At 60.6% G+C, this 56,595-nt stretch carries 52 protein-coding genes and 1 pseudogene (2 of these 53 running past the window's edge); 19 read left to right on the forward strand and 34 right to left on the reverse strand.

Annotated features, from left to right (window positions below; genetic code table 11):
• The 5 genes from JAO77_RS24350 to JAO77_RS06190 all read right to left on the reverse strand — a co-directional run.
• A protein-coding gene (locus tag JAO77_RS24350) for a hypothetical protein (RefSeq protein WP_262712148.1) crosses the window boundary here: on the reverse strand, positions 1–4 show its beginning. The gene continues 131 nt to the left of window position 1, outside the view; 4 of the gene's 135 nt are visible here — the first part of the coding sequence; its start codon is at positions 2–4; its stop codon lies beyond the left edge, outside the window.
• Positions 5–95: 91 nt separating this feature from the next.
• Positions 96–584 (reverse strand): DinB family protein, encoded by a 489-nt coding sequence (locus JAO77_RS06175; protein ID WP_198989397.1) that lies wholly within the window; start codon positions 582–584, stop codon positions 96–98.
• A 115-nt stretch (positions 585–699) separates the two neighbouring features.
• Positions 700–1,116: a YybH family protein gene (locus tag JAO77_RS06180; protein ID WP_235998223.1), complete on the reverse strand. Its 417-nt coding sequence runs from the start codon at positions 1,114–1,116 to the stop codon at positions 700–702.
• 165 nt (positions 1,117–1,281) lie between these two features.
• Entirely contained in the window at positions 1,282–2,043 is a 762-nt protein-coding gene (gene mtgA / locus JAO77_RS06185; RefSeq protein WP_213019318.1) for a monofunctional biosynthetic peptidoglycan transglycosylase, read from the reverse strand.
• A 72-nt stretch (positions 2,044–2,115) separates the two neighbouring features.
• Positions 2,116–3,264 carry an App1 family protein phosphatidate phosphatase gene (locus JAO77_RS06190; protein WP_198989399.1) on the reverse strand — a complete coding sequence of 383 codons (1,149 nt, stop codon included), beginning with the start codon at positions 3,262–3,264 and terminating at the stop codon, positions 2,116–2,118.
• A 124-nt stretch (positions 3,265–3,388) separates the two neighbouring features.
• On the opposite strand from JAO77_RS06190, the gene JAO77_RS06195 reads away from it, so the two are divergent.
• On the forward strand, positions 3,389–4,507 hold the full coding sequence (locus tag JAO77_RS06195; protein WP_198989400.1) for a DNA topoisomerase IB: 1,119 nt from the start codon (positions 3,389–3,391) through the stop codon (positions 4,505–4,507).
• A gap of 88 nt (positions 4,508–4,595) precedes the next feature.
• Here the strand turns inward: JAO77_RS06195 and JAO77_RS06200 are convergent, their stop codons facing one another.
• A complete protein-coding gene (locus JAO77_RS06200) occupies positions 4,596–6,083 on the reverse strand; it encodes a hypothetical protein (protein WP_198989401.1) in 1,488 nt (495 codons plus the stop codon).
• A gap of 290 nt (positions 6,084–6,373) precedes the next feature.
• Between JAO77_RS06200 and JAO77_RS06205 the strand changes: the two genes are divergently transcribed.
• Positions 6,374–7,990: a hypothetical protein gene (locus tag JAO77_RS06205; protein WP_198989402.1), complete on the forward strand. Its 1,617-nt coding sequence runs from the start codon at positions 6,374–6,376 to the stop codon at positions 7,988–7,990.
• A gap of 122 nt (positions 7,991–8,112) precedes the next feature.
• Here the strand turns inward: JAO77_RS06205 and JAO77_RS06210 are convergent, their stop codons facing one another.
• From JAO77_RS06210 to JAO77_RS06245, 8 genes are all read right to left on the reverse strand, one after another.
• Entirely contained in the window at positions 8,113–8,736 is a 624-nt protein-coding gene (locus tag JAO77_RS06210; protein ID WP_198989403.1) for an ABC transporter ATP-binding protein, read from the reverse strand.
• Positions 8,726–9,529 carry an acyl-ACP--UDP-N-acetylglucosamine O-acyltransferase gene (gene lpxA, locus JAO77_RS06215; RefSeq protein ID WP_198989404.1) on the reverse strand — a complete coding sequence of 268 codons (804 nt, stop codon included), beginning with the start codon at positions 9,527–9,529 and terminating at the stop codon, positions 8,726–8,728. Before lpxA ends, JAO77_RS06210 begins: the two co-directional genes overlap by 11 nt.
• 111 nt (positions 9,530–9,640) lie before the next feature.
• Entirely contained in the window at positions 9,641–11,038 is a 1,398-nt protein-coding gene (locus JAO77_RS06220) for a bifunctional UDP-3-O-[3-hydroxymyristoyl] N-acetylglucosamine deacetylase/3-hydroxyacyl-ACP dehydratase (RefSeq protein WP_198989405.1), read from the reverse strand.
• Between the two features lie 123 nt (positions 11,039–11,161).
• A complete protein-coding gene (lpxD, locus tag JAO77_RS06225; protein ID WP_198989406.1) occupies positions 11,162–12,202 on the reverse strand; it encodes a UDP-3-O-(3-hydroxymyristoyl)glucosamine N-acyltransferase in 1,041 nt (346 codons plus the stop codon).
• Between the two features lie 28 nt (positions 12,203–12,230).
• Positions 12,231–12,590, reverse strand: coding sequence for a low molecular weight protein tyrosine phosphatase family protein (locus tag JAO77_RS06230; RefSeq protein WP_198989407.1), 360 nt, complete (start codon positions 12,588–12,590; stop codon positions 12,231–12,233).
• Positions 12,591–12,619: 29 nt separating this feature from the next.
• Positions 12,620–12,823 carry a YqaE/Pmp3 family membrane protein gene (locus JAO77_RS06235; protein WP_198989408.1) on the reverse strand — a complete coding sequence of 68 codons (204 nt, stop codon included), beginning with the start codon at positions 12,821–12,823 and terminating at the stop codon, positions 12,620–12,622.
• A gap of 74 nt (positions 12,824–12,897) precedes the next feature.
• Complete coding sequence (locus tag JAO77_RS06240) at positions 12,898–14,343, reverse strand: DEAD/DEAH box helicase (protein ID WP_198989409.1); 1,446 nt, start codon at positions 14,341–14,343, stop codon at positions 12,898–12,900.
• Between the two features lie 76 nt (positions 14,344–14,419).
• The gene (locus JAO77_RS06245; protein WP_198989410.1) at positions 14,420–15,388 is read right to left on the reverse strand and encodes a YihY/virulence factor BrkB family protein; all 969 of its coding nucleotides are present in this window, start codon (positions 15,386–15,388) and stop codon (positions 14,420–14,422) included.
• Between the two features lie 134 nt (positions 15,389–15,522).
• Between JAO77_RS06245 and JAO77_RS06250 the strand changes: the two genes are divergently transcribed.
• The gene (locus JAO77_RS06250; protein ID WP_198989411.1) at positions 15,523–16,071 is read left to right on the forward strand and encodes a DUF2062 domain-containing protein; all 549 of its coding nucleotides are present in this window, start codon (positions 15,523–15,525) and stop codon (positions 16,069–16,071) included.
• A gap of 137 nt (positions 16,072–16,208) precedes the next feature.
• Here JAO77_RS06250 and JAO77_RS06255 read toward each other — a convergent pair whose 3' ends face one another.
• From JAO77_RS06255 to JAO77_RS06270, 4 genes are all read right to left on the reverse strand, one after another.
• On the reverse strand, positions 16,209–17,171 hold the full coding sequence (locus JAO77_RS06255; RefSeq protein ID WP_198989412.1) for an enhanced serine sensitivity protein SseB C-terminal domain-containing protein: 963 nt from the start codon (positions 17,169–17,171) through the stop codon (positions 16,209–16,211).
• 66 nt (positions 17,172–17,237) lie between these two features.
• Positions 17,238–17,687, reverse strand: a complete 450-nt coding sequence (locus JAO77_RS06260; RefSeq protein ID WP_198989413.1) for a c-type cytochrome — start codon at positions 17,685–17,687, stop codon at positions 17,238–17,240.
• 13 nt (positions 17,688–17,700) lie between these two features.
• Complete coding sequence (locus JAO77_RS06265; RefSeq protein WP_198989414.1) at positions 17,701–18,366, reverse strand: SCO family protein; 666 nt, start codon at positions 18,364–18,366, stop codon at positions 17,701–17,703.
• Positions 18,367–18,397: 31 nt separating this feature from the next.
• Entirely contained in the window at positions 18,398–18,880 is a 483-nt protein-coding gene (locus JAO77_RS06270) for a hypothetical protein (RefSeq protein ID WP_198989415.1), read from the reverse strand.
• Positions 18,881–19,032: 152 nt separating this feature from the next.
• Here JAO77_RS06270 and JAO77_RS06275 point away from each other — a divergent pair, with 152 nt between their 5' ends.
• Positions 19,033–20,031 carry an aldo/keto reductase gene (locus JAO77_RS06275; protein WP_198989416.1) on the forward strand — a complete coding sequence of 333 codons (999 nt, stop codon included), beginning with the start codon at positions 19,033–19,035 and terminating at the stop codon, positions 20,029–20,031.
• Between the two features lie 101 nt (positions 20,032–20,132).
• Here the strand turns inward: JAO77_RS06275 and JAO77_RS06280 are convergent, their stop codons facing one another.
• Entirely contained in the window at positions 20,133–20,672 is a 540-nt protein-coding gene (locus JAO77_RS06280; RefSeq protein ID WP_198989417.1) for a hypothetical protein, read from the reverse strand.
• Between the two features lie 42 nt (positions 20,673–20,714).
• On the opposite strand from JAO77_RS06280, the gene JAO77_RS06285 reads away from it, so the two are divergent.
• The 4 genes from JAO77_RS06285 (at position 20,715) to JAO77_RS06300 (ending at position 24,018) form a co-directional block, all read left to right on the forward strand.
• Positions 20,715–21,467 carry a prolipoprotein diacylglyceryl transferase family protein gene (locus tag JAO77_RS06285; RefSeq protein WP_198989418.1) on the forward strand — a complete coding sequence of 251 codons (753 nt, stop codon included), beginning with the start codon at positions 20,715–20,717 and terminating at the stop codon, positions 21,465–21,467.
• On the forward strand, positions 21,464–22,183 hold the full coding sequence (locus JAO77_RS06290; RefSeq protein ID WP_198989419.1) for a hypothetical protein: 720 nt from the start codon (positions 21,464–21,466) through the stop codon (positions 22,181–22,183). The genes JAO77_RS06285 and JAO77_RS06290 overlap by 4 nt, the downstream gene beginning before the upstream one ends.
• 11 nt (positions 22,184–22,194) lie before the next feature.
• A complete protein-coding gene (locus JAO77_RS06295) occupies positions 22,195–23,589 on the forward strand; it encodes a radical SAM protein (RefSeq protein WP_198989420.1) in 1,395 nt (464 codons plus the stop codon).
• 144 nt (positions 23,590–23,733) lie between these two features.
• Positions 23,734–24,018 (forward strand): hypothetical protein, encoded by a 285-nt coding sequence (locus JAO77_RS06300; RefSeq protein ID WP_198989421.1) that lies wholly within the window; start codon positions 23,734–23,736, stop codon positions 24,016–24,018.
• 153 nt (positions 24,019–24,171) lie between these two features.
• Here the strand turns inward: JAO77_RS06300 and tilS are convergent, their stop codons facing one another.
• Positions 24,172–25,506, reverse strand: a complete 1,335-nt coding sequence (tilS, locus tag JAO77_RS06305; RefSeq protein WP_198989422.1) for a tRNA lysidine(34) synthetase TilS — start codon at positions 25,504–25,506, stop codon at positions 24,172–24,174.
• A 245-nt stretch (positions 25,507–25,751) separates the two neighbouring features.
• Here tilS and JAO77_RS06310 point away from each other — a divergent pair, with 245 nt between their 5' ends.
• Positions 25,752–26,324: a hypothetical protein gene (locus tag JAO77_RS06310; protein WP_198989423.1), complete on the forward strand. Its 573-nt coding sequence runs from the start codon at positions 25,752–25,754 to the stop codon at positions 26,322–26,324.
• 59 nt (positions 26,325–26,383) lie between these two features.
• On the opposite strand, the gene accC is transcribed toward JAO77_RS06310, so the two are convergent.
• A complete protein-coding gene (accC, locus tag JAO77_RS06315) occupies positions 26,384–27,895 on the reverse strand; it encodes an acetyl-CoA carboxylase biotin carboxylase subunit (protein WP_198989424.1) in 1,512 nt (503 codons plus the stop codon).
• 266 nt (positions 27,896–28,161) lie between these two features.
• Here accC and JAO77_RS06320 point away from each other — a divergent pair, with 266 nt between their 5' ends.
• Both JAO77_RS06320 and JAO77_RS06325 read left to right on the forward strand, forming a co-directional pair.
• Positions 28,162–29,400, forward strand: coding sequence for an aminotransferase class I/II-fold pyridoxal phosphate-dependent enzyme (locus JAO77_RS06320; protein ID WP_198989425.1), 1,239 nt, complete (start codon positions 28,162–28,164; stop codon positions 29,398–29,400).
• A 258-nt stretch (positions 29,401–29,658) separates the two neighbouring features.
• Positions 29,659–29,835: pseudogene (locus tag JAO77_RS06325) on the forward strand (BF3379 family histone-like protein); the annotation flags it as partial.
• Positions 29,836–30,055: 220 nt separating this feature from the next.
• Here JAO77_RS06325 and tyrS read toward each other — a convergent pair.
• Positions 30,056–31,354, reverse strand: a complete 1,299-nt coding sequence (gene tyrS, locus JAO77_RS06330; protein ID WP_198989427.1) for a tyrosine--tRNA ligase — start codon at positions 31,352–31,354, stop codon at positions 30,056–30,058.
• 139 nt (positions 31,355–31,493) lie between these two features.
• Here tyrS and holA point away from each other — a divergent pair, with 139 nt between their 5' ends.
• The 6 genes from holA to JAO77_RS06360 all read left to right on the forward strand — a co-directional run bounded on the left by holA (position 31,494) and on the right by JAO77_RS06360 (position 36,537).
• Positions 31,494–32,546, forward strand: a complete 1,053-nt coding sequence (gene holA / locus JAO77_RS06335) for a DNA polymerase III subunit delta (RefSeq protein WP_198989428.1) — start codon at positions 31,494–31,496, stop codon at positions 32,544–32,546.
• Between the two features lie 58 nt (positions 32,547–32,604).
• Entirely contained in the window at positions 32,605–32,796 is a 192-nt protein-coding gene (locus JAO77_RS06340; RefSeq protein ID WP_144843049.1) for a hypothetical protein, read from the forward strand.
• Positions 32,797–32,901: 105 nt separating this feature from the next.
• On the forward strand, positions 32,902–33,639 hold the full coding sequence (locus JAO77_RS06345) for an ATP-grasp domain-containing protein (RefSeq protein ID WP_198989429.1): 738 nt from the start codon (positions 32,902–32,904) through the stop codon (positions 33,637–33,639).
• 139 nt (positions 33,640–33,778) lie between these two features.
• On the forward strand, positions 33,779–34,483 hold the full coding sequence (locus tag JAO77_RS06350; protein WP_198989430.1) for a PA2169 family four-helix-bundle protein: 705 nt from the start codon (positions 33,779–33,781) through the stop codon (positions 34,481–34,483).
• 220 nt (positions 34,484–34,703) lie between these two features.
• Complete coding sequence (locus tag JAO77_RS06355) at positions 34,704–35,348, forward strand: PA2169 family four-helix-bundle protein (protein WP_198989431.1); 645 nt, start codon at positions 34,704–34,706, stop codon at positions 35,346–35,348.
• Between the two features lie 175 nt (positions 35,349–35,523).
• Positions 35,524–36,537: a hypothetical protein gene (locus JAO77_RS06360; RefSeq protein WP_198989432.1), complete on the forward strand. Its 1,014-nt coding sequence runs from the start codon at positions 35,524–35,526 to the stop codon at positions 36,535–36,537.
• A gap of 158 nt (positions 36,538–36,695) precedes the next feature.
• Here the strand turns inward: JAO77_RS06360 and JAO77_RS06365 are convergent, their stop codons facing one another.
• Positions 36,696–38,402 carry a M28 family metallopeptidase gene (locus JAO77_RS06365; protein WP_198989433.1) on the reverse strand — a complete coding sequence of 569 codons (1,707 nt, stop codon included), beginning with the start codon at positions 38,400–38,402 and terminating at the stop codon, positions 36,696–36,698.
• Between the two features lie 277 nt (positions 38,403–38,679).
• Positions 38,680–39,756 (reverse strand): Gfo/Idh/MocA family protein, encoded by a 1,077-nt coding sequence (locus JAO77_RS06370; protein ID WP_198989434.1) that lies wholly within the window; start codon positions 39,754–39,756, stop codon positions 38,680–38,682.
• Positions 39,757–40,098: 342 nt separating this feature from the next.
• Between JAO77_RS06370 and yiaA the strand changes: the two genes are divergently transcribed.
• The gene (yiaA, locus tag JAO77_RS06375; RefSeq protein WP_198989435.1) at positions 40,099–40,530 is read left to right on the forward strand and encodes an inner membrane protein YiaA; all 432 of its coding nucleotides are present in this window, start codon (positions 40,099–40,101) and stop codon (positions 40,528–40,530) included.
• 84 nt (positions 40,531–40,614) lie between these two features.
• On the opposite strand, the gene JAO77_RS06380 is transcribed toward yiaA, so the two are convergent.
• The 10 genes from JAO77_RS06380 to JAO77_RS06425 all read right to left on the reverse strand — a co-directional run bounded on the left by JAO77_RS06380 (position 40,615) and on the right by JAO77_RS06425 (position 54,433).
• The gene (locus tag JAO77_RS06380) at positions 40,615–41,052 is read right to left on the reverse strand and encodes a hypothetical protein (RefSeq protein ID WP_198989436.1); all 438 of its coding nucleotides are present in this window, start codon (positions 41,050–41,052) and stop codon (positions 40,615–40,617) included.
• A 32-nt stretch (positions 41,053–41,084) separates the two neighbouring features.
• A complete protein-coding gene (locus JAO77_RS06385; RefSeq protein WP_198989437.1) occupies positions 41,085–43,388 on the reverse strand; it encodes a GH92 family glycosyl hydrolase in 2,304 nt (767 codons plus the stop codon).
• 127 nt (positions 43,389–43,515) lie between these two features.
• On the reverse strand, positions 43,516–44,070 hold the full coding sequence (locus JAO77_RS06390; RefSeq protein WP_198989438.1) for an HdeD family acid-resistance protein: 555 nt from the start codon (positions 44,068–44,070) through the stop codon (positions 43,516–43,518).
• Positions 44,071–44,212: 142 nt separating this feature from the next.
• On the reverse strand, positions 44,213–44,950 hold the full coding sequence (locus JAO77_RS06395; protein ID WP_198989439.1) for an SDR family NAD(P)-dependent oxidoreductase: 738 nt from the start codon (positions 44,948–44,950) through the stop codon (positions 44,213–44,215).
• A gap of 91 nt (positions 44,951–45,041) precedes the next feature.
• On the reverse strand, positions 45,042–46,361 hold the full coding sequence (locus JAO77_RS06400; protein WP_198989440.1) for a family 1 glycosylhydrolase: 1,320 nt from the start codon (positions 46,359–46,361) through the stop codon (positions 45,042–45,044).
• 111 nt (positions 46,362–46,472) lie between these two features.
• Positions 46,473–47,288, reverse strand: a complete 816-nt coding sequence (locus tag JAO77_RS06405) for a class I SAM-dependent methyltransferase (protein WP_198989441.1) — start codon at positions 47,286–47,288, stop codon at positions 46,473–46,475.
• A 195-nt stretch (positions 47,289–47,483) separates the two neighbouring features.
• A complete protein-coding gene (locus tag JAO77_RS06410; RefSeq protein ID WP_198989442.1) occupies positions 47,484–48,764 on the reverse strand; it encodes a sugar MFS transporter in 1,281 nt (426 codons plus the stop codon).
• Between the two features lie 167 nt (positions 48,765–48,931).
• A complete protein-coding gene (locus tag JAO77_RS06415) occupies positions 48,932–51,346 on the reverse strand; it encodes an RCC1 domain-containing protein (RefSeq protein WP_198989443.1) in 2,415 nt (804 codons plus the stop codon).
• Between the two features lie 331 nt (positions 51,347–51,677).
• Positions 51,678–53,267: an ABC transporter permease/substrate-binding protein gene (locus JAO77_RS06420; RefSeq protein ID WP_198989444.1), complete on the reverse strand. Its 1,590-nt coding sequence runs from the start codon at positions 53,265–53,267 to the stop codon at positions 51,678–51,680.
• A 200-nt stretch (positions 53,268–53,467) separates the two neighbouring features.
• Positions 53,468–54,433 carry an ABC transporter ATP-binding protein gene (locus JAO77_RS06425; protein WP_213019320.1) on the reverse strand — a complete coding sequence of 322 codons (966 nt, stop codon included), beginning with the start codon at positions 54,431–54,433 and terminating at the stop codon, positions 53,468–53,470.
• Positions 54,434–54,906: 473 nt separating this feature from the next.
• Here JAO77_RS06425 and JAO77_RS06430 point away from each other — a divergent pair, with 473 nt between their 5' ends.
• A protein-coding gene (locus JAO77_RS06430) for a tetratricopeptide repeat protein (protein ID WP_235998224.1) crosses the window boundary here: on the forward strand, positions 54,907–56,595 show its 5' portion. 1,548 nt of this gene lie beyond the right edge of the window; the window shows 1,689 of its 3,237 coding nt (coding positions 1–1,689); its start codon is at positions 54,907–54,909; the stop codon falls past the right edge of the window.

The raw sequence follows: 56,595 nt of genomic DNA on the forward strand, positions 1-56,595 counted from the left end.
TCATACTCGTGGTGACTGAGTGGCTAATGAGCTAGCAAATATACGAAAACTACAATCAAAAGTAGTAGGCAAGCCGACTAAATTTGCGTGCTCGGCTAAGCCTGGGCGGCACTAGCCGCCTCAGCGGCATTCTCTTGCATTTGGGTCAGGTGGCGGCGGGCGTGTTGGGCCAGAAAGTAAGCGTATTCATATACGTTGAGCTTGCCTAGGTCATTCACGCTCATAGTAGTTTGGTGCAGCAGGCCTTCTCCATTGGGCAGTTGGTCGAGGTACCCTAGGGCTTGGCCCAGCTGGTCGCGCAGCTGCTGCCGAATAGCGGGCAGCAACCGCTGGTTGAGGTGGGGCTGCATGTGGTCGGGCCGCGCCCAGGTAAAGCCGTGCAGCACCCCAATTGCCGCCAACTTCTGGTTGGGAAATTGGTAGGTGGCCAGCTCCGCAGCTAAGTCGCGGCCTTGAGTGTTGGCTAAGGCCTTGGCAGTGCCTTTCTCAATCAGAATGAGTAGGTAGTGATTGGCAAGGCCAATGTGGGCCAAGACTTCATCAATAGTCCAGCCTAGGTCGGCTGGCCGGTATGCCCGTAGCACCGCCGGCTGGTCGAATCAAGCATCGACCAAAGCGAACGTTTCGGTCAGGTAGCTTTGCAGTTCAGCGAGTAGGCTGGTGATAGTCATGTGCGTGGCGGCAAAAGGTGTGCAGTTGCTAGCTAGAGTGGTCGGCCACAATGACCCACTGACCACCTAAGCGCCGAAAAATCAGCAGAAACTGGCCCTGCAGGTCGCCCGCAGCCGCACCGGGCCGCGCTAGGTGCCAGTGCCCTACCACCTGTGCCACGTCGGCTGAGACCGGCGTGATGCGCAACTGACTAAAATCGAGCTGCCCCATCTGGGTGAGGTCGGGGTAACTTTTGCGGTAGTTATCGAGAGTAGGTTGCCAGCCGTAGGTAGGGCCGCTCTTCCCGATAAACACCACCGAATCGGAGCGCCAGTAGCCTGCCATGAATGTGGTAAGGTCGCCCTTGTTCCAGGCAGCAACCTGGGTCGCTAGCACCTTGGCAATGGCTTGGCGAGTGGCGGCCGGGGTAGGTGCTGGGGGCGCCGCGTAGGAAGTTGCGCTCAAGAAAAAGCTTAAAGCGAGGGTAGGCAACAATCTGTTCATGGAATGTTTATGAAGTGGCGAAGCTAATGTAGTGGTCCAAGCAAGCTAGGTGTTGCACAGGCAATACTTCACGCCGCCGGTCCTTTGCCACCTAGGTCCCTGCCGCAAGCGCGGAATTGCTGAAGCTTAGTTATTGAGCAAGGTTGCCACGTAAGCCGACCCGCCCAGCGAGCGCATTTTGCGCAGCACGCGCAGTTGCTTGGCCCGGGCCTGCGGCCCCGGCTGGCCGGCCCGGAAGCGCAGCGGATTGGGCAGCACGCCGGCCAGCAGGGCGGCCTCGGGCGGGCTGAGGCTACGGGCCGGTTTGTGAAAATAGCGCTGGCTAGCGGCCTCCACGCCGAAGGTGCAGTCGCCCATTTCGGCCACGCTCAGGTACATCTCCATAATGCGGCGCTTGCTCCAGAGCGTTTCGATGAGGATGGTAAAGTACGCTTCGGCGGCCTTGCGCACGTAGGAGCGGCCATGCCAGAGAAAGACATTTTTGGCTACCTGCTGCGAGATGGTGGAGCCGCCGCGCACGGGCTTTCCCTCGGCGCGGTTCCAGTTGTACTTCGCCGCACTCCACATGCCATCCAGGTCAAAGCCATGGTGCAGCAAAAAGCGCTGGTCTTCGGAGGCCACCACGGCCAGGGGCACGCTGGGTGCCACCTCATCGAGGGTGCTGAAGCGGTAGCCCACGTGGCGCGGGTCGGCCTGAATGCCGTAGTAGCCTAGGCCCACCGGTGCGTGGGCGCGGCGGTCGAGCATGAGCCAAGTGGCGGGCGGCGGCACCCAGCGGTACACCAGTACCCAGGCCACCGAAACCAGAAACAGGGCCGCCGCCGTTTGCAGGCTCACGCGCACCACGGTGCGCCAAGAGGGAATAAGATTTTGTACAGCTTGGGCCAAAACGTGGGGCGAAAGGAGATAAAGAGCGAGCGGCAAAGTTCGGGCAAGGCCTGCGGGCCGCCAAACCCGGTATTAGTCCTCCCGGCTGGCGGCGACCACTTGCGCTAGCCCCTCGGCCGTGATGAGCCCTAGGTCGGCCGCATGCTTGGCGGCGGCTGTGTAGTCGGGCACTACCACTAGCTCTACCTTGCCTTCGGCGCGCAGGGCGTCGGCCACTGGTGTCACCAGGGCGGTGCGGGCGGGCACACCCACATCGCGGATGTAAATAACCAGGATGCGGCCTGGGTATTGGCGCGCCACCTCAGCGTAGATGTCAGCGTCGTGCTGCCCGCTGTCGCCCAGCAAGATAAAAGGCAGGTCGGGGTAGGTGTCTAGCAGCTGCTTGATTTCGCGCAGCTTGTGGCCGTGGTGCAGCGAGTCGTTGCTAGAGGCTACTTCGCCAGGGCGCAGGGCTGGGGCCCGCAGCAGCGAGTCGCGCAGCAGCATGGGCCCCAGCGGAATGCCACGCAGCCGCAAGAAGTCTTCCAGTACGTCGTACAGGTTCCAGGGCGAGGAGCTGACGTAGAAAAACGGGTTGTCGGGCCGCCCGCTTTGCCCGTGCTGCAAGGCTTGGTAGAAGGCCGCCACGCCCGCCAGCGGCTCGTGCGAGTGAGCATTGCGGAAAAGCACCGTGCGCAGCATCCGCAGCATGTGCGTGGCGCGCGTCACTATTACGGTATCGTCGAGGTCCGAAATAACCCCGAACTCGGCCGTGGTAGGCGGGATGAGCACCTGCGCCGTAGCCCGCACCGCCCCGTGCAGCCCCCGAAAGCGGTGCGGCAGTTGGCTCAGCTGCACCGGCACCGGGTGCCAGAGGTAGTCGCGGGCGGCGGGCAGCTCGGGCGGGTCGAGGGCCAGCGTGAAGTAGCCGCCCTTGTCGGTGGTGACGTAGGTATCGAGCCCGCCTGGCATGGTCACCAGAATGCGGGCGCCGGCTATCTCGCGGCTGTTGAAGCGCCGGTACATCGCCTGGAAATTGCGCCAGGGCGAATCGGCCTCGGTTTGGGGCGTGAGGCCACGGTCGGCCAGCAAGCGCCCTTTCAAGTAAAAGCGGTGCGGCGTGCCGTAGCTGCGATACGCATCGAGGTGCAGGGGGCGCAGGCGACCTAGGCGGGCCGCCGTGCGCGTGACCAGCGCATCGGCCCAGTCGAGGGCATCCGAAAACCAAAGGCCTAACTCCATCTGACAAACCTACGCCCGACGAGGGTTTTCTGGCCTCATGGTGGGGGTTTCTTGCTGTGCTTACTCTCCTTTAAATGCAGAATTACGTAAGCCTCTTTACTTAATATTCTTCTGCTCCGCGTCCATGCCCACCGCCACCCACGCCGCTCCCCGCCCCAAAACCCGCAAAAAGCACTTGGCTCCGCTGCCCGACCTCGCTGCGCACGAACTCTACAAAGACCCCGCCCGCCAAGCCGAGCTGGCTGGCTTGCACTACGGCACCGATGCTGGCCCCGGCCTGCGCCGGGAGGCCGCCGCGGGCAAAGGCGAGTTTCAGTACTTCGATGCGAAGGGCCACGTAATCAAAGATGCCAAGACGCTGGACCGCATTCACAGCTTCGTGATTCCGCCGGCCTGGACGGAGGTGTGGATTGCGCCCGACCCCATGCTGCACTTGCAGGTGACGGGCCACGATGCGGCCGGCCGCAAGCAGTACCGCTACCATCCGGCCTGGGACGCCGCCCGCTCGCTCACCAAGTTTTCGCGCTTGCTGGCCTTTGGGCAGAAGCTCGGCGCCCTGCGCCAGCAGCTTAAAAAAGACCTTGACCGCCCCGACCTCGACCGCGATAAAGTCGTGGCCCTGGTACTTACGCTCATGGACCAGTCGTTCATTCGCATTGGCAACGAAGAGTATGCCAAGAAGAACAAAAGCTACGGCCTGAGCACGCTGCTCGACAAGCACGTGAAAATTGACGGGGCCGACTTGCGCTTTTCCTTCGTTGGCAAAAAAGGCGTACCCCACGACGTGACCCTGCACGACCAGAAGCTGGCCCGCCTAGTGCGCAAGTGCAAGGAGATTCCCGGCCAGCACCTGTTTCAGTTCTACGGAGCCGATGGTCACCGTCACCCCCTAGAGTCGGGCCACGTAAACGAGTACTTGCATCGGCACACCGGACTAGCCCTGTCGGCCAAGGACTTTCGCACCTGGGGCGGCACCGTCAAGATGGTGAGCTGCCTCGAAGCCGTGCTGCACGCCGAACCCGACCTAGGGCCTGAAAAAGTGATACGCAAGGCCGTAAAGGAGGTGGCCACCAACCTAGGTAACACGCCTACTGTGTGCTCCAAATATTACATTCACCCGCAGGTGGTCGAGCTATTCAAGTCGGGCAAGCTCATCGAGTACCTGCGCCGCCATGATGCTGACCCCGCCGACCAAGACGAACTCTCGCCCGTCGAGCACCTCGTGCTAGAAATGCTGGCGTAAATATAAAGCAGTGAGCAATAAATAAGGAGCCATGAGCAGGCTGCATACTGGCACTGCTCATGGCTCCTTATTTGTTGCTCCTTGAAAGCTATTCGTCGGCCAGACGGTCGTAATTTTCGAAGGCTTCCTTCTCGGTGCGGGGGCGGGGTACGTCGAGGTTGCCGTTGGCTTCTTGACTAAATTCAACCCTAGGCGCGTTGGCGGGGCGCACTACGTCTTGGTCGGCGCCTCCGTGCAGCACCAGCGGCATGCCCCGGCCGGTTATTTCAAAAGTATCGTTGCCGCCCAGGCCCTCCAGGGTCAGCCGGCGCGTTTCTTTGCTGAAGTAGGTGCGCTGAAAATAAAGCGAATCGGCCCCTAGGGCCCGGCTGTAGATGCGCACGGTAGTAGAGTCGGGGGTGCGCTGCACCTGAAAAAAATCGGGCTGGTCGGTGCCGGCCACAATGGGCTGGCGGGCCTTCAGCAGGTAGTACTTGCGGGCCACGGCGGGCAGCTGGTCGCGGCGATGCTTCAGGTCGCGGAGCAGGCGCTTGCCTGCATGGGCATACACGGGCGGGGGCAGGCGGTGCACGGCGCGGGCCAAGGTTGAGTCGGGCAGGTGCTGCTGCACGTAGCGCGCCGCTTGGTCGAAGTCGCGGCGCGTGAGCTCGGGCATGCCGCGCTGGTCTACGAAGCGGCCCTGGCCGGTGAGGGCCTTCACATCGTGAATCCGCTTCTTGAACGTAACCAAATGGCGTACCGTGAACTTGCGCGTGCCCAGCCAGCCTACCAGCCCGTCCGAAACGCGGTAAAACGTTTGGTCACGGTCTTTGGGCACGGGCGCGTAGCGGCGGCGGGTGGGGTGGGCCGGGTCGGGCAGCACGGCCCACTGCCATTGCCCAGAGTGGCGGTCCCAGTCGCCAATGAGTACATCAAGCAGACGCGCCCGCAGCAGGGCCTGCTGGTCGGGTCGGTCGGCAGGGCTAGCGTAAATGCGCTTACGCATATCCTCGTCGCTGATAAACTCCCGCGCTTGGGGAAGCAGCGGCGAGCTGACCTGCTTGCCGTTGTACTTCTCTTCTAGCAGCACCATTTTGCCGCGCAGGCGCTCATTGGCATCGTCCACCGTAAACCTCGTTTCGGAAGAATCGACGTAGAAAATGCGTGGGTGCGTGTGCGGCACCCCCAGCGCCTGGGCCAGCGGCGGCACTACCAGGGCCCCGTAGGGGTTGCCGGCCGAAGTGCCATCGCGCAAGGCATTAGTCACAAAGGTTTTTTGATAAAACTTGGGTAAGATGCGTGCGGGGTCTTTATCGAGCGAGCGCAGCGCGTAGGTGCGGCCATCGGCCGCCGTCAGCGTTAGGCTGGTGCTCTGAAAGCCACCGCCCAGCTTAGTAGGCTTCAGGGGGCCCGCGTCCTTATCGGCCGAGGCGAGCCGAAATACGGGTACCCGCACTGGCGTCGCCCACAGCGCCCGGTGGTGCGGCCCCATAAAGCGCCTGAAAAGCCAGCCGTGCTGATTGTAGTGGCGGCCTGCCGTGGCCCACACGCTATCGGCCGAGGCCTGGCGGGCAGGTGCTACCGACTGTGGGCGCACCTGCGCATCGGACTGAAAAAAATCCTTGCGCGCACAACCTGTAGTAATGCTTAGCGCCAGACTACAATAAAAAAAAGAAAATGTAAAAGAGCGCAAAGTCGAAGCAATAGTAGCGGTGGAATAAGCCGCAAGGCATTTTACTACTTCAACGCAGGCCAGCCGGAAAAGATAAGCTAATCTGCTAGCGGCAACCCCGACCCGCTAACTGCGCTATAAAGCGGGCCCAGCGCCGCCCGCCGGCCGCTCTGCCTGGGCCAAGCGAGTTAATAAGCCAGTGTCAGGTTAAGCTAGTGGTTGGTAGCAAAGTTTATGACGTAAGGAAGGGCTGGCTGACGCTGCTAGGTGCGCTGCTGAGCGGGGGATTTCTGGCCGCGTGCAGCGAGCCAACCGCTTCGGTTAGCGCAGCCGACCGCCCGGTATTCGGGCCTGACTCGGCCTGGGTGCGGGTGGCGGCAGGGGCGCACTATGCCCAGCGCGGCTGGTGGTGGCAGCGGCTGTGGGGCCAACACTACCGCCAGCTGTGGGCCACGCCCGTAACGGCCCCCGTACTGCGCCTAGGGGCCGCCGAGCTGCTGCCTGTGCAAGTGGGCGGCAGTTTCCAAACTAATACCCTGCGTCTGCACACCGCCGATGGCCGCACCTTTGTGCTGCGCTCGGTCGACAAAGACTTGAGCCGCAGCCTGAACACCGGCTTAAGCCGCTTGGTGGCGCCCGTGCTGCGCGACCAAACCTGCGCCGCACCACCTTATGGGGCGTACATCGCGGCGGTGCTGGCCGAGGCGGCGGGCGTGTACCACACCAACCCGCGCCTGGTCTACCTGCTGCCCGACACGGTGCTGGGTTCTTTTCGAGCACAGTTTCGGCCCGCGCTCTACCTGCTAGAAGAGCGCCCCGACCGCAACCAGGCCCACGCCCCGAGCTTTGGGGGCGCGCGCCTAGTAATGGGCTCGGAGCAAATGCTGCGCACCGTATTGGCCCGGCCCACGGCCCACGTAGCGGCCCGCGCCTACCTGCGCGCCCGGCTGCTCGACCTTTTGGTGGGCGACTGGAGCCGCCGCGCCGACCAGTGGCGCTGGGCCGCCTTTGCCAAAGGGGGCGACCTAGAGCTGCGGCCCATTCCGCGCGACCGTGACCAAGCCTTTTTTCGCTTCGATGACGGCTGGCTCACGCGGGCCTTGTCGTGGGTGCGGCCCCGCTACCAAACCTTTGATGCGACCCCCACGCTGGCGCAAGTCGACCCACTTACCGTCACGGCCCGCCCGCTCGACGAAACGGTGTTGTCTCTGCTGCCCGAAGCAGTTTTTCGGGCCGAAGCTGACTCGCTGGCGCGGCGCCTGACCGATTCGGTGTATGCCCAGGCTCTGCGCACTGTGCCGCCCGAGGTGCGCCCACGCATGACGCACGAGCTACTGCCCGCCCTGCGCGTGCGGCGGGGGCTGCTGCCCGCGGCGGCAGCCCGCTACTTCCGCGCCCTGCAAGTAGATGCTGCCGTGATAGGTAGCGATGCCGCCGAGCGCTTTGTGGTGCAGGCAGCAGGCCCGGGCCGTGTGCACCTGCAGGTATGGGCCCAGCGCCCAACGCGCCCCGACAGCCTCTTGGGCGAGCAGCACTACGACGTAGCCCACACGCGCCGGCTGCGCATCTATGGCCTGGGGGGCAACGACCAATTTGAGCTGCGCGGGCACCTAGCGCCGGGCTTCGCAGTGTGGCTAGATGGGGGCGCGGGCACCAATCGCTTTGTGCAGCTGGCGCCTGCTACCGGTGGCCTAGGCCTGCGGGTGTACACAGGGCCCCACGACCAGCGGCAGCTTAGCCCGGCTGTGCACGTGCGGCCTTTGCCTGCTGCGAGCCGCAATGCGGCCAGTTGGGTGGCCACGTACTATCGGCTTCGGCTTGGTAGTCGATGAGGAAATACCAGAAACTTAAACCCAATAAATGCAGCTAGGTAGGCTAATGTAGTTGAAGATATACTTCTAACTAAAAGTGACCTAATGCAATAGTCCAACACGCTATTAGCGCGAGTCTCACCTCAGGTTTGATAGTCGGTAATGCGCACCTGCTCTTCGCAAAACGCATACTCGGCTGGTACGTTGGACGAGACAATCACCAGGCGCTCGGCCGTGCGCACCCGCGCTACGTGCTCTAGGTACCAGGCCGTGCCCGTAGCATCGAGGTTGGTGGTGGGCTCATCGAGCAGCAGCAGTGGCGTGGCCGCGTACAGCGCTAGACCGAGCTTGAGACGCTGCTTCATACCCGACGAAAACTCGCGCACCGGCTGGTGCCGCGCTTTTTCTAGGTACATCAACTCAACCAGCCCCACCGCTGTCAGGCCCGGCTGCAAGGGCTTGAGGCGAGTATGGAAAGCCAGCAGCTCTAGCAGGGTAAAATCTTCGGGCAAGTCGAGGTAAGGGGCGCAGTAGGCCAGCTGGCGCGGTACCTCGGCCACGGGCAGCGCCCGGCCCCCTAGGGTGTAGTGCACCTGCCCGGTAGTAGGTAGCAGCTGCCCGGCCAGGATGCTAAGCAGTGTACTCTTGCCCGCGCCATTCGGCCCGAGCACGGCCGTAGCCGTGCCGGGCTGAAAGACGTGACTCAGCTCCTTAAAAATCCATTGGCGGCCGTAGCGCCGGCCTAGCCCTTGGGCCTCAATCTGCACTTTCTTCGCTTTTGCGGCGGCCTGGTCCTTTGATAATACCGCGCTCGGCTGCGTGTACAAAGCTGACGACTAAGTCGCGCTCGGCCGAAGGAGCTATCTCGGCTTCGATGCGCGCGAGGGCTTCTCGCATACCTAGGCCGCTCAAGTACAGAATGCGGTAGAGCTCGTGAATCTGGTGCACTTGCCCCTCGCTAAAGCCCCGGCGGCTCATGCCCACCGAGTTGACGCCCGCATACGTCAGCGGTTCGCGGGCAGCCTTTACGAAGGGCGGCACATCGGAGCGCACTAGCGAGCCGCCCGCAATAAAGGCGTGCGCCCCAATATTGGTAAACTGATGGATAGCCGAGGTACCCCCAATAATGGCCCAGTCGCCCACCTGCACGTGGCCGGCCATCTGGGTGGAGTTCGAAATCACGCAGTGGTTGCCCACTAGGCAGTCGTGGGCAATGTGCACGTAGGCCTGCAGCAGGCAGTGGCTTCCCACCACCGTGCGGCCCTGCTCCACGGTGCCGCGGTTCACGGTCACGCACTCGCGCAGTACGGTATAGTCGCCTATCACCGCAGTAGTGACTTCGCCCGCAAACTTTAAATCTTGCGGAATGCCCGCCACTACGGCCCCCGGAAATACTTGGCAGTTGGCCCCAATGCGGGCCCCATCCATGATGGTCACGTTAGGGCCAATCCAAGTGTTTTCGCCAATCTCCACGTCGCCATAAATAGTAGTAAACGGCTCAACGGTAACCCCCGGCGCAAGCCGGGCAGCGGGGTGGATATGGGCGAGGGGAGAAATCATTGGGGGTCAATTATCAGGTAGCAATGAGCAATTAACAATTATCAAGCGAAAGCAAAAGGTGGTTGGAAAACAAGCAGTTTGCTAATCGCTCATTAATAATTGTTCATTGATTTAAACGTTGTCTTTGCGCACGATAGCGGCGCTCATCTCGGCGTCGCACACCACTTTGCCGTTCACAAAGGCCTGGCCTTTCATCTTGGCAATGCCGCGCTTAATAGGCGCCGTAAGCTGGCAGTGGAAAATAACGGTATCGCCGGGCAGCACTTTCTTGCGGAAACGGGCATTTTCGATACCTAGGAAATACTGCCAGTAGTTTTCGGGGTCGGGCACGGTGTTCATGACCAAGATACCGCCCGTCTGGGCCATGGCCTCAATCTGTAGCACGCCCGGCATCACGGGGTTGCCGGGAAAGTGACCCTGGAAGAACGGCTCGTTCATCGTAATATTTTTCACGGCCGTCACCATTTGGCTGTCCAGATGAATGACTTTGTCGAGCAGCAAGAACGGGTAGCGGTGCGGCAGCACCTGCATGATGCGGTTGATGTCCATCACCGGCTCGCGGGCGGGGTCGTACACCGGCACCGGGCTGGTTTTGTCTTCCAGCATCTTCTTCTTGATTTTCTTGGCAAACGCCACGTTGGCCGCGTGGCCGGGCCGGGCGGCCAAGATTTGTCCCTTCAGCGGGCGGCCCACCAGGGCCAGGTCGCCCACAATGTCGAGCAGCTTGTGGCGGGCGGGCTCGTTTTTGTGGCGCAGGTCCACATTGTTCAGAATGCCTTCCTTCTTTACCGATACCTTGGGCTTGCCCAGCATGGCGGCTAGCTCATCGAGCTCGTGCTCGCCCACGGCGCGGTCTACTACCACGATGGCATTGCTTAGGTCACCGCCCTTGATGAGGTTTGACTTGTAGAGGTATTCTAGCTCGTGCAGAAAGCAGAAAGTGCGCGACGACGAAATTTCGCTCTCAAACAGGTTGATATCGGTGAGCGTGGCGTGCTGCGAACCTAGGACCGGCGAATTATAGTCGACCATTACCGTGAGGCGGTAGTCGGCTAGCGGCAGGGCCGCTATCTCCACGCCGCGGGCGTTGTCGACGTAACGGATGGTGTCGGGTATCTCGTAGTAGTTGCGCAGCGCGTTTTGCTCCTCAAAGCCCACGGTGTGCAGCGCCTTGATAAACTCCGCCGACGAGCCATCCATGATGGGCGGTTCGGGGCCGGAGAGCTGAATCAGTACGTTGTCGAGCTGCAAGCCCACCAAGGCGGCCAGCGTATGCTCCACGGTGTTGACGCGGGCGCCGTTTTGCTCGATGGTGGTGCCGCGCGAAAGGTCTACTACGTTGTCAACGTCGGCATCCACGATGGGCTGACCGGGCAGGTCGGTGCGCTGAAACTTGTAGCCGTGGCCCACGGGCGCGGGGCAAAAGGTCATGGTGGCCTCCACGCCGGTGTGCAGCCCGATGCCCCGCACGGTCACGGGGGCCTTGATGGTGTGTTGCTTGTCGTTCATTCTTTAGCCGTAAGCTTTTGGCTGTTAGCTGTTAGCTTTTTAAGATAAGGAGTGCATTGCTGCATGATTGAACAGGGCTAACAGCTAACAGCTAATAGCTAGCAGCTCAAATCGACCGCAAAGCTAAAGCTTTTCCAGTGCTGGCTGGCTTTTTTCCAATGCAGTAAGGCGACGTTCCAATTCGGGCAGGCGGCGGTAGACGGCCGTAGCGCGCTGGTTTTCCTTGAGGCCAATAGCTGGGAAGCCTTGCAAAATCTGGCCTTCAACTTTAGTGGATTTCTGCACGCCGCTTTGCGCCGTGATGGTGGTGCGGTTGGCCAGGGAGATGTGGCCTACCAAGCCTACCTGCCCCGCCAGCACGCAATAGTCGCCCACTTTGGTCGAGCCCGAGATACCGGTTTGGGCCGCGATAACGGTGTGGCGGCCAATCTCGACATTGTGCGCAATCTGCACTAGGTTGTCAATTTTAACGCCTTGACGGATAAGCGTTGAGCCCATCGTGGCGCAATCAACGGTAGCATTGGCCCCGATGCTCACATCATCTTCCAAGATTACCTGGCCAATTTGCGGAATGGCCTTATAGGAGCCGTCGGTTTGGGGCGCAAAGCCAAAGCCATCGGACCCCACCACCGCGCCGGCCTTGATGACGCAGCGCTGCCCGATAACAGTGTCGGCGTAAATTTTGGCGCCGGCGTGAATGATAGAATTGTCGCCAATGCGCACCCGGTCGCCGATGTAGGCGTGCGGAAAAATGAGCACATTTTCGCCTAGCACGCAGCCCTCACCCACGTAAGAAAAAGCGCCACGGTAGTGCCCCGGCCCAATGGTAGAGCTAGCGCCTAGGTGGCTGGGTTCTTCCACGCCGCGCCGGCTAAAGCGTGTGGCTTGCTGATAAAACTCCAGCAGCTTGGTAAAAGCTGAGTAGGGGTCGGCCACCCGAATAAGGGTGGCGGCCACTGCCTGGCGTAGTGCCAGCTCGGGGCTCACGATGACGGCCGTAGCTTTGGTAGTATACAAAAACGGCTCGTATTTGGCGTTTGCCAAAAATGCCAATGCCCCGGGCCCGGCCTCTTCGATTTTTGCCAGGCTAGACACAGTGGCGTTTGCGTCGCCCTCTACGGTGCCGCCCACTACCTGGGCAATCTGACCAACGGTAAATTTCATAGGGAGGCAAAAGTACACGGCGCGCCCGCTACGGCGCGGGCAGGAGGTCGGTCCCGAAGTAGGCGTGCAGCCGCTCGCGGAGGAGCGCCACGAGCGCAGCATCCTGAAACTGATAGTCGTCAGGAATGCGCAGGTTAACCAATGCTTTACCCTGCAGCTCGTCCCGGAATTTGGCGCGCAGGCGGTCGGCGTGCTTCTTTTCCATCACGAAGATGACGTCGGCCCACCCTAGGTGCCCCGCCGTCACCCGCACCCGGGCGCCCGGCTCGGTGCCCGCCGAGCGCGCCTGCACCTCGGGGTGCCCGTCGAAAAGCCGCTCGGCGGTAAGGCTACGCCAGCGGTTCTGGCTATAAATAAAGAGGAGCTGGCTAGGTAGGGCGGCGGGCACGCGGGTAGTAAAAGGGTGAGAAAGTTGACCTAGGTGCGGCCCTGCTCGGCCAATACGCGCAAGGTTTCCTGGTGGCGCTTCTCGGCCAGGTCCTGACTGCGCGATACCACCGCCCAAATGGCAGCCGGAATCCAGCCAATGAGCGTGACCTGCAGGATAAAGCACAGAATACCCTTGAGGATATGGCCGTTGAGTATCATCGACAGCGGCGGAAGCAGAATGGCGAGCAGCATCGGAAAGCAAAAAGAGGTGAGCTTATAGCATACGCAAATTACCCCCTAGGGTGCGCCAAGGACCGCTGCTGCGGCTAGGGCACATCCGTTACGCGCACCTTCACGCCCTTGACCTTGGCGCCGTTGAGGCGCTCCAGCACGTCGGCAGCTTGCTTGCGCGGCACGGCCACATAAGAGTAAAAGTCAAATACCTCGATACGGCCCACGTCTTCGCGGGCCAGCCCGCCTACGTTGACGATGGCACCAACCAGGTCGTGGGCACTGACCTTATGCTTTTTACCGGCCGTGATGTGCAGCGTGACGGTGGTGGGGCGCGGCGGGCGGGCAGCGTTGGCGGCGGGCAGGGGCGGGGGCGTTAGGCGGGCCCAGGCCACGGCCTGCGCGGCGGGCCAGCCTTGCACGCGGGTTTGCTCGGGCGGAGTGGCGAGCAGGTGGGCGGTGCCCGCGGCGCCGGCCCGCGCTGTGCGCCCGGCTCGGTGCTGGAAGGTTTCGGCGTCGTGCGGCAGGTCGTACTGAACAACCGTGTCCAAGGCGGGCACGTCGAGGCCGCGGGCGGCCACATCGGTAGCCACTAGCGCCTGGGCCGAGTTATTACGCAGCTTCATCAAGGCTTTGTCGCGCTCGGGCTGCGGCAGCTTGCCGTGCAGCACCTCGGCTGCCACGCCCCGGCCGCGCAGAAACTGGGCTAGCTCCTGCACCTTCTCGCGGGTATTGGCGAAGATGAGCGTTTGGCCCGTTTCGGGCTGCTGCAACAGGTGGTAGAGTGCGGCGGGCTTCTGCTCCACAGCATTGAGCACGTGGCCGCGAAGGGTGAGTGACGAGGGCATGACGGCCGCGCCACCTTCGGCCGCGGCGCCGGGCACCAGGCCACCCTCGGCGGCTAGCAGGCGCGGGCGGGTCAGGTACTCGCGCACCAGGGCCATTACCTTGTCGGGCATGGTGGCCGAGAATAGCAGCGTTTGCCGCCGCCTAGGGAGCCGGCTCACGATAGTGGCCATCTCCTGTTGAAACTTCAACTCCAGTAGCTTATCAGCCTCATCCAGCACCATTACTTTAAGCTGGTTGGGGATGATGTTGCGCTTTTCGAGGTGGTCGAGCAGGCGGCCGGGCGTGGCCACTACCACGTGCGGCGTCTGCTGCAGGGTCTTTACTTCGTCGCGCATGGCGTGGCCGCCGTAGAGGGCCGCCACTCGCAGGCCGGGGGCGGGCAAGTACTTGCCCAGGCTCTTGAGGGCCTCGCGCACTTGCAATGCTAGCTCGCGGGCGGGCACTATCACGATGGCTTGCACGGCCTTGGCGGCCGGGTCTATCTGGGCCAGGATGCCGAGGCCGTAAGCGGCCGTTTTGCCCGAGCCGGTGGGCGCCTGGCCGGCCACGTCTTGGCCGGCCAGCACGGGCGGCAGCACCAGCGCCTGCACCGGCGTGGGCTGAGTAAAGTTGAGCTCGGTCAGCGCCTGCGTGAGCGGGGCCGGAAGGTTGAAATCTAGAAATGTGGCCGGAGCGGCAGAGTCAGCTTGCATCCAGCAAAGGTAGGCCTAGGTAAGTAGGTAGAATACCACAGAGGGTGCGCGATTAGTTAGGTAGGCATATTTATGCTTACCTCCTTGCTTCGTCATACTGCTCCGCCACGTTTACTAGCTTGTAGCGCACGGCAGATTTTTTGGGCCGAATATCGAGCCCCACGTGGTGGGCGTACACCTGCGTGAACGCGGCGCCGAAGTAAAAAATCATGGCCGAGTAGAATACGAACAGCAGCACCAGCACTAGGCTGGCCGCCGGGCCATAAATAGGCCCTAGGTCGCGCGAAACCAGTAGTAGGCCCAGCACGCGCTCACCGGCCTCAATGAGCACGGCCGTGAGCAAGGCCCCGCGCCGCACGGCCCGCCAAGGCACCTTGGCCGCGCTGAGCGTGCGAAACACATAGCCGCACCACACAGCCAGAATCAGCAGGCTCACCACCGCGTTTAGCCCCTGCACTAGGTAGTAGGCAAAGGTGGCGTCGAAACCCGCAATGGCTTGGCTAAAGAAAGCCAGCGCCGCATCGGCCGAAAAGGCCAGTACCGATAGCCCTGCCGTGGCCAGCAGTACGCCACCCGAACGCAGCCGCTCGCGCAGGGCCACCGATACTTGGCTCACCTGCCGCCTAGACCGCACGTGCCACAACTGATTGAGCGAGTGCTGAATAACCGTAAATAGGGTAGTGGCCACAAAGACCAGAAAGGCAAACCCCAGCCAGGTAATAAGCCGGTTGGTGCCGGCATTAGCCACGTTGTGCACCGTTTGGGCCACCAGGCCCGCCGCCGACGAGCCAATGAGCTGGCTGAGCTTGGTAAGCAGCATGAGGCGAGCGCCGCGGGCCGAGTACACTGAGCCCAGCAGCTGCACCAAAATAATAACGATGGGCGGCAGCGCAAACGACGTGAAAAACGCCGTGGCCGCACCCAGCCGCAGGGGGTCGTTGGCGGCGAGCTCGCGGGCCGCGCGGCGCAGCAATAAGTATTGCTCTACCCACCACGAGCGGTGATGCAGGGGCGGGTGAGGGGCTACGGGTACAGGACTGGACATACTAAACTTAACGCCGGGCAGACAACATTTTATTCCAAAGCGGGTAAAAAAGAGACGGTCCCGCTGGCCGCAGCCGGGCCCGGCACCTCAGCCGCGCTTGCTGCCAACAGTTATCAGGCCCGCTAGTTACGCACATGTCCATTACTTCCATATCGGCTACCGGGGTCCGGGCCGTGCCCGAGCCGCCGCCCCGCACCTGGGTACAGCGCCGCTTGCTCGACCCCTTTATGAGCCTGCTCAAGGCCGGGCTTTCGCCCAGCGGCCTGGCCCTCACAGTAGGGCTGGGCGTAGCCTTTGGGCTAGCTCCTACATTTGGCATTACTACCATTGTAAGCACAGCCGTGGCCTTGCGGCTGCGCCTTAATGTAGCGGCCATTCAACTAGTATGCCATCTGCTTAGTCCCGTGCAACTTATTCTGCTGCTGCCTTTCCTGCGCTGGGGGGCGACTATTTTGGGGCATGGCGAGCAGGTAGCGAACCTCACATTCGAGCAAATCAAGGAGATGGGCAGCGCCGAAGGTTGGGGCAGCGTGCTGCACCTGTTGTGGCGGGCCGAGCTCGGTGCCCTCATGCTGTGGGCGCTGGCCGCTGTGCCAGTAGTGGCGGCGCTGTACGTGGGCCTGCGGCCGCTCTTCCGCAAAGTAGTGCAGCGCCAGGAAGAAGCGGAGGCCGTACCGGCCTAAGGCCTTAGTGCAGCTACCTAGGTTGCTTCTAAAGAAAAAAGCTACGGCGCCCCCGCTAAAATCGGGGGCGCCGTAGCTTTTTTAGTCCTAGGGTGGCTACGCGCTGGCGAGCCACCCTAGGGCTGGTGCCGAGCAACCTACGCCACGATGTACACAGGCTCTACGTCGGCCATCTTGAAGTAGGGGTTCACACCTTCCTCCGAATTTAGGTCCAGCAGCATTAGGTCAACGTGCTGGAATTCGCCGGTGCGGCCTTCGAGGGCTGGGCCCAGCTGGGGCAGGAACTCGGGGTTCTGGTCGGTAGTGTCAAACGCCAGCAGCAGGCGCGCGGGCTGGCTGGGGTCATTGGCCAGGGTCATTTGGGCCAGGTAGATGGCACGCACGCTGGGCACGGTAGCGCCAAAGGCGCGCAGGCTGTCTTCAAGGCCCTCGGGCATAGTCTCGGGCTGGCTTAGGGTTACCTGGGCATCGGGCGGCAGGCCGCCAGCTTGCGTGAGCTGACCGCTGAGCATGGCCCCAATTTCATCGGCGGGTAGCAGTTTGCCGGCTGGCGAGAAGGGGTTGAGCACCACGTCCTGGCCCTGGGTCATGCTGAAAAACGCGTGGCCGGGCAGGCGCACGTAAGTCACGGGGCCGTTGTCGACGCCGCCATCGCTCATGCGGGCTACCGACGAGAAGATGGGTATTTTGTTGTCTTGCAGCACTTGTAGCTGAATCTGCTGGCCTTCTTCGAGCTGGGCTTCGCCGGGCTCCTGGCCTTCTTGCGGAGCTAGCACCAGCAGCACCTCCTCGCCGAGCAGGGCGCGGTAGAAGTCGGGGCGGGCGGCCTCGTTCACGGAGGCAATCAGCAGCAACTCTTCCAGAATGTTTTCGGGCTGGAAGGGCAACTCGGGCAGTTCCTGCGGCTCGGGCATGGGCGGCACAAACTGCTGGTTGGGGGCCGGCACCGGGGTAGGGGCTGCGGGCGCTACGTAGTTAGAGCCCTGGTAGCGCGGGCCAGCTTTAGGGGCGGCGGGGGTGCCTTCTGTCGGCGCGGGGGTAGGCGTAGCGCCAGGTGCGGCGGGCTGGGGCTTGTTTTTGAAAATGTCGAGGAGTCCCATGTAGGTAGGAATAGAAGAGGAGGTTGAAAAGCAAATGTAAGCCAAGCCGCCCGCGGCGGCGCTACCCTAGCGCTCGCCGCAGGCGCGCAGCTCAGCTTCGGTGCCCGCAATAGTGCGGGCACCGGCCGGGCCAGGGTGGTTGCCCCAGTGGCCTTCGATATAGTTAAGTAGGTTGGTAATCTGGGCGGGCGAGAGGTGGCGGTGAGTGGCCGTGTCCTGCACGCCCAGCATTTCTTGGTTGTAGCTCACGCCATTGACCACAATAGGCCCGCGCAGCCCCTGCCGCACAATGCACGCCAACTGCGTGCGGTGCCCGGCCAGGTAGTCGGAGCCCGCCAGGGGCGGAATCAGGCGCCCTAGGCCCTCGCCCTGCTCGCCGTGGCAGCCCGCGCAGTGCTGCACGTAGAGGCGCTCGCCCTGATGCTGCTTATTGGTAAAGCAGCCGGGTAGGAGCGTGAGGCCTACTGCAATAGTAGGCACCAGCCAGCGCAGCGCAGTAGGGGCAGAAAAGGACATGGCGGGCACTAGGCTAGCTTTTTTTCTGGCGCTCTTTTACCTCTGCCAGCAGCACGGGCAGGTCGGTGAGCAGTGCCTGCACCTGCGTGGGATTGAGGCTGTCGTAGAGGCCGCGCACGTGGCCCTGGTCGTCGACGAGGGCAAAGGTGCCGTTGTGCGCAAAGCCGCCGGGCGCGGTTTTGTCGGGCATGGCGGCCGTATACAGGCCGTGCGCCAGCGTAAACACGCTGTCCTTGCTGGTGCGCACAAAGCGCCAGTTGGCGTTGGTGGGGGCACCTAGGCGCTGGGCATAGTCGCGCAGCACGGCCAAGCTGTCGTGGTCGGGGTCGATGGTGAACGACACAAAGCTCAAGCCAGGCGTTTGGCCGTACTGCTTATATACTTTCAGCAGCTCGCCGTTCATCTTGGGGCAAATGCCGGGGCAAGTCGCAAAAAAGAAATCGGTAAGGTAGACCTGGCCCGCAAAATTTTGGTTGGTCACGAGCTGTCCGTTCTGGTCGTGCGCCCGGAAGGCGGGCACCGTAGCAAAGATGGTATCAGCGGGGCCGCCCTTCGGGTTTTCGCGCACATCGCGCTCACCTAGGATGGGCAGGCGGCGGGGTTCTTCCTGGCAGCTGGCCAGCAGCAGCGCCCCCGCAAGCAGCGGCAGCAAGCCGCGGCGCAAAACAGAGATTTGCATCAGAGATAACAAGCAAAGTGCCAGCCGCCGCCTACTTAGTGGCCGGCGTGGCTGGGGTGGTCGGAGCCGTAACACCAGCGGCCGGTAGTTGGTGCAATGCCGCATTGGCCGAGTCCAGGGCCCCGCGCAGGCGGCGCTCTACGCCGGCCAGCTGGCGCTGCTGGTCTTGCAGGTAGGTAAGGCGCTGGCTAATGGGAGCAGCGCTGTCGGGGGCCTGGTAGTGGTGCATCCAGTTCATCATGGCTTGGTCGGCGGCCTGCATTTTGGCGATAACCGGGGCCGTGGTGGCGGGCGCCTGGGCGGCTGTAAGCTTAGTCTTCAACTCAAACAGTTGCTCGGTTTGGGCCATCGCGCGGTCGTGGTGCGCCATTAGGGTGTCTTCGAGGGCCCGGGCCTGGTCGGTGGGCGCGGCGGCCGTGGGGGTAGAGGAGGTGCCCGCCCCGCCGCAGCTGGGCAGCAAGGCAATGGCGACTAGCGAGCAAGCCGCCCGCAGCGGCAACGATAGTTTTATCATGCCGCAAAGGACGGGAATAATGAACAATGAGCAATTAGCCAGGAGCCGGGAGCAGTGAAAGCGGGAGGAACAATCGGGGGCTGGGCTGTTGCTTCTCCTAGGGCAGACGTAGTTCGGCTGCTCATTCTTTACTGTTAATTGCTCATTCAAGTATGCAAACCCGCCAACTCGGCCGCACCGGCCTCACTGTTTCGGCCCTCGGCCTCGGCTGCATGGGCATGTCCGATTTTTATGGCCAGCGCGACGACGCCGAAAGCCTGCGCACCCTGGCCCGCGCCCTAGAGCTGGGCGTGACTTTCCTCGACACGGCTGACATGTACGGCCCTTACACCAATGAGGAGCTGCTGGGCCGCTTCTTCAAGGAAGACAAAGCTCGCCGCGACCAGGTGCAGCTGGCCACTAAGTTCGGCATCGTGCGCGACCCCCACGACCCCAGCAAGCGCGGTATCAGCGGCCGGCCCGACTACCTGCGCCAGGCCTGCGAAGGCTCGCTGAAGCGCCTAGGTACCGACCACATCGACCTCTACTACCAGCACCGCGTAGACCCCACCGTGCCTATTGAAGAAACCGTGGGCGAAATGGGCCGCTTGGTGGAAGAAGGCAAAGTGCGCTTTCTGGGCCTGAGCGAGGCCGGGGCCGAAACCATCCGGCGCGCCCACGCCACGCACCCCATCACGGCAGTGCAAACCGAGTACAGCCTCTGGAGCCGCGATGTGGAGGTGGAAGTGCTGCCCACCCTGCGCGAGCTGGGCATCGGGCTGGTGCCGTACTCGCCCCTAGGTCGGGGTTTTCTGACCGGCGAGATTCAGAAGTTCGAAGACTTTGCGCCCGACGACTACCGCCGCTTCTCGCCCCGCTTCCAGGGCGAGAACTTCGACAAAAACCTCAAGCTGGTAAACCACTTGCGCGACCTGGCCCAGCTGAAAGGCGTAACGGCCGGCCAGCTAGCCCTGGCCTGGGTGCTGGCCCAGGGCGACGACCTGGTGCCCATCCCCGGCACCAAGCGCGTGAAGTACCTCGAAGAAAACGTGGCCGCCGCCGACATCAAGCTGAGCGCCGACGAGCTGCGCCACCTCGATGAGCTGCTGCCCCTAGGTGCCGCCGCAGGTACCCGCTACCCCGAAGCCATGATGGCGGCCGTGAATAGGTAGCAAGTATTTTAGCTAGTGCAAACGCCCGTCAGCCGCCCGGCTGGCGGGCGTTTTTGGTTATATGCACTGGGCAAAACGGGCGCTGCGGGCTAGCACTATGCCTAGCGCGGTGGTTGTGCCGGTAGGTAGTTAGATGCTTCGGCGGGCCACGGGCGGCCGGGCTCGCTATTGATGCCATAGGTAGCGCGCAAGAATACCCGCAGCGAGTTGTCGTGTCGGCTGCCCGTGCGAAGCGCTGCCCGAAACGCGGCCAACGAATCGACAGGTGGCACCAGGGCTAGGACCACGGGTAGCAATAGGGGACGCTCAAGGTTGTCTGAGGCTGGTAGCACCAAGCCGCGCGCCTGGGCCACTCCAAAATTCCAGTATTGCTTCTTGAAACTGACGTTGCCAAAGAGGGTATCGAAGCGGCAGGGCTGCGCCAAGTAGTTAGTCAAGGCCAGCGTGAGATGCAGCTGCGCCGGCTGCCCCTGGGTAGCGGGGGCCAAGCTGTCGCGCACTACCCGGACGCGCACGGTGGGCACATAGCGCCCGTGCTCGTTGAGGCTGAAGGCGCACTGCCCCCACAGCAACAACGCCAGCAAACCCAACAAGAGCAGCGCGGGCACGCTACGAACCATAGCACTAGTCGAGTGAGACATCGGGGCTAATTTACCGCGCTTTTCCGAACAACCTCTGCCCGCTTGACCTACCCCGTCCAACTCCACCTAGGTAGCTTTCACTTGCCCGTGCACCTGCTGTGCGAGGTGTTAGCCTATTCGCTGGGTTACCGGCTCTATACGACCCTGCGCGCCCGCACCCCTGACCGCATCAGCGACCAGGGCCGCCAGTGGATATTCGTGGGGGCGGCGGCGGGGGCGCTGCTGGGTTCGCGGCTGCTAGGACTGCTCGAGCACCCTGCGCTACTGCTGCACCCGCCCGGTGGCTGGCTTTATTACACCACCAACAAAACCATTGTGGGAGGCTTCTTAGGTGGCCTGATAGGAGTGGAGCTGACCAAGAAGTACCTAGGCATTAAAGCCAGTAGCGGCGACCTCATGGTGTTCCCGCTGCTGCTGGGGCTGGGTATCGGGCGGCTCGGCTGCCACCTCAGCGGCCTCACCGATGGCACATTTGGCACGCCCACTAGCCTGCCCTGGGGTGTCGACTTCGGCGATGGTATCGCGCGCCACCCTACCAACCTCTACGAAATTGGGTTCCTAGGTGCGCTGGCGCTGCTGCTTCACACCCTAGAGCGCGGCCGCCCGCTGCCCAATGGCCGCCGCTTCGAGCTGTTTCTGGCCGGCTACCTGCTGTTTCGGCTGCTGGTCGAGTTTCTCAAGCCCACGGCGGCGCTGCCGGGACTAGGCCTCACGGCCATACAGTGGGCGTGCGTGGCGGGGTTGGGATATTATGTTTGGCTGTGGTTTCGTCCAGTTAGGCCACTATCAATATGACTGCTCTTGAAAGAAGAATTCTCGAAGTAGCGACTTGGATTTTAAAAGTTAATCCTCAGCTTGAGCATAATTACTTCCGTAGCGAAGAAATTAATTCACTTTGGGGGAATAATGCTTCAATCAAGAATAAGTATCCGCTGGTCAGCGCTGATGGTGTTGTTGAAACTGCTAAGAGAAGAGCATTGCTATTGCAAGAGCGAGGTATTCCATTGGTTTCACTAGAAGAAGCTGCTGGTTATGGAAACCTGGTTTATACTCTTCCTGAAGAATCTCATCTTGATGGAGGAGCTGAATTCTATTCACAAGGGCTAGTTGATATATGGGAAGTGCCAGCTTGGGATACTTGGGTAGCTTTTGGTAATCATGAGTTCAAAGAATTTAACTTATATCCTAGTGCTGTAATAAGTTGGATTCCTAGAACCATTAATAACCTGTTTTTTAGTGGCCGAGAGGTATCTATTATTGAAAACTTAGGATGGCTAGATTTAAATACCAATAACCAGTTTTTATCATCTTTAACTGGGCAGCCAGAGAATTTGGTATTCATAGATATCGCTGATGAAGACAAAGGTGCTATGTCCCTGCGGCTGCAATTGATAAATGGGTGGGGAGTCGAAAGTGAGAAAAAAGTTGAAGCTAATGAAGAAGTTAGTGATGCAATTGTAAAGCCAGTCGCTGGCGGATTGCTTAACACAATTAAAAACTGGTTTAAATAAAACCACATTCTATGCCCGAACGCCCCTACACCTACTACGACTTCACCCTGAGCCTGTGCCCACACTGCCTGCGGCGCATCGAGGCCAAAATCGTCTTTGAAGACGGGGGCGTGTATATGCTCAAGCGCTGCCCCGAGCACGGGCGGCAGAAGGTGCGCATTGCCACCGACATCGAGTACTACAAAAGTATTCGCAACTATGTGAAGCCCAGTGAGACACCTAGGCGCTTCAATATGGCTACCCACTACGGCTGCGGCCTCTGCACCGACCATGAGCAGCACTCCTGCCTCACTGTGATTGAGGTAACCGACCGCTGCAATCTCACCTGCCCCACCTGCTACGCCGAAAGCAGCCCCTATCACGGCCGCCACCGCACCCTCGCCGAAATTGAGGCGATGGTAGACCTGGTAGTGGCCAACGAGGGCGAGCCCGACGTGGTGCAGCTCTCGGGCGGCGAGCCTACGCTGCACCCGCAGTTCTGGGAAATTCTGGACATGTGCAAGCGTAAGCCCATCAAGCACTTGATGGTGAACACCAACGGCATTCGCTTAGCCAAAGACGAAGCCTTCGTGGCCCGGTTGGCCACCTACGCGGGCGCCTTTGAGGTGTACTTGCAGTTCGACTCGTTCCGCGAAGACGTGCTGCTGACTATGCGCGGGCGCGACCTGCGCGAGGTGCGCCGCCAGGCCATCGCGCACCTCAACAAGTACAACCTGAGCACTACGCTCGTCGTGACCCTGCAAAAAGGTCTCAACGACGACGAAATGGGCGCCATCATCGACTACGCGCTCCAGCAGAAGGGTATTCGCGGCGTCACGTTTCAGCCCACCCAGGCGGCTGGCCGCATCGAGCACTTCAATCCCGAAACCGACTCGTTTTCGCTCACCGAAGTGCGTCAGGGCATCATCGCCCAAAGCCCCGTCTTCACGGCCGAGGACCTGCTGCCGGTGCCCTGCAACCCCGACGCCCTAGCTATGGCCTACGCCCTGAAGCTCGATGGCGAAGTGTTTCCGCTCACGCGCTACATCGACCCCGCCGACCTGCTGCAAAGCGGTGGCAACACCATTGTGTACGAGCGCGACCCGCGCCTGCGCCAGCACCTGCTCAAGCTCTTCAGCACCGCCAACACCGTCGATACGGTGGTGCCCGAAATTAACCAGCTGCTGTGCTGCCTGCCCCAGGTGTCGGCCCCCAATCTAGGCTACGACAACCTCTTTCGGGTCATCATCCTGCAATTCATGGACCCCTGGAATTTCGACGTGCGCGCCGTGAAGAAGTCCTGCGTGCACATCGTGAGCAAGGATTTGAAAATCATCCCTTTCGAAACCATGAACATCTTCTACCGCGACCAAGAGAAGCTAGCGCGGCTGGAGGAGCTACGTAATGAAAGAATAGGTATAATATGAAGCTGTTGGAAGATAATCCACAACCCCAAAATGGCTGCTTCTGGACCGGGGTGCTGCTGGTGCTGGTTGCACTTCTAATTGGCTTCGGTATGTGTAGTAATCTGCACCTAGGTACGCATTAAATGAGGTGACTTAACGTAAGCCGTGCAGACAACACCTTCCCCCAACGGCAAAAAGCCGTTTTCTTGGCCCATTGCGCTAAACCTAGGGCTGCTGGTGCTGGCCGCCCTCGTCACGGGGGCCGAGCCTGGTGCGCTGGCCATCGTCGTGGTGGTGCTGGCGGTAATCAACGGTATAGCGGCCGTGATAATGAGCATTTCGGGTAAGATGAATTACGTGGTTGCCTTCATCCTGTCGGCGCTGCTGATACTGCTGATTGGCCTAGGTATCTGCGCGTTGCTATTATCGAATATGGGTAGCATGCACTAATAGCACCCTCCCGCGGGGCAACCTCACCCCCGGCCCTTCTTCAAAAGAGAGGGGAGCCCAATGAATTCTTACGTGAGCTTATGTCCGCTGGCGATAGGTTCCCCTCTCTATTGGAGAGGGGCCGGGGGGTGAGGTTGCCCCGCGGGAGGGCGTCTACCCCCGCCGCAGCACCAGCACCCGCTGCGTATCCTCGGTTACTTTAAATCTATCATCGGGCCGCAGGCCTACCACCCAACAGATTTTGCCGTCGGCCGAGGTCAGCACCCGCACGTTGTCCTTGAGGTTGAGCGGGATTTTTTGGTCGATGAGAAAGTCGCTTAGCTTCTTCTTGCCTTTGAGCCCTAGGGGCATAAACGTGTCGCCCTCCTGCCACTTGCGCAGCGTGAGCGGAAACTTCAGTTTGTCCGCATCGAGCGCCGTCGAGCCTTTGCCCTTCGGAATATCAAATGCGGCGGGGTCTATTTCGAGCAATTCCGCGGTAAGGCGCACGCCGTCGGCGCGCAGCTCGGGTTGCCCGGCCGCCAGCTGAAAAGTGCCAAAGCCGGCTAGCGAGCGGGGCGTAATCACGAGCTGGTCGCGGTCTTTTACCAAGCGGTGAGTGGGCGAGTCGAACTGCCGCCCGGCCGGGGCCTGAAAGGCCGCCACGATGTCCTTCACCACTAGGTAGGAGAAGCCGAAAGGCCGCAGCAACTCGTGCAGCACCAGCGCAGTGGCGGCCGTTTTTTGCAGCGTGGCAATGCTGAGGTAGGTGGCCTCAGGCTCGTCGCGGCGGGCCTCAGCGGCGGTATCGGCCACGTAGCGGCGCACTATTTCCTCGGCCCCGCCCACGCGCTCGGCCGTGATACCTAGGGTGTTGTCTAGGTTGGGATTAATCTCGCGCAGCACGGGCAGCACCTGCTGGCGCAGGCGGTTGCGCTGGTACACGGGGCTGTCGTTGCTGGCGTCTTCGCGCCAGATGAGGCGGTTTTCAACCACGTAGTCGTAGAGGTCGTCTTTGGCGCAGGGCAGCAGCGGGCGCACCACGTGGCCGTTCTTGGCCTGAATGCCGTGCAGCCCCGCCAGCCCGGTGCCGTGGGTGAGGTTGAGCAGCATGGTTTCGGCGGCGTCACGTTGGTGGTGGGCTGTGGCTATTACGGCCAGCCTCTCGCGCTCGCGCACGGCCTCAAACCAACGGTAGCGCAGCAGGCGCGCCGCCATCTGGGTCGAAATGTGCTCCTGCTCGGCGAAAGCTTTGGTCTGGAAAAACTCCACGAAGTAGGGCGCGTTGTACTGTTTGGCTAGCTTGCGCACAAACTGCTCGTCGGCATCGGCCTCCTCGCCACGCAGCCCAAAGTGGCAGTGTGCCACCGCCACCTGCACCCCTAGGCGGTGCAGCACGTCGAGCAGCACCACCGAGTCGAGCCCGCCGCTCACGGCCACCAGCACGGGGTCGGTAGTAAGGTTAAAAAGCTGATGTTCTTCGATGAACTGGCGAACCTGGTCGAGCATGAAAGCAGAAATAGATAGTGCCCGCTACGAGGGCAGCGGGCACCAAATAGTAGAAGTTGCAGCAAAATTAATGGCTTTCGACGGGCGCCGGTTTAGGAACTGCCTAAACTAGCATCCATTCGAATATCGGTTTACTGCTTAAAGTAGAGCCTATATATCTAGTATCAGCTACATTTGAATTACATAGCTCTAGCATGCTTACTAGGGCCGCCGACGCAGATTTAGCTCGTTTAAACTCGAAGTACATGAGAAAATTGATTCCTGTCCTAGTTGCAGCAGGCGCGCTTACTAGTTGCCAGAAAAGCACGCCCGAACCTAGTGAAGACACGATGGCTTTGCACGACCAGTTTCACGGCAAGTATCGCCTGGTGTCAGCTACAACTGAAACAGCAGTTGACCTGAATAGAGATGGACAGGCTTCTAAAGACTTGCTAAAGGAAATTCCTGACTTAACACTATCAGCCGGGCAGTTGATTTTGCTAATTCAGAATAATGCGAAGCTATTCAATCAGTTCTGGCCCCAGCCTAATGTAACGCGCGATTATCAGCAAAATAGCCCCGATTCGTTGACGGTACAAGGATATGCTGACCAAATGACGCCGCGATATTTTTCATTTGATAAGTCGGTAACGCACCTAGTAGTAGAGCCTGGCCCCGCCATATCAGTTGACGGTGACCGCTTTCCAGTACCCGAGGAAGTAACACTCGAAGGCAATGAGCAAATCCGAGTAGTTGTAAACCGACGGGTTTTCACTCGTCAAGGTTGGCGCTTCGTGCGCATTACCACGCGGTATAAGCGCTACACGATTATCACTTAAAATTGTAGCTTCACTGCAGGCTTTGCTAAATAGGACCTCCCGCAGTGAAGCTAAAGTTTCTACCGCACCCCCAGTCGGTTCCGGCGCCAGCCCGAAGCGGTAGCTTCCGTGGTTTCGGCAGTCGCCACCGGCGTGGCCTGTTTCTTCTCATTTAGCAGCATGGCTACTAGCGCCGCTGCTACTTGGGCAGTGCCTTCGTCGGGCATGCTGGGGGCCAGCACAGCAGGGCTGAAGTGGTCGCGGATGAAATTTGTATCGAAGTTGCCGCTCACGAAAGCCGGGTGCTTGAGCACGAAAGTGCCAAAAGGCAGCGTGGTTTCGATGCCCGTAATCTGGTATTCGGCAATAGCGCGCAGCATGCGGTCGATAGCCTCCTGGCGGGTAGCGCCATAGGCCACCAGCTTGGCAATCATGGGGTCGTAATAAATCGGAATGTCCATGCCCTGCTCGAAGCCGTCATCGACGCGCACGCCGGGGCCCTGGGGGCGCACGTAGGTGGCCAGCCGGCCGATATCAGGCAGGAAGTTGTTTTGCGGGTCTTCGGCGTACACGCGCAGCTCCAGGGCGTGGCCATTGATGGCCAGGTCTTCCTGGCGGAAGGGCAGGGGCTGGCCCTCGGCTACCCGTATCTGCTCCTTCACTAGGTCGAGGCCCGTTATCATCTCCGTCACGGGGTGCTCGACTTGCAGGCGCGTGTTCATTTCGAGGAAGTAGAAGCGGTGCTGGTCGTCGAGCAAAAACTCGACGGTGCCGGCCCCGGCGTACTGGCAGGCGCGGGCCACTTCCACGGCGCAGCGGCCCATTTCGGCGCGCAGCTCGGGCGTGAGCACCGACGAAGGCGCTTCCTCAATCACTTTCTGGTGGCGGCGCTGAATCGAGCATTCACGCTCGAACAGGTGCACAATATTGCCGTGCTCATCACCTAGGACCTGAATCTCGATGTGGCGCGGCCCGGTCACGAACTTTTCGATGAACACGGCCCCGTCGCCAAACGCTGAGGTGGCCTCGCTCACGGCTAGCTGCATCTGCTCCTCAAACTCGTCGGCGTTGTGTACCAGGCGCATACCCTTGCCGCCACCGCCCGCCGAGGCTTTTATCAGGATGGGAAAGCCGACTTCCTGAGCAATTTGCTTGGCCGCTTCCACGTCCGAAATAGCCTCGTCGGTGCCCGGCACCAGCGGAATGTTGTAGGCTTTTACCGTTTGCTTGGCCGAGAGCTTGTCGCCCATCAGCTCCATCGCTTCAGGGCTGGGTCCTACAAAAATCAGCCCGGCGTCGCGCACGGCGCGGGCAAAGCCGGCATTTTCGGAGAGGAAACCATAGCCGGGGTGAATGGCATCGACGCCTAGGTCCTTGCAGACTTCAATAATCTTGTCGCCCCGCAAATAACTCTGGGCCGAAGCGGGCGGGCCGACGCATACGGCCTCGTCGGCGTAGCGCACATGGGGCGAGAGGCGGTCGGCCTCCGAGTAGATGGCCACCGTGGCGATGCCCATTTCGCGGGCCGAGCGCAGCACGCGCAGCGCGATTTCGCCGCGGTTGGCAACCAGGAGCTTAGCTATTTTTTTCATGGGTGGGGGAGGGTAGCGCGAGCTTTTAGCCCGCGATGCGTGAGGTCAATACAATATTCGGGCGGACTAAAAGGCCGCGCTACGGGCTGCAAAGAAAACCCTGCCGCCCGGCCTTACGTCAAAAGCCACCTGCGCAGGGTTGCGCCAATGCCCAAATTATGCACATAGCCGGGGGCAGACTTATCTTTGCCAATTAACCATTTAACCGGTTCGCCTGCCTGGGCTCGTCGGTTTCGCTCTTTTTACCTTATTCCCCAAGTTTTTCAGTGGATATTTTCGACCGCGTTACGGCCAATCGGGGCCCACTGGGCTCGCACTCGCACTACGCCCACGGCTACTTCACGTTTCCTAAGCTCGAAGGCGAGATTAAGCCCCGCATGCAGTTCCGCGGGAAAGAAGTGCTCACCTGGAGCCTCAACAACTACCTAGGGCTGGCCAACCACCCTGAAGTGCGCCAGGCCGATACCGAAGGCGCCGCCGAGTTTGGCATGGCTTACCCCATGGGCGCCCGCATCATGAGCGGCAACTCGACCCTGCACGAGCAGCTCGAAAACGAGCTGGCCGAGTTCGTGAACAAGCCCAGCGCGCTGCTGCTCAACTTTGGCTACCAAGGCGTGGTGAGCATCATCGACTCGCTGGTGAGTCGCCACGACGCCATCGTGTACGATGCTGAGTCGCATGCCTGCATCATCGACGGCGTGCGCCTGCACCAGGGCAAGCGCTTCGTGTTTCCGCACAACGATATTGAGAACCTAGAGAAGCAGCTGGAGCGCGCCAAGCGCCTCACCGACGAAACCGGCGGCGGCATCCTGGTGATTACCGAAGGCATGTTTGGCATGTCGGGCAACCTCGGCAAGCTGCGCGAAATCGTGAAGCTGAAAGAGAAGTACAACTTCCGCATCTTCGTTGACGACGCCCACGGTTTTGGCACCCTAGGGCCCACCGGCGCGGGCACGGCTGAACATTTGGGCGTGCAAGAGGGTGTAGACCTGATTTTTTACACCTTCGCCAAGAGCATGGCCAGCATTGGTGCGTTCGTAGCCGGCCCTGAAGGCGTTATTGAATATTTGCGTTATAACATGCGCAGCCAGATTTTCGCCAAATCGCTGCCTATGCCGCTCGTAATTGGTGCCCTGAAGCGCCTAGAGCTAATTCGCAACCACCCCGAGTACCGCGAAAACCTCTGGACCATCGTGCGCGCCCTACAAAGCGGCCTGCGCGAAAAAGGCTTCAACATCGGCACCACCGAGTCGCCGGTAACGCCGGTGTTCCTCAACGGGCAGATTCCTGACGCTACGGCGCTCACGTTCGATTTGCGTGAGAATCACGGCATTTTCTGCTCTATTGTCGTTTACCCGGTCGTGCCCAAGGGCGTGATTATGCTGCGCCTCATCCCCACGGCCGTGCATACGCTGGCCGACGTGCAGGAAACCATCACTGCTTTCGAGGCCATCGCGGCCAAACTCGACAAAGGCCTCTACAGCAAGCAGCCCGCAACTACCTAAAGCAGGCACGCAGCCGCTATTTTGCTCCAAAGCCGGCTACTCCAGTGAGTAGCCGGCTTTTTGTTTTGGTACTTTTTGAAGGTAAAAAGCTGCTTCGAAACTCATTGCGAAATCATTTTGCAGAAAAAAAACGGCCTTCTGACGCTAGAAATGCAGTTTTAATTAAAACTGGAAAAATTTGCTTGCGTAGAAAGCGCCTGTATATTAGGGCCGCGTAAGCACAATTTTCTTTTCTCACCCATTTCCAACCCATAGTTCATGGCTAACCCTTTCAACAAAATCAAGGACCTTGTTGCCTCGCTGGAAGACGACTTCGAAAAAGCGTATGACAAGCACAATGCTGCTGCCGGCACCCGCGTACGTAAGGGCATGCAGGAGCTGAAGACCATGGCACAGGACATCCGCCTGGAAGTGCAGAATCAGAAAAACGCCGCCAAGGATGGCTCGGCTGACTCGACCGCTAAAGCTGCTCCGGCTGCTAAAGCTGCTCCCGCCGCCAAGAAGGCTGCCCCTGCTAAGAAGAAGTAAGTCTGAGCCACAGAGTTGGCGGATTTTTCGGATGACGCGGATTCTGTGGACGGTTTACAATAAAAAAAGCCCCGCTGCCAGCGGGGCTTTTTTGTGGGCTGTCTGGCCACCGCCTAAAACGGTGCGCCTAGGTAAGCTCTACCAGGTAGTAGTCTTTCTTACCCTTTTTCACTACCAGATACTTGTCGTGCAGTAGGGGCAGCTCGGTCACGGGCGCCTCGGGCGAAGTGAGCTTATTACCGTTTACCGACAAGCCATTGGCCTTTACCAGCTTGCGTACCTCGCCGCGCGAGGGCAGAATTTGCTGGTCGGTGGTTTCGCTGAGCAGCACGGCCACGTTGAGGTCGGCCACATCGGTGCGGGGCACGCGCAGGTGCGGCACGCCCGCAAACACGTCGAGCAGCGTAGCCTCGTCGAGTGCACCTAGGTCGCCTTTGCCAAACAATACTTCCGACGCCGCCACGGCAGCCTCGTAGGCCGCTTGCGAGTGCACCCGGATGGTTACGTCTTTGGCTAGGGCTTTTTGCAGCGTCTTCAGGCCGGGGTTTTGGGCATGCTCGGCCTCAATGGCTTCAATTTCTTCCTGGTTGAGCAAGGTAAATACGCGAATAAGACGCGGCGCATCAACGTCTTCGGAGCGCAGGAAGAACTGGTAGAACTGGTAGGGCGACGTCAGGTTGGGGTCGAGCCACACGGTACCGGTTTCCGACTTGCCGTACTTGGTGCCGTCGGCCTTGGTGATGAGCTTGCCGGTGAGGGCGTAGGCCTTGCCCTCGCCGTCGGTGATGCGGCGCAGCAGCTCGGTGCCGGTCGTGATGTTGCCCCACTGGTCGCTGGCGCCCATTTGTAGAGTGCAGCCCAGCGTTTTGTAGAGGTGCACGAAGTCGTAGCCCTGCAGCAGTTGGTAGCTAAACTCGGTGTAGCTGAGGCCATCGGCCGTGTCGCCCTCGGCTGGGTTGATGCGGCGCTTCACCGAGTCCTTGGCCATCATATAGTTGACGGTGAGATGCTTGCCAACTTCACGCAAGAACTGCAAGTAGCCAAACTCCTTAAACCAGTCGTAGTTATTAACGAGCACCGCGCCGGTGGGCGAGTCGTTGAAATCCAGGAATTTTTCGAGCTGGGCGCGAATGCCGGCTTGGTTGACGCGCAGGGCGTTTTCATCCAAGAAATTGCGCTCGGCCGACTTACCACTGGGGTCGCCTATCATGCCGGTGGCGCCGCCCACCAGGGCCACCGGGCGGTGGCCGGCGCGCTGCAGGTGCACGAGCAGCATAATAGTGGCTAGGTTGCCGATGTGCAGCGAAGCCGCCGTGGGGTCGAAGCCGATGTAGCCCGACACGGGCGCGGCGCTGGCCAGGTGCTCGGCGGTGCCGGGCATGGCATCGTGGTACATGCCGCGCCAGGTTAGTTCTTCAATTAACATTTATCAATTAACAATTAACAGTTGCCTGCTTGCCCTTTACGGAGCGGTAGAATCGTGGCAAAGTTAGCCTAGGAGTAACTTCGTATGATTCGGCAGACCAGCCTCTGCCTATTGTTAAATGTTAATTGATAATTGATAATTGAATACCGACGCCGACGCCATCTTGAAAGCCGTGCAGCAGCGGCAGTTTCAGCCGGTGTATTTTTTGCAGGGCGAGGAGCCGTATTTTATTGATACGGTGGCCGATGCGCTCGAAGGTGCTGTCTTGCCCGAAAGCGAGCGCAGCTTCAACCAAACCGTGCTCTATGGCAAGGACACCGACGCGGCGGGCATCCTAGGGCAGGCCAAGCGCTTCCCGATGATGAGCGACTACTCGGTGGTCATCGTGAAAGAAGCACAGGCCGTGGCCGACCTGGAAAGCGAAAAAGCTTGGCCGTTTCTCGAAGCCTACCTCAAAAACCCGCTCGCCAGCACTGTGCTGGTGCTGTGCTACAAGCACAAAACCCTCGACAGCCGCAAGAAGCTGGGCAAGCTGCTGGCTGCCGCCCCCGGCGTGGCCCTCATGACGAGCAAAAAGCTCTACGACAACCAAATACCGCAGTGGCTGGGCGGCTACGTGCGCCAGCGCAAGCAGCAGATTACGCCCGGCGCCACGGCCCTGCTGGCCGAGTACATCGGGGCCGACCTAGGGCGCCTAGCCAACGAGGTGAACAAGCTGCTGCTCAACGTGAAGCAGGGCCAGGCCATCGACGAAGACCTGGTGCAGCGCATGGTGGGCATCAGCAAAGACTACAACATCTTTGAGCTGCAGCGGGCGCTGGTAACGCGCGACGTGCTGAAGGCCAACCGCATCCTGACGCACTTCGCCGCCAATCCCAAGGCCAACCCGCTCATTCCGAACCTGACGCTGCTCTTCAACTTCTTCACGCGGCTGCTGATGCTACACCAGGCCGGCCCCAACCCCTCGGACAGCGACATGCAGAAAATGGGCATCAACAAGTTTGCCCAGAAGGAGTACCAGTTGGCCCAGCGGCAGTTCAGCCCCGAGCGCACGATGGACCTTATTCACCTCATCCGGCGGGCCGATGCGCAGAGCAAAGGCATCGAGAGCGGCAGCATGGATGAGGGCGAAATCTTGCGCGAGCTGGTGTGGCTCATCTTACACCCCGTGCCAGTGGCCGCGGTGGGGTAACGCGGCCGGCCCTAGGTGCGTAGAAAGCGGGTATTCACCCTTCAACCTGCTTTCACTCATGAGCGATAACCAACCGAGCGGCACCCTAGGGGGCATGCTATCCAGCCTATTTGGCCGCCGCAACGCCGAAGACAACACCGAGAACCGCAGCTTCTCTTCCAAGCACAAAATCCTGAGCGGCGCCCTGTTAGCCGCTGGCGCTGCCTACCTCTACAAGCGCGCTAAAAACAAGCAAACGATGCTGGGCTAGTAGCCAAGTAGCTACGTGACAAAAGCCCCGCCGGACGTGCCCCTTCAAACGGCGCGTCCGGCGGGGCTTTCTACTGCATTTTTGCGGCCTCGTAGCCTCATTTATATGCGCGCCCACATTCACTTCGACCGCCAGGGCTGGCCTCAGAGCATTAATAACTACCTGGCCATGGATGGCTTCCAGCAAATGGGCTGGGAAATAGTGCCCTATACCGATGCCGCGCCAGTGCGCGACCACGCGCCCGACGAGATAGTGGTGGGCCACATCGCGGCCGTGCGGGCTGGGCTGCGGGCGCTGGGCCTGGCCGTGCCCGCCGAGCTGGGCTACCCCGAGGCGCTACGCCCTTACCTAGGGCGGCGCTTGTGGCCTAGCACCATCAATGCCGTGGCGGCGCATCCCGAAAGCTGGCCAGTATTTGTGAAGCCCATGCACGACGCCAAAAAGTTTACGGGGGTGCTGGTGCGCCGCGTGGGCGACCTGGTGGGCTGCGGCGACCAGCACCAGGACACGCCCGTGTGGTGCGCCGAGCCGGTGCAGTTCCGAGCCGAGTGGCGCTGCTTTGTGCGATACGGCCGCATCCTGGATGCCCGGCCGTATAAGGGCGACTGGCGGGCGCACTTCGACCCGGCCGTGGTGGAGGCGGCCTTGGCCGCCTATGCACCCGAAGCGCCGGCCGCTTTTGCGCTCGATGTGGGCGTGACCACGGCCGGCGCCACGCTGGTAGTGGAGGTTAACGATGGCTACGCCCTAGGTGCCTATGGCCTGATGCCATTGGCTTATGCCAAGTTTTTGTCGGCCCGCTGGGCGCAGCTAACTGGTACCGAAGATTATTGCAATTTTTAAGCAAGGCAATAGGGTAGCCGCTCGCGTGAACGCGCAGTGAAGAAGTGAAAAATTATATTGAAAAGGTAATGCTTTGCCAACATGCGGGCTGTGCTTACCGTACTGCAAGTGTTTCCCATATATCTTGATTTTTAGCGCAATGAAATTGCCCGAACCCATCTCCAACGCCGCCGACCAGGCCAAAGGCGTATATAATGACGCTGCTGCCAAGGCAAACGAACTGTACGACGAAGCCGCAGCTAAAAGCAAGGACTTGCTTAACAGCGCACCTGAGTCGCTGAAAGGCGCTAGCGACAAAGCCGTAGGTGCTTATAACAAGCTCACGACCACCCAAAAAGTAGTGGGTGGAGCGCTACTTGCCGCGGGCCTGGCCCTGCTGATTGCCCCTAAGAAGAAGGGTAAGGAAAAGCGGGCAGCCAAGGCGCTGGACGAGCTGCTACTTTTCGTAAACGACCGTATTGAGGGTTACAAGCGGGCTGTGGCCCAGAGCAAAGACACCCAGCTGAAGAGCTACTACCAGCAGCTAGTAGGCCAAAGCCAGCAGTTTGCCAGCACCCTCAATAGCTACTTGACGCAGAAAGGTGGCGAGCGCGAAACAGGTACTACGCTGAAAGGTAAGCTCTACCGCAAGCTGATGGATGCCCAGGCCGTAGTAGTGGCCCGTGATGAAAAGGCCATCCTAGCCGCCAACATCTACGGCGAGCGCTGGGCCATCAAGGCTTACAAAAAGACATTACGCCGCAAGGCCCTCAAGGGTGCCATTCGGGAGGCAGTAGAGCGGCAATTTGCCGTGTCGAAACAGACCTACAAGCGTCTGAAGGAACTGACCGCCGAACAGAACTAAGCGAGTAAGCTTTGCAAAAGCCCCGTCGGATATGGCTTGTACCATGTCCGACGGGGCTTTTTGCGTGCGTGTAGGGCCAGGCAAGCCAACTGCTTTTTGAAAATAAGTAAGCAGGAATTTTGGCGTAGCACTTTGGTAGTAGGGTATTTACCTAAATAAGCTCCACCTAACAGGTTGATAGTAAAAGACGTAGGTATTGAGAATCTTTTTTCTTTTTCAGATGAGTAAGTCCCAAACTCCTGCTGCACCTACCCAAGCTCCAACCGCGCCTAGCCCGGCCCAGCCGAGTGGCAACACCCTAGGCGGCCTGCTGCGCCAAGTGCCCGCCACCGTAAAGAAGTCCAGCACCACCCAGAAAGTAATGGGCGGCGCACTGCTGGCAATAGGCGTAGCCCTGCTAGCCACCCGCTCTAAAAAGGCCAAGCCCAGCCCCGAAGCTGCCACTCTCGACGAGTTGCTGTACTTCGTAAACGACCGCATTGCGGGCTACGAGCGGGCCGTAGCCGAAAGCCAGGACGCCGAGCTGCGCGGCTACTACAAGCAGCTGGTGAGCCAGAGCCAACAGTTCTCCACAGACCTCAATACCTACCTAACCCAGGAGGGCGGCGAGCGCGAAACCAGCACGACGCTCAAAGGCAAGCTCTACCGCGCCTGGATGGACGCCCAGGCTGCCGTGACCGGCCGCAGCGAAAAGACCATCTTGGGTGCCAATATCTTCGGTGAGGAGTGGGCCCTGAAAGCCTATCAAGAAGCCCTGGCCGACCAGACCCTAACCGGCTCTATGCGCCAGGCCGTGGAGCGTCAGTATGCGCTGTCGCAAAAAACCTACGACCGCCTGACCAAGCTGCAGGAAAAGCAAGCTTAGGCGCGGCAAGCCGCCGCTGTGTGGGCGTTGTAGTCCGCAGTGGGGGTGCCCGCTAACGCGCGCGGACTGCCAAGTCTGCGCCACAGCAACGCCCCGTCGTGAAAACCATTCGCGGCGGGGCGTTGCTGTGGTTGCTACCTTCGTGGTTTAGCAGACCGCACCGTTTTTGAGAAACATGAAATACCTGGCGACGCTGCTGTTGAGCGGCTTTTGTCTTTCCGCCGTGGCGCAGCAGCGCCAGTTCGACGTTCGCTCGCTTTCCCTGCCCAAGGAGCTGGAATACTACGACAACCAGTTTTCGGGCCTGGCCATCGCCCAAAGCCAGCTCTACCTGCTTTCCGAAAGCCGGCTGCAAGACCGGGCCGAGGCCAAGCTCTATACCGTGGCGCTCGCCGACCTCGACCGCAAGCTTGCGGACACAACCTACGTCTTGCCCTATCGCAAACTGCCCATTAACAACCTAGGCCGGCTGCGCGCGAAAATGAAAGACCTAGGGCAAAGCTACGAGGGCCTCGAAGCCATGCTATTCACGAAGGATGCGGCGTATTTCTCGGTCGAAACCGCCACGCCCTCGGCCAACTGCTACCTGCTGAAAGGCCACTTAGGCGCCACCGCCGTGGAGCTGGATACCACCTTCCTCGTGACCCTGCCCAAGCCCGTGGCGGCCGATGGCTCGCACATCTACAACGCTGGCTTTGAGGCTCTGGCCAACGTAAACGACCACGTAGTTGCCTTTTTCGAGTATAATTTCTTTGCTAAAAACTACGCCTACGAAGTGGGCAATGGGAACAGGCACAGCGGGGGTAAAATCCGGCCGCTGCCCTTCAGCCCGCTGCCCTTTCGTCTCACCGACCTTACGGCTACGGGCGGCCGCCACTTTACAGGCATCGATTACTTTTTTAAAGGCGAGGGCGACGATACAATATACCGTCTGCCCGCTACCGACGTGGCCAACACCAAGCTTATCTCGGAAAACGGCGTGTTTAAAAACTACTGCCGGCTGGTCGATATCGAGTTGAAAGGCAACACCTTCACCTGGAAGCCGCTGTGGGAGTTCCCGGTGGCCTACCGCAGCTACAACTGGGAGGGCATCGCGGCCTACAAGGGTGGCTATTTCATCATCAACGACAAGTACACGCCCGCGCGCCCGTACCGCACTACACTGCTGTACTTGCAGGCGCGCAAGTAGCGTGCCTGGTAGGTAGGAGTATATAAAGGGCCCCTAGGTAGGCTTCGCACTGCAACACAGCGCGAAGCCTACCTAGGGGCCCTTTGTATATAAAGTCGCAGTAGCTAGAAAACGGTTGTCCTTGCGAGCGCAGCGAAGCAAGGACAACCGTTTTCTAGCTACTGCGGGCGGCTCTTGAGGCGCACAGCCCGGAACTCGGAGCCAGCTTTCCACTGCGGGAAAGTTGTTTCGCCCGCTAGCTGCTGGCCCACGCGGAACATCAGGCGCGCATCTTGGGCAGCGCCGCGCAGGTCCCACTTGGGATTATACTCGTCGGAGGGCTGGTGGTAATTGTTGGCCTCGAAGTCTTCGCGCTCTTTTTCGGCGAAGGCCTTGCCGTGTAGGCGGCTCTCGAAGGCACCGCTGGCGTAGAGCGCCGGAATGCCCACCTTGGCAAAGCTGAAATGGTCGGAGCGGTAGAAGCTGCCGGTTTCGGGGTGCTGGTAGGGGATGACGTAGCGGTTCTGCTCCTTGGCCGCGGTGCGGGCGTAGTCATCTAGCTCCGACTGCCCGTAGCCCGTGATGGTGAGGTCGCGCATCGGCCCGAAGGCCAGCAGCTCGTCCATGTTGATGTCGGCCACGGTGTTCTTGACCGGAAACAGCGGGTGCTCGGCGTAGTACGCCGAGCCTAGCAGGCCCTGCTCCTCGCCGGTCACGGCCAGGAATACGATGCTGCGCTGGGGCTTTTCCTTGGCTTGCTGGAAGGCGGTGGCAATAGCCAGCAGGCCGGCGCAGCCGCTGGCATTGTCGAGGGCGCCGTTGTAGATGCTGTCGCCCTTCACGGCCGGGCCAATGCCTAGGTGGTCCCAGTGCGCCGAGTAGATGATATATTCTTGCGGGCGGGTGGTGCCGGGCAGCACGGCCACTACGTTCTTGGAGGTTTTATAAGTGATTTTATTGTGCAGCGTGGTCGTCAGGCTCAGCCCCAGGTCCTGGCCTTTGAAGCCGGGCTTGTTGGCAGCGGCGTAGAGCGCGTCGTAGTTCTGGCCAGCGGCGTCGAACATCCGTTTGGCGGCGTCGAGAGTTATCCAGCCTTCGAGGGCCACTTTGCTGGCGCCGTGGTCGGGGGTGGTGGGGTGCAGCTTGGCGCCACCGTTGCTGCTTTGCACCACGGTCCAGGGATAGGCAGCGGGCTTGGTGTCGTGAATAATGATGAGGCCGGTGGCACCGTGGCGGGCGGCCTCCTCGTACTTGTACATCCAACGGCCATAGTAGGTCATTTCCTTGCCCTTGAACATTGTGGTGTCGTTGCCCGCATTGCCGGGGTCATTGATGAGCACCACTACGGTTTTGCCCTTCACGTCGAGGCCCGCGTAGTCGTCCCACTTATACTCGGGGGCCGTCACGCCGTAGCCGGCAAATACCAGCGGCGAGCTTTTGATTTCGACCGTCGGCTTCTCGCGCTCGGTCAAGAACATGTAGTCGGTGCGGTACTTCAGGGTCAAGCTTTTGCCCTTGCCTGCAATGGTCGCCGCGGAGTCGGGCATACCCGCAATTTCGACCAGCGGTACTGGCTGGAAGTAGCTGCCGCCAGGGCCCGGCTGCAGCCCCAGCTTCTTGAACTCGGCGGCCAGGTAGGCAGTGGCTTTTTCCTCGCCTTTGGTAAACGGTCGTCGCCCCTCGTACTCGTCCGAAGCCAGCACTTTGATATGCTGAGCCAGTAGCGCGGGCGTAATACCGTCGTTGGGCGCGGGCACGCTAGCCGTGTCGGTGGGTGCGGCCTCGGCGGGTTGGCCGGTGGCAGTAGTTTCGGAAGTGCTGGTGTTGCCTTGGCAGCTGGCGAGTAGCAGGGCGGCCCCTAGGGCTGGTAAAAGGGTAAAGCGCATGAAGAAATCAGTGGTGGAAGAATGGGCGCCGCAAGCTAGCAGCTTGGTGCTAGGAGCGGTCGCGAATGTAACCGTGTAGACGAGGTACGGAGCTTTCAGTTGGAGTGCCCACGTAGTCTCAGAGGTCATTTAAGTTACCTCTAGCAACTTAAAAAACAGCTGTCATTGCGAGCGTAGCGAAGCAATCGCATCAGGACGAGCTGTTCGGGTACTCGCTAGGTACGATTGCTTCGCTACGCTCGCAATGACAGCTGTTTCTGATAATTTAACTGAATTCTTAGAGCCGCACCACCTCACTGGTGCGTACGCTCTCGTCACAGGCCAGTGCGATACGTAGGCTGTTGACGGCATCGGCCAGGTGCTCGCTCAAGTCGAGCTGCTCGCGAATGGCTTGCAGAAACCAACGCTGCTCGCGGTTGCACAACTCCTGGTGGTCGGGTTCGTCGGCGAGGTCAATCCAGGTATCGGGCTCGGCAAAGGCGTCGTCAGCAGTCAGGCGGGCGTGGTGAATGCGGAGCGCTTCGGTCTGGGTGTGAGCCGCTACGTTGGCTGAGTTGCCGGCCGCCCCCGCGTGCCGCGCCGTGATGGACACGCTACCTAGGGGCCCCACTACGTCTTTCACGAAGAAAGCCGTTTCGCTCATCATTGGCCCCCAACCCGCCTCGTACCAACCCACCGACCCGTCGTCGAAGCGAATTTGCAGCTGGCCGTAGTTGTACTGGCCCGGCGGAATATCATCGGTGAGGCGGGCGCCAATGGCCGATACCCACACCGGCCGGGCGCGCGTCATTTGGCACATCACGTCGAGGTAGTGCACGCCGCAGTCCACGATGGGGCTCAGTGATTGCAGCAGGTTGCGGTGCACAGTCCACATGCGGCCGTGGCTTTGCTGGTTCAGGTTCAGGCGCATTACCAGCGGCTTGCCTAGGTGCCGGGCCTCCTCCACAAACCGCGCCCACGACGGATGCACCCGCAAAATGTAGCCCACCAGCAACTGCCGGTCCGCCTGCCGCGCCGCCGCTACCACCCGCTCGGCTCCGGCTAGGGTCGTGGCCAGCGGCTTTTCCAGAAATACGTGGCACCCCGCCGCCAGCGCCTGCACCGCGAACGCCTCGTGGGTGTCGGGGTAGGTGGAGATGCACACCGCATCGGGCCGGGTGCGCGCTAGGGCCTCCGTGTAGTCGTCGAACACTGCATACCCGCCGCCTATCTGGGCGTTGAGCACGTGCTTGCTCTGGCCCGTTGAGACGAGGCCGACTAGCTCAAACCCCTCTAGGGTGTGGTAAGCCATGGCGTGCGAGGCGCCCATGTTGCCGCAGCCGACAACCAGGACGCGCAGGGGAGAATGAGGCATAGCTGGAATAAGTAGGAGGTAAAGTAAAGCTACTGCGGCTGCCTTGGGCTGCTACCGGAGCGGCCTACACACTATTGTGCATAGCTGCTCGCGACTCTCAATTGCTGCCAGCGCGCTGGTAAGGCGCGGTAGTGGGCCATAAACAGCCAATTTTACTTACAAAATATAGACTTGTCAAAGTCAGTACGGTATGTTGATTTTGTATTTATAATCAACGTGTTGAGATTGTGATTCAAAATTATAATTCGTTTTAAAAAGTCTAATAAATCGCTAAATCAGCTTTCTGCCCCTTAGAGGTGCCTTCTACTTTTGAGCCATACTTCAAGCCCAACCAACTCAACCATGACTCCTGCTGCCGTAACCACCGCTCGTACCTCCGCCGCCTTCATCGCCGCTTCGTGGCTTGCCCTGCTCATGGGCATGGCCGGCTTCGTCCTAGGTCTCTGGAACGCCACGATGGCGCTCAATGAAAAGGGGTATTACTTCACCGTACTCATGTTCGGGCTGTTTGCCGCCATCTCGCTCCAAAAGACCGTGCGCGACCGCCTAGAGCGAATACCTGTAACGGGCCTTTATTACGGCTTGGCTTGGTTTGCCACGCTGCTGCCCATCCTACTGCTGCTGGTCGGCCTCTGGAATGCTACCCTGACGCTCAGCGAAAAAGGCTTCTACGGCATGGCCTTTTTGCTAGCCTTGTTTGGAGCTATCGCCGTGCAAAAAAATACGCGGGATACGCGCCCTACATCAACTGGTATGTCTGCTAATATCGAATAGCCGCTTCACATCTTTCTGAGTCTATGAAAACAAAAAAGCCACGGTATGAGCCGTGGCTTTTTCTGTTCTGGTGCCTAGGGTTGTCTAGCTATATCGAACGCCTAGATACCGTTCTTTTATGTTCTCACTTTCGTGATACACAATAGCCCCGTTATCGACGATGATGAACGCGCCTATGTTTTGACCTAAAATCTGTTTCAAAGCCTCTTCGAGGTCCATCCACTTACCATCTAGCTCCTGGCTTTCGTGCATGATGTAACACTCGGTAGTTGCTGTTAGCGAGTTGATTTCAGCGAGTACATAGCTCACGGATTGCGAACCACTTGGTATTTTCTTGCAAAAGCGTAGGTCCAGATTGTGAGTGAAATGCGCAAGCTCACCAAAGCCGTAGCCACCTGATTTATTAGGCTTTTCACTCATAGCTAGGTATCTGTCCTTTCTGTGTTTGACCACAAAATTTCTGATTACTCTAGCTACAATTTCTGCTTCTGGAAGCCTAGCTACTTTACTGGCAGGTTTCATTGGGTAGAAGCGTCTGGTAAAACACAAGTTAGCTACTTACGAGCCGGCTTGCTGCCCATTACAAACTCCAGCGTGCCGCCCTGGCGCACCTCATTTACTGGAAGGAAGGGGCGCGTCAGCAACTTGCCGTTAAGCTTGGCCGACTGCACGTAAACGTTCTTATCCGACTGGTTTTTAACCGTTACGGTGAAGGTTTTTCCTTCGCCAACTTGTAGCACGGCGCCGTGCACGGCGGGGCTACCTAGGGCGTACTCGCCCGAGGCGGGGGCCACGGGGTAGAAGCCCAGGGACGAGAAGATATACCAAGCCGACATCTGGCCGCAGTCGTCGTTGCCGCCGAGGCCGTCGGGGCCCTGGTGGTACATCTTGTTCAGAATCATGCGGATGCGGGGCTGTGTTTTGTAGGGTTGGTCGGTCCAGTTGTAGAGGTAGGCGGCGTGGTGGGCGGGCTCGTTGCCGTGCACATAGTTGCCGATGATGCCGTCGCGGGTGATATCCTCAGTTTCGGCAAAGAACTTGTCGGGCAGGTTCATCGTGAACAGCGAATCGAGGTGCGGCACGAAGCGTTTGTTGCCGCCCATTTTGGCGATGAGGCCGGCCGGGTCGTGGGGCACGTAGAGGCTGTAGTTCCAGGCGTTGCCTTCAATGTAGCCGGGGTCGCTGGTGGTCAGCACGTCAAACTTTTGGCGGAACGTGCCATCGGCCAGGCGCGGGCGCATGAAGCCGATGCGAGCATCGTACACATTCTGCCAGTTGGTGGCGCGCTGGCTGAATTCCTTCTCGATATCGGCGCGGCCCAACTTCTTAGCTGCCTGCGCGATGCAGTAGTCATCGAAGGCGTATTCCAGCGTCTTCGACACCGAGGCGCCGCTCTTGTCCTCGGGCACGTAGCCTTTGTCCATGTAGAGACCTAGGCCGTCGTACCAGCGCTGGCGGGCGGTGGTCACGCAGGCGTCGAGGGCCTTGTTCTGGTCGAAGGGCGCGTTGCCGAGCACGATGGCATCGCACACCACGGGTACCGAGTGGTAGCCTATCATGCACCAGTTTTCGTTGGCGTAGTGGCTCCACACGGGCAGCATGTGCTCGGCGCTCTGGTCGAAGTGCGTGAGCATGCTCTGCGCCATGTCGGCGTTGCGCTTGGGCTGCACCAGGTTATAAAGCGGGTGCAAGGCGCGGTAGGTATCCCAGAGCGAGAAGGTGGTGTAGTTAGTGAAGTCCTTGGCCTGGTGGTTGTTCTGGTCCAGGCCGCGGTACTGCCCGTCGGCGTCTTGGTAGGTGGTCACGCCCGTAAAGGCGTGGTACATGGCCGTGTAGAAGTTCTCTTTGTCAACTCGTTTCGGCGAGCTGATGACGATTTTACTCAGTTCCTGCTGCCACATCGCCTGGCCTTTTTGCTTGTAGTCGGCAAAGCTCCAGCCCGGCGCTTCGGCGCGCAGGTTGGCCAGCGCGCCGGCGGTGCTCACGGGCGAGAGGGCCATTTTCAGCTTCACCTGCTGGCCGGCCTGGGTGGCGCCAAAGTCGAAGTGCATCCGCAGCTGGTGGGCAGCGAGGTCGGGCCAGTTGTGGTTTTGGTCGAAGCGGCCCCAGAAGCCGCGATAGGGCTGCTTTTGGTCGTAGTTGCGGCTGCCGTAGCTTTTGAATGGCTTGGAAAAACTGAGCGCGAAGTACACCGTGCGAGTGCGGCCCCAGCCGTTGGTTTGGCGGTAGCCCGTCACGAGCGAGTCATTTTCAACCCGCACGAAGGTCCAGGTATTTTTGCCAGGATAATTATAAATCCCGGCCATCAAATCCAAAATAATGTGCGATTCGTCGGCCTTCGGGAACGTGTACTGGTGAATACCGACCCGCGTGGTGGCCGTCAGTTCGGCCAGAATATCATTATCGGCCAGCCGCACCTTGTAGTAAGCCGGCTCGGCTACCTCGGTTTGGTGCGAGTAGGCCGAGCGGTAGCCACCTAGGGGCTTGTCAGCGGTGCCAGGGTTAAGCTGGAGCTTGCCGGTGGTGGGCATCACCAGAAAATCGCCGAGGTCAGAGTGCCCCGTGCCGCTGAAGTGCGTGTGGCTAAAGCCCACAATAGTGGGGTCTTTGTACTGATAGCCCGCGCAATAGCTATAAATGTCGGGGTTGTACTTACCGTTTTGCTCGTAGCTAATCGTGTCAGTGTCAGGCGACAACTGCACCGCGCCAAAGGGCACCGTGGCGCCAGGGTAGGTGTGGCCCATCTTGGCGGTGCCCACCAGCGGGTGGGCGTACTGCACGAGGTTTTCGGGGGCTGATTTTTGCGCGAGGCAGGCGAGGGGCAGGGCAACGGCCGCAGCCAGCAGGGAGTGCTTCATGCTGCCAAAGTAACAAGGACCTAGGCAGAGGTTGCGGGACCGGCCGCCTAGCGCGCTTAGCTCCAAAAAAATAGGGCTTCCCGCCCTGGCGGAAAGCCCTACTCGCAATTTGAAATTTGACGTTTGGCTACGCCGCCCGGCGCAGCCGCAGGCCTAGTACGAAGGCTGCCACACCCAGCACCAGCAGCGCAAAAGCCAGCCAAGTGGTAGCCCCCAGCACCCCGATGGCCGGGTTGCCCAGTACTAGAAAGGCCAGCACTACGCCGAGTAGCCCCAGCGCCAGGCTCCAACCCCAATTGCGGTAGCCTAGGCGGCGCAGCGTAAAAGCATTGGCCACTGTGGAGCCGCTACGCAGCAGCAGCCAGAAGCCAATGACGAAAGCCAGCGTGCCCGCCGCCACAATGGGCTGGCTCAGCAGGTACAAGCCAAATAAGATTTCGGCCAGCCCTAGGGCCAGCAGCCAGCCCCAGCCCCGCAGCCGCGTGCGGTTGCTGAACGAGAAAATCGTGTTGGCCACGCCATTAAATAAAATGAGGGCGGCGAAGTAGATGGTCATCCCCAGGAAGGCCGCGCCGGGGCTATTCAACACCCAGATACCTAGCCCGAACAGCCCAATGCCCGCCAACAGGTATACCCACCAGTTTGAGGCCGCCTGGCGAAGCGGAGAAGCAGAAGTTTCCATAAAAACAGCAAAAAGTGATATTGCACCAGCTTACGGTTCAGCTTATGGCCAGGTTATACTACTCTCAATAGCTGTTTGAGCCCACACAGCGAGCTAGGGCTAACGTTTTTTTGCCGCTAGAGTATGGAAATCAATCTACTACTTATAGATTATCGAGCCGGCCGCCATCTACGCGTACCTCGGCGCCCTGCACAAAGGCAGCATCGTCGGAAGCTAGGTAGGCAATGGTAGCGGCTACGTCTTCGGGCTTACCCACATCGTTGGGGTTGATTTTTTCGACACCCGACTTTACGTTGGGGTTGTCCCAGAGCATGGGCGTGTCGATAGCGCCCGGCAGCACCGCATTGATACGCAGCCCCTTAGGCTTACCCTCGATGGCCGACGAGCGCGTGAGCGACAGCACGGCGGCCTTGGCCGCGGCGTAAGGCGCTACTAGCGCCTCAGTTTCCACGGCGTGGATGCTCGATACGTTCACGACATTGCCGCCCGGCTTCATGTGCAAAAACGCCTGCTTGGTGAAATAAAAGGCACCTAGCAAGTCCACGTTCAGGATGCGCAGCCAGTCATCGCCAGTGAGCTGTTCGAGCGCTTTAAACTGCATCAGGCCCGCGTTATTGACCACTACATCGAGGCGGCCAAACTGGGCTAGCGCGCCCTGGACAGTGGCAATGACTTGGTTTTCATCGGCTACATTGCACACGCTGGCCCACACGGCGGGCGCGCCCGCCTGCTGCACTTGTGGCACCGCCGCATCGAGCGCGGCTTGGTTGATGTCGGCTAGCACGAGGCGGGCTCCTTCGCTAGCCAGGCGCTTGGCAATGGCCAGGCCAATGCCGTTGGCCCCACCCGTCACGATGGCTACTTTGTCTTGGAAACGCATTTGTTAGTGGTTAGTTGTTAATGGTTAATGACTTTGGTGAAGTGCGATAGCTAATGGAGAGCATTAACCATTAACCATTAACCATTAAAAATCAGTGGATTTCGGGCTGGGCGGCATTCATGGCTTTGGTGTCGGGGTCGCGGCGGGTGCGGCGGGCCCGCTCGCGCTGCTGCACGGCCCAGGGCTCGTCTGCTTCGTGGGGCATCACTAGGGGTATTTGCAGGCAGGCGCTCTGGGCGGGTAGCACCTGGCGCCAATCCTCGATGAGCTGCTTGTAAGCCGTGCCCACAGGCCGAACGTTGCGGTCTAAATCGTAGAGCCCTAGCGGATTCACCGTGCCGTGGTTTTCACGCAGGGCGGTATCCCAGTCTACCTGGTCGGTGAGCGAGTACCAGGTAAAGCCCACGATGGGCACGCCGTCGTTGCGCACGCGCAGCACATTGGCCCACTCTTTCCACAGCCAGTTCACCGCCTCGTCGCCGTTCGGGCCTTGCCACAGGTTGGTTTCGGTGTGCATCACGGGCAGCTGGTAGCGGTCGTGGTACTGGGTCGTAATGACATGGTAGCCAAAAACCTCACCCGATGCCGTGGTGCTGCCGTCGGCCCGCACGCGGTGCTCATTGGTGCGGTAGTAGTCATTGCCCATGATGCATTGGTGCTTGAGGTTGTTGCCCAAGAAGAAGTGGTACTCGTCGCGGGTCATGCCGTTGTCGAGCAGGTACTCGTACATCTCTGAGTCCACGCGGCGGCCGTAGTTGAGGTCCAAAGACAAGAAGCGCTTCGAGTTCATGAGCTCGGCGGGCTTAATGGCGGCGGGATTTTCGGCATGGAAATATTCGCTGCTTTCGCTCTGAATAAAGAGTGCATCGGCCCGCACTTCCAGAATGCGCTGCATGGCTAGCACGTTGCCCTTCACAATATTTTTGAGGGCCGTCACAAAAGAGCGGTCGTCAGCTAGTTGCTCGTTCCACCAGCCGTAGAGGGCCGAAAACTCGGCGCAGATGTACATCTCATTGACGGGCGTATAGAGCTGCACCCACGGGTAGCGCGCGGCAAAATCGTGGCAGTAGTCGCCGAAAAGCTTGGCGAAGTCTAGGTTCTGAAAATTACCCAGCCAGTCAGGTACCCCAAAGTGGCACAAATCCACGATGGGCATGATATTGCGTCGCTTCAAGTCATTAAATGTCGCGTCGGCAAAGCTCCAGTCGTACTTGCCCACGCCCAGCCAGGTGGTGTGGATGGGCGGCCCATAGCGCAAAAACCGAATGCCCAATTCCTGCACTAGGTCAAAGTCCTTCTGCCAGAACTGGTAGTGCTTGCACTTCTCCATCTCATCCACTCGCAGGCGGCCGTTTTGGATGGTGGGGTTGGAGTTTTCGATGCCGGTGGCAAACAGAAACTGAGCGTCCATGGGGGTGGGGTGGGGCGAGGATGGCAAAGGGAACACGGCTACATGAAAAAACCGGGAAGCTGCACACTAGCAGCTTCCCGGTTCTAACGGATTCGGAGGTAGTAAGGCCACCTAGGCCTCTTTGCCTGCCGTGAAGTTGAGCCCAAAAAATAGCTTCTCCTTAAGCAGGGAGTTGGTGCGCCACAGCCGGTCTTCGCGGGCCATAAGCTCGGGCACATTGTCGGATTTAAACATGAAGGGCGGAAACAGCCGGATGTACTGTACCTCCTGCGTTGGAATGTGCAGCCCCTGCCGGGCCAACTCGCGCCGCCACGTAGCCAGGTCGCGGATGTTCTCGTTGCCGAGCAAGATGTTCTTTTTCAGCTGCTCATCATAGATGGTAATGATGCGCTTGTTGCCCCGGCGCAAATACAGTTTGAAGCTCTGCACCACGTTGCCGCCGTTTTCTTCTACCACAATGAGGTCGCCGCCCGGCCGCAGGGCCTCCCGGAAAATGCGCAGCGCATCTTGCAGCGGTTCGAGGTGGTGCAGCGTGTCCTGGATGATGATGTGGTCGTAGGAGGCCGGCGGCGGGGGCGAGTCAAACAGGTTTTCGTAGCTGTACGTGAAGCCCGACACGTCGCCAAACTGCCCCCAGTACTGTAGGCGCTTGGCAATGTGCTCGTAGTAGAACTCTAGGGTGGTGCCGTGCACCTTGTAACCATTGAGGGCTAAGAAGATGGCCGTGGTGCCGTAGCCGCAGCCGCAGTCCCAAATGGCGGCATTCTGGCTCGGCAGGTGCTCTAGGATGTAGTGCAGCCGCTGCACCACGTAGGCCTTGCGAAACTCGAAGCTGGCGGGGTTAGCCAGCATTTTATAGTAGCTGGTAAGCTGAGGGTTACTACGTAATTCGTCTAGAAACAGGTCGAAAAACTCATTGACAGTCATACACAAAGCGGCAACACGAAAAGCATAAAAAATAGCGGGCCAGTCCCACCCGCTACGCGGCGAAGTTACACGCCGCCCGCAATAGCCTCCAGCTAATGGGTGGGCGGCCCCCCGGGGGCTGGCCCAAGGCCACGCCTGCTACGGCCTGCAAGCGTGACGGTTGCGGCTAGTACTGCTTGGCTTAGGCAGCGGCTGCTAATGGGGCGAATTGGATAGCGGCTTTCGTCCAGCTTTGTAGAGCTTGGCGGCAAACAAAAACACTACCACGTAGCAGATAATGGGCAGGTAGTAAGCCTGCGCCACGCTGCGGTCGGCCACCAGGCCCATAAGTCGCGGGAAGAGCGCCGCGCCCACTACACCCATCACGATAAACGACGAGGCCAGCTGCTTGTGCCGCCCTAGGTCCTTGAGGCCCAGGCTGTAGATGGTGGGAAACATGATGCTGAAAAAGAAATTCAGCAGAATAAGTGCTACAAACGACACCACGCCCCAGTGCTGCGCCACCAGTAGGCACATGCCGATGTTAGCCACCGCCACGGCCGCCAGCAGGCGATTGGGCGCGATAAACTGCATGAGGTAAGTACCTAGGAAGCGGCCCACCATCATACCCACCAAGCTAAGCGAGAAAAAGTAGGCCGCTTTATCGTTGCTCAGGCCGAAGTATTCGGTGCCGTAGTTGATAAAGAAGGCCCAAGTGCCGCCCTGGGCCGCCGTATTGAAGAACTGCGCCACGCAGGCCCACACAAAATGCTTGTGCTGAAACAAGCTTTTATCGGCCCCTAGGTCAGTGGGCGCCTCACCAGTTTCGCTCGTGGCGGTGCCGGGCGTGTGCTCGGCGTTGAGGGGTGGCACTTTCACGAAAAAGAAGGCCAGCCCGATGCTACCCACTACCACCCCAATGGCCGAATACAGCACCTTGACGGAAGTGAGGTCGCCAGCCGCGTGGGTGCCGCGCAGCACAAAGTACCCCCCAATCAGCGGCCCCGACACCGCCCCAATGCCATTGATGGCGTGGGCAAAGTTGATGCGGCGGTCGGAGCTGTCTGGGTCGCCCAGTCCATCGAGGAAGGGGTGCGCCACGGCCTCGAGCGTGGCCAGCCCGCAGGCTAGCACAAACAGCGCAATGCGCAGGTAGCCAAAGGACAGCGCATTGGCCGCCGGCACCATCAGAAAAGCACCTAGGGCGTAGAGACCCAGGCCCAGCAGCACGCCCTTCTGGTAGCCAAAGCGCTTCATAAACCAGCCCGCCGGCAGCCCCATGATAAAGTAGGCTCCAAAAATGGAGAACTGCACCAGCGCCGAGTCAGCCTTGCTCACGTGCAACACTTCCTGAAAGTGCTTGTTGAGAATATCACCCATCGTGACGCCCACGCCCCACAGCATAAAGAGCGAGGTGACGAAAATGAGCGTAAGCACATAGCGCCGCTCGGTGAAAGCCGGGGTACCTAGGGCCGGCGGCGAAGTAGTTGTTGGCATAAGGAAAAGAAAAACTAGAAAGAACCTGGGCAGTAAGCCTATTTAAAGCTACTCCGTAATGGCCGGGCGGGTTGGCAAGCGCAGCCGCAGCGGCGAGAAACGGCGCACAAAAAAGCCGTTGCCAGTAGTTGGCAACGGCTTTTGGTGGCTGGTAGCAACCAAATAACTTACTCTACCACGAGGCGCAGCGCGCGGGTAGCGCGGGCCGCCGTGGCGTGCAGCAGGTACAGGCCCGGCGCTAGGCCCGCCAGCTCGACCTGCGGCGTGGTGGCCGTGCGCACCAAGCGCCCCTGGTCATCAAACAGGCGTAGCGTGAACGCCCCGGTGAGGCCGCGTACCTCTACTCGGCCGCGGGCCGGGTTAGGCACCAGCTGCCATACTACAGTCTGGCTGGGCGTGCTACCCAGCGGAGTGCCCGCGATGGCCTGCGGCACGAGGCTGGTATTGGGCTGGGCCAGCTGGCCGCTGCCATTGTATCCCCAAAGCCAGAGGCTACCGTCGGCGCGCACGGCGGCGGTGTTGGTGCCATTGGCGGCCGCAAGCACCCAGTTGCCTCCGCCGCTCACGAGAGTGGGCGAAAGCTGGTTGGTGGTGGTGCCGGTGCCGAGCTGGCCATTGGCATTGCTGCCCCAGGCCCAAAGGGTGCCGTCCTGGCGCAGGGCTACCGAGTGGCTGTTACCCGCGGCTACCATGCGCCAGGTAGTAGCGGTGCCCACCTGCAGGGGCACGGCGTGGGCCAGGGTGGTGCCATCGCCGAGCTGGCCGCTGGTATTATCGCCCCAGGCCCAAAGGGTGCCGTCTTGGCGCACGGCCACGGTGTGGGTAGCCCCAGCGGCCACGCTAGTCCAGGCGGCGCCTTTGCCTATCTGCGTTGGGTCAAGCCGGTAGATAGTATCGCTGAGGCCGGTGCCGAGCTGGCCGTTGGCATTGTTGCCCCAGGCCCAGAGGGTGCCATCCTGGCGCAGGGCTACGGTGTGGCTGGTGCCCGCGCTGGCGCTAGCCCAGGTAGTGGCCGTGCCAATAAGCTGGGGCTCGGGCTGCACTGTGGTGTTACCATTACCGAGTTGGCCCTGGGTATTGCGGCCCCAGGTCCAGAGGGTGCCATCCTGGCGCAGGGCTACCGAGTGGTACCAGCCCGCCGCCACGCTGGTCCAGGTGGTGGCCGTCCCGATTTGGATAGGAGCGGGTTGATTGGTATTGGTGCTGCCGTTGCCCAGCTGGCCCTGGTTGTTGTAGCCCCAGGTCCAGAGGGTGCCGTTCTGGCGCAGGGCCATGGTGTGAAACTGGCCGCTAGCTACAGCCTGCCAGGTGGCTGCCGGGCTGCCGTTGGTCGGCGTCATCTGGGCGCCGGGGCTACCCGCGCCCAGGCCGAGCTGGCCGGCACTATTATCGCCCCAGGTCCAGAGGGTGCCATCCTGGCGCAGGGCGCCCACGTGGCTACCCCCTAGGGCCACCGTGCGCCAGAGGCCGGGCATGGCCAGCGCGGCAGGCACTAGCTGCATGCCTGTGCCGAGGCCAAGCTGACCGTTGACATTGTAGCCCCAGTCCCAAAGCGTGCCATCCTGGCGCTGCGCTAAGGTGTGGTACCAGCCGGCGGCCACGGTCTGCCAGGTGGTGGCGGTGCCTACCTGGGCGGGCAGCAGCTGGTTGGTGGTAGTGCCGAGGCCCAGCTGGCCGTAGTAGTTGTAGCCCCAGGTCCAGAGGGTGCCGTCCTGGCGCAGGGCCACGGTGTGGCTGTTGCCCGTGGCTATGCTGGCCCAGGTAGTAGCCGTGCCCACCTGGGTGGGCGAGAGCTGGCTGGTGGTAGTGCCAGTGCCCAGCTGGCCCTGGCCGTTGTAGCCCCAGGCCCAGAGAGTGCCATCCTGGCGCAAGGCCACGGTGTGGTTGTTGCCTGTGGCCACGCTGGCCCAGGTAGTGGCCGTGCCAATGGGCTGGGGCGTCCGGTACAAAACAATATCACCGGTGCCCAGCTGGCCCTGGCTGTTGTCGCCCCAGGCCCAAAGGGTACCATCGCGCCGAATGGCCGCGGTTTGGTGGTTGTTGGCGCTCAGGCTGGCCCAGGTGGCGGTGCCCACCTGCGTGGGCGTGGGGCGGTCGGTGGTGCCGCCATCTCCGAGCTGGCCGTAGGAATCATCGCCCCAGGTCCAGAGGGTGCCGTCCTGGCGCAGCGCTACTACGTGGTGCCAGCCCGCGCTCACGCTAGTCCAGGTAGTGGCGGTGCCTACTTGCACGGGTGTGGCGTGGGCTTGGGTCGTGCCATCGCCGAGCTGGCCATCACTGTTGGCGCCCCAGGTCCAGAGGGTGCCGTCTTGGCGCACCGCCACCGTAAAGTCCATGCCCGTAGTTACGCTACGCCAGGTGGTAGCCGCTGGGCCAACGGCGGCTGGCGTAGGTTGGTAGGTAGCGCCTCCGGTGCCAAGCTGCCCGTAGGTATTGTCGCCCCAGGCCCAGAGGGTACCATCGGCGTAGATGGCTGCCGTGTGCTGGTAGCCGGCTGCCAGGCGCTGGGCCTGGGCCCGGCTCATCCATAGTCCGCTCAAGCAAACCAGGAAAAGCCCTAGTTTACGGGTAAAAATTGACATATAATAAAGCGGAAGTAATTAGGATAGTGTGCTGAAATACCGGCAAATGTAAGGCCTTGCCGAGCGGCTTCAATGCTCGGCAAGCAGCTAATTATTGCCGCTGCCCGAGCGCTCGCTCTCAGCCTGCCACTTACGATAAAGAAGGGCCATTGGGTGTAGCCATTTTTAAGTAAAGCCTCAACTGTAGCAGCGCGGTAAGCTCGGCTTGGTCGGGTAGGGCGTCTACTCGGCAACAGGACCGTCTGCGGCAGCCCTAGGTTGCCCGAGGCGGGCTGATGTGCTGCTATGCTTATTGCTTGTATTTTGAGCATAAGCTGCTAATAAACAGTATTTATTTCTGTAGGTATTTGCCTAGGTTCGAAATGCTAGTAATACCTAACTCAGTGGCCTGCTGCTCCCGCATCAGCAAGCAGTAAGCATTGTTGAAGCCCAGCGGGGCGCGCCAGGCCAGTCCGTAGCGTCGCCCAAACTCGGCCTGCACGTAGCTGAACACCGCCTCGGGGCGCCCGCCCAGCGAGTCGAGCACTGCCGCCGAGGGCTGGAGCAGCACTTGCAGGCCGGTGCCAGTGTACTCCGGGTACATATCTATCTGGCCGCCGCGCAGGGCCTCAAAGCAGATGGTGGTGCCGCCCAGGCCAGTTTTAGTGGCTACACCTAGGTCGGTATTGCCTCGAATGAGAGCGGCATACATCTCGACCAGAATGTATTGCTCCGCAAAAATCTTAGAGCCCAGGCGCACCTCCGGCGCGCCGGGTGGTAGCGGGCGCGGGGCTTTGAGCAGGCCGCGGCGCCGCAGCCACCCTAGGGCCACCGCCTTGGGGTCGCGGTGCAAATTATCGACCTGGTAGTTGAGGTTAGTCATGGCCGAGTCGGAGAGCTGCCCACTGAGCTGGTCGAGCACGGGGCCCAACTCGGGGTGGGCGCGTAGCACCTCGGGCCGCAGCACGGGCGCGCAGTAGTAGGGCGGCAGGGCGTGGCGGTCGTCGCGCAGCACGCGCAGGCCGTAGGCCCGGATGCGCCCGTCGGTAGAGTAGCCGTCGATGACATCGACGCGGCCATCGCGCAGGGCTTCGTAGACCAGAGCCGGGGCCAGTACACCGTGCGGCAGCTTGCCTAGGCCATAGATGCGGCTGAGACCCGGCAGGCAGTCGGCCCGCCCCACAAACTCGGGGCTAAAGGCAGCCTGCAAGGCCGGCTGGCCCCGCCGCGCGCCCAGCAGCTGCGGCCCCCAGTAACCGGCCGCCAGCAGCGGCAGCACCACCAGCAGCCCTAGGCCTACCGCCCGCAGGCGCCGGGCCGACAGTGCCGCCAGCGCGCCCAGCCCCGCATCGAAGGCCAGCGCCAGCGCGGCCGACGGCAGGGCACCCGCCAGTATCATCACCGGGTTATTAAGCGAAATGCCCTCGAAGATGAACTCGCCCAGCCCGCCCGCCGCCACGTAAGCGGCCAGCGTAGCCACGCCTACATTGATGACCGTGGCTGTGCGGATGCCCGCCATAATCACGGGCAAAGCAAGTGGTAATTCAACTTGCCGAAAAAGCTGCCCATTGGTGAAGCCCAGCCCGCGTGCCGCCTCCACCACGGCGGGCGGCACGCCCTGAATGCCCGCCACCGTATTGCGAATAATGGGCAGCAGCGAGTACAGCAGCAGCGCCACGATGGCCGGCCGCGCCCCAATACCCATAAACGGAATCAGAAAGCCGAGCAACGCGATGCTGGGCACGGTTTGGAGCACGCCCGCCGCACCTAGCACCGCCCCTTGCCAGCGCGGCCGCCGCGTGAGCCACAGCCCGACGGGTACCCCCACGGCCACGCCCAGCCCCAGCGCCGCCGCCGTCAGGGCCACGTGCTGGAGCGTTTGGTGGCCTAGCTTGCCGGCCTGCTCGTGCCAAAAAGTGAAAAGGTCGGGGAGGAGGGACATATTGTTTTTACTGCGCAGGGGGCAGAAGCTGAATGAACTTACCCTGGTGTCTGATTAAGAATGCAACACATTGGTCATGTAGCGCGCAGCGAAGCATCTCGTGTGCTGACGTCTGCGACCGTCATTTATTACTGCGCCACGCGAGATGCTTCGCTGCGTGCTGCATGACCAATGTGGGTTAGGTATTAAAGAAACAATTATTAACCTAGGGCCTGGCCGAAAGCGGCCAGTAGCTGACCCCGCGTGATGACCTGCGGCTGGTCGGCTAGCCGAAACGCGGATGCTGCCCCGGCATCTAGCTGCCCTAGGGCCTCGTGCACGCTGGCAGTGGGCGGAAGCGTAGGCGTGTCGGCTGAAGCCGCCGGCTGGCCCTGGGGCAGGAAGGGCTGCACCTCGGCCAGCGTGACCACCCGCAGCTGCAAAGCCAGCTGCTCGGCCTGGAAGAAGCTGCGCACAAAGTCGCTGGCTGGGTGCAGTAGCAGCTCACGGGGCGGGCCCAGTTGCTGAATCTTGCCTTTGTCGAGCAGCATGATGCGGTCGGCCAGCTCAAAGGCTTCCGTCACGTCGTGGGTTACGAGCACCACCGTTTTGCGGCGCAACTCGTCGAGCTCGCGAAAATCGCGGCGCACGGCGGTGCGCGTAATGGGGTCGAGCGCGCCGAAGGGCTCATCCAGCAGTATTACGGGCGGGTCGGCGGCCAGGGCGCGGGCCAGGCCCACGCGCTGCTGCTGCCCGCCCGAAAGCTCGGCCGGCAGCATGGGCCCGAAGCGCTCGGCCGGCAGGTGCAGCCGGTTGAGCAGCTCGGTGGTGCGAGCGGCCGTTTCGGCCGGGGGGCGACCTAGGAGGCCGGGCACCACGCCCACATTCTGGGCCACGGTGAGGTGCGGTAGCAGTCCTACCTGCTGAATAACGTAGCCGATGCCGCGCCGCAGTTCCTCCGGCTTCTGCTGGCGCACGTCGCGGCCATTTATTTCTATCGTGCCGCCGTTGGGCTCGATGAGGCGGTTCAGGGTTTTGAGCAGGGTGGTTTTGCCGCAGCCGCTGGGGCCCAGCAGCACCAGCGTTTCGCCGGCGGCTACTTCAAAGCTGAGGTCATCGACCACTACCTGCGCGCCAAAGCGCTTGGTGAGGTGCGATACGCGAATGACGGGTGAGGGAGGTATCAAAAGGAGGAGGTGACGCAGAGAAGCAGCCAAGATACAGTCGGCTTTGGCGCGCCTCCTGCTTAAAAGTAGCTAGAACTAGCTCGCAACTCTGTAACCATCCAGTTGTCATTACCCGGGTGCGTTTCCTCGCTCTAGCAGCGGCGGCTCTTCTAAGCTGCGAGCCTGCAGCGAATGACCTAGGCGAACTGCGCGAAAGAAAATCACCTCCAAAAACCTCAGAATTTAGCAAGTAGACAAGAAAACTTAGCAAGAAAGCAAGAGGCATAACCACTTGATTTGCGCTACCTAGGCCCACACCTGGCGCGCAAATTGCGGCAAGCGTTTTTGTACGTACCAACTGCTGGGCTTCCTGCGTTGGATTCAACTATAGCGGGTGCCCGATTTGGCGCCCGCATTTTCTCCCTACTTTTGACCACTTGCGGCCCAGCAGCTCGGTTGGGGTCGCCTTCTTAAGTTCACGCTGCGCTTATTCCATGAAGCAACTTCCCCGGCTCGCGCTGGCGGCCAGCCTAACGGCACCGCTCGCGCTGGCTTCTCCCACCGCCCACGCCCAGCAAACGCAGACGTTCACCGCCACCGAGCGGTATTTTCAGGAAGGCCTCGACCTGTTTGACCGCCAGCAGTACGGCGCGGCCCAGCAGGCTTTTCAGCTCTACCTGCGCCAGGCGCCCCAGCGCGTGCAGGAGCAGAGCGGTCCGGCCGACGTAAGCGGCCGCCTCGAGCGCCTGGCCGATGCCGAGTACTACTACGCCGTGAGCGGCCTCTACCTGCTGCACCCTGATGCCGAGGGCCTCATCCTGGCCTTTGCCCAACAGCACCCCACGCACCCGCGGGCGGCGGTGGCCTACTTCGAGCTGGCCAAGTTTTATTTCGACCAAAAGAACTACGGCCAGGCCCGCGCCTACTTCTTGAAAGTAGCGCCCGCCAACCTCAGCGCCGACCAGCGCGCCGAGTCCGACTTTAAGCTGGCATACAGCCACTACGAGCTGAAAGAATACGACCAGGCGCGGCTGCTATTCGACCGCAATAAGAAGCAGCCCGGCCCGTACCGCGCCGCCAGCGCCTACTACGCCGGCTACCTGGCCTACCAGGCTGGCGAATACCCGGCAGCCCGCCAAGACCTGCTAACCGCGGCCGATACGGAACCGTACCGCAGCGCGGTGCCGGTACTCATTACCCAGATATATTACAAGGAGGGCGACTACGACGGGCTGATAACCTACGCCAGCCGGGCCTTGCAGCAAACGCCCCCGCCGCAGAGCGCCGACGAGGTGAGCCTGCTGGTGGGCGATGCCTACTATCAGAAACAAGATTACAAGCAGGCCGGCACGTACTTCGACCAGTACGCCAGCGGCCGCCAGGGCAAAATTGACCCCAGCCTGCAATACAAAATCGGCTTCGCCAACTACAAGCAGGGTGACTACAAAAACGCCATTGCTAACCTAAAGCCCGTTGCCACTCGCCGCGACTCGCTGGGTCAGAACGCCGCCTACCACCTAGGGCTGAGCTACCTGCAGGCTGGCCAGAAAACGGCCGCGCTCCCCGCCCTCGATGCGGCCCGCCAGAGCACCTTGCAGAAAGACGTGGCCGAAAACGCCACCCTGCGCTACGCCCAGGTGCAGTACGAACTCGGCAACCAGCCCGAGGTGATTGCGGCACTCAAGGACTTTCGCCAGAAGTACCCGCGCTCAAAGAGCCAGCCCCTGGTGGACCAGCTGCTCAGCGATAGCTTCCTGGCCTCGACCGACTACCAGCAGGCTCTGACCTACCTAGACGGCGTGCAGGACCGCGGCAATACCCTCAACGGCACCTACCAGCGCATTGCCTATTCCCGCGCCGCCACGCTCTACAACGACGGTAAGTACGCCGAGGCGCTGCCGCTGCTCGACAAGTCGTTGCAGTACCCGCAGGACGATGCCTTGCGCGCCGCCGCCCAGGTGCTGCGCGGCGAAATCTACTCGGTGGGCCAGCAGTACCCCGAGGCCATCACAGCCTACGCTGCCGCGGCCCGCACGGCCCGCGAGGGCGGCGTAGGCGCCGACGAGACACAGTACGTGCAGTTGGCCCGCTACGGCCTCGGCTACGCCTACTACAACACCAAGCAGTACGACAAGGCCCAGCCGCAGTTCAAGGCCTACCTGGCCGACCCTGCTGCCAAGCCC

The organism is Hymenobacter sp. BT559 (assembly GCF_016427535.1).
In the GTDB taxonomy this organism is placed as follows: domain Bacteria; phylum Bacteroidota; class Bacteroidia; order Cytophagales; family Hymenobacteraceae; genus Hymenobacter.

What these genes read in the sequence shown, in the direction of transcription:
- JAO77_RS06190 (WP_198989399.1), bottom strand. Translation starts at nt 3,264, where the DNA reads ATGGAGTTAGGCCTTTGGTTTTCGGATGCCCTCGACTGGGCCGATGCG.
- JAO77_RS06195 (WP_198989400.1), top strand. Translation starts at nt 3,389, where the DNA reads ATGCCCACCGCCACCCACGCCGCTCCCCGCCCCAAAACCCGCAAAAAG.
- lpxA (WP_198989404.1), bottom strand. Translation starts at nt 9,529, where the DNA reads ATGATTTCTCCCCTCGCCCATATCCACCCCGCTGCCCGGCTTGCGCCG.
- JAO77_RS06220 (WP_198989405.1), bottom strand. Translation starts at nt 11,038, where the DNA reads ATGAACGACAAGCAACACACCATCAAGGCCCCCGTGACCGTGCGGGGC.
- lpxD (WP_198989406.1), bottom strand. Translation starts at nt 12,202, where the DNA reads ATGAAATTTACCGTTGGTCAGATTGCCCAGGTAGTGGGCGGCACCGTA.
- JAO77_RS06235 (WP_198989408.1), bottom strand. Translation starts at nt 12,823, where the DNA reads ATGCTGCTCGCCATTCTGCTTCCGCCGCTGTCGATGATACTCAACGGC.
- JAO77_RS06240 (WP_198989409.1), bottom strand. Translation starts at nt 14,343, where the DNA reads ATGCAAGCTGACTCTGCCGCTCCGGCCACATTTCTAGATTTCAACCTT.
- JAO77_RS06245 (WP_198989410.1), bottom strand. Translation starts at nt 15,388, where the DNA reads ATGTCCAGTCCTGTACCCGTAGCCCCTCACCCGCCCCTGCATCACCGC.
- JAO77_RS06250 (WP_198989411.1), top strand. Translation starts at nt 15,523, where the DNA reads ATGTCCATTACTTCCATATCGGCTACCGGGGTCCGGGCCGTGCCCGAG.
- JAO77_RS06255 (WP_198989412.1), bottom strand. Translation starts at nt 17,171, where the DNA reads ATGGGACTCCTCGACATTTTCAAAAACAAGCCCCAGCCCGCCGCACCT.
- JAO77_RS06260 (WP_198989413.1), bottom strand. Translation starts at nt 17,687, where the DNA reads ATGTCCTTTTCTGCCCCTACTGCGCTGCGCTGGCTGGTGCCTACTATT.
- JAO77_RS06265 (WP_198989414.1), bottom strand. Translation starts at nt 18,366, where the DNA reads ATGCAAATCTCTGTTTTGCGCCGCGGCTTGCTGCCGCTGCTTGCGGGG.
- JAO77_RS06270 (WP_198989415.1), bottom strand. Translation starts at nt 18,880, where the DNA reads ATGATAAAACTATCGTTGCCGCTGCGGGCGGCTTGCTCGCTAGTCGCC.
- JAO77_RS06275 (WP_198989416.1), top strand. Translation starts at nt 19,033, where the DNA reads ATGCAAACCCGCCAACTCGGCCGCACCGGCCTCACTGTTTCGGCCCTC.
- JAO77_RS06280 (WP_198989417.1), bottom strand. Translation starts at nt 20,672, where the DNA reads ATGTCTCACTCGACTAGTGCTATGGTTCGTAGCGTGCCCGCGCTGCTC.
- JAO77_RS06290 (WP_198989419.1), top strand. Translation starts at nt 21,464, where the DNA reads ATGACTGCTCTTGAAAGAAGAATTCTCGAAGTAGCGACTTGGATTTTA.
- JAO77_RS06295 (WP_198989420.1), top strand. Translation starts at nt 22,195, where the DNA reads ATGCCCGAACGCCCCTACACCTACTACGACTTCACCCTGAGCCTGTGC.
- tilS (WP_198989422.1), bottom strand. Translation starts at nt 25,506, where the DNA reads ATGCTCGACCAGGTTCGCCAGTTCATCGAAGAACATCAGCTTTTTAAC.
- JAO77_RS06310 (WP_198989423.1), top strand. Translation starts at nt 25,752, where the DNA reads ATGAGAAAATTGATTCCTGTCCTAGTTGCAGCAGGCGCGCTTACTAGT.
- accC (WP_198989424.1), bottom strand. Translation starts at nt 27,895, where the DNA reads ATGAAAAAAATAGCTAAGCTCCTGGTTGCCAACCGCGGCGAAATCGCG.
- tyrS (WP_198989427.1), bottom strand. Translation starts at nt 31,354, where the DNA reads ATGTTAATTGAAGAACTAACCTGGCGCGGCATGTACCACGATGCCATG.
- JAO77_RS06340 (WP_144843049.1), top strand. Translation starts at nt 32,605, where the DNA reads ATGAGCGATAACCAACCGAGCGGCACCCTAGGGGGCATGCTATCCAGC.
- JAO77_RS06345 (WP_198989429.1), top strand. Translation starts at nt 32,902, where the DNA reads ATGCGCGCCCACATTCACTTCGACCGCCAGGGCTGGCCTCAGAGCATT.
- JAO77_RS06350 (WP_198989430.1), top strand. Translation starts at nt 33,779, where the DNA reads ATGAAATTGCCCGAACCCATCTCCAACGCCGCCGACCAGGCCAAAGGC.
- JAO77_RS06355 (WP_198989431.1), top strand. Translation starts at nt 34,704, where the DNA reads ATGAGTAAGTCCCAAACTCCTGCTGCACCTACCCAAGCTCCAACCGCG.
- JAO77_RS06360 (WP_198989432.1), top strand. Translation starts at nt 35,524, where the DNA reads ATGAAATACCTGGCGACGCTGCTGTTGAGCGGCTTTTGTCTTTCCGCC.
- JAO77_RS06365 (WP_198989433.1), bottom strand. Translation starts at nt 38,402, where the DNA reads ATGCGCTTTACCCTTTTACCAGCCCTAGGGGCCGCCCTGCTACTCGCC.
- JAO77_RS06370 (WP_198989434.1), bottom strand. Translation starts at nt 39,756, where the DNA reads ATGCCTCATTCTCCCCTGCGCGTCCTGGTTGTCGGCTGCGGCAACATG.
- yiaA (WP_198989435.1), top strand. Translation starts at nt 40,099, where the DNA reads ATGACTCCTGCTGCCGTAACCACCGCTCGTACCTCCGCCGCCTTCATC.
- JAO77_RS06380 (WP_198989436.1), bottom strand. Translation starts at nt 41,052, where the DNA reads ATGAAACCTGCCAGTAAAGTAGCTAGGCTTCCAGAAGCAGAAATTGTA.
- JAO77_RS06385 (WP_198989437.1), bottom strand. Translation starts at nt 43,388, where the DNA reads ATGAAGCACTCCCTGCTGGCTGCGGCCGTTGCCCTGCCCCTCGCCTGC.
- JAO77_RS06390 (WP_198989438.1), bottom strand. Translation starts at nt 44,070, where the DNA reads ATGGAAACTTCTGCTTCTCCGCTTCGCCAGGCGGCCTCAAACTGGTGG.
- JAO77_RS06395 (WP_198989439.1), bottom strand. Translation starts at nt 44,950, where the DNA reads ATGCGTTTCCAAGACAAAGTAGCCATCGTGACGGGTGGGGCCAACGGC.
- JAO77_RS06400 (WP_198989440.1), bottom strand. Translation starts at nt 46,361, where the DNA reads ATGGACGCTCAGTTTCTGTTTGCCACCGGCATCGAAAACTCCAACCCC.
- JAO77_RS06405 (WP_198989441.1), bottom strand. Translation starts at nt 47,288, where the DNA reads ATGACTGTCAATGAGTTTTTCGACCTGTTTCTAGACGAATTACGTAGT.
- JAO77_RS06410 (WP_198989442.1), bottom strand. Translation starts at nt 48,764, where the DNA reads ATGCCAACAACTACTTCGCCGCCGGCCCTAGGTACCCCGGCTTTCACC.
- JAO77_RS06415 (WP_198989443.1), bottom strand. Translation starts at nt 51,346, where the DNA reads ATGTCAATTTTTACCCGTAAACTAGGGCTTTTCCTGGTTTGCTTGAGC.
- JAO77_RS06420 (WP_198989444.1), bottom strand. Translation starts at nt 53,267, where the DNA reads ATGTCCCTCCTCCCCGACCTTTTCACTTTTTGGCACGAGCAGGCCGGC.